Raw genomic sequence first — 54,359 nt, 5'->3', positions numbered from 1 at the left:
GCCTTGCACGAGCAGCCTTACCTCGAAAGCTGGCGCTGGATGAGTCGCCAGATCCGTTGCGCGATGGACCCTGACGAGCCTCGCCTGATCGAACATTACCTGGCCGAAGGTCGGTATCTCGCCTGCTGCACGGCAACCTCTCCCTGGACCATCGCCGAAACTACTTTCCGCCTGTTACTCGACACCGCCGCCGATGTCGCGCTGCCCTGGCACTGGCGCACCTTTTGTCTGGACCAGGCCTGGCGGCCGTTGCGCGATCTGGAACGCCTCTCTCTGTGCAAATGCCGCCTCAAGCGCTGGCAGAGCTACACCTGGCAACTGGCGACCTGCGAGTTGCAGCCCTCGATTCCTCTCATAGAACTGGTGCAAGGATTTTCTGATGACCAAGACACGCATTGAACGCGACAGCATGGGCGAACTTCAAGTGCCGGTGGACGCGCTTTATGGCGCACAGACCCAGCGCGCGGTGGATAACTTTCCCATCAGCGGCAAACCAATGCCCGTGCAGTTCATTCGCGCGCTGATCCTGGCCAAGGCCGCCGCTGCCCGAGCCAACGTCGAGCTCGAGCAAATCAGCGAATCCCAGGGCACTGCCATCGTCGATGCGGCGCTGGGCCTGCTCCAAAGCGACTTCATGCAGCATTTTCCGGTGGATATCTTCCAGACCGGTTCCGGCACCAGTTCGAACATGAACGCCAACGAAGTGATCGCCACCCTGGCCAGCCGACTGCTCGGCGAGCCGGTGAACCCCAACGATCACGTCAATTGCGGCCAAAGCAGCAACGACATCATCCCGACCACCATCCACGTCAGTGCTGCGTTGGCGTTGCACGAGCAATTGTTGCCGGCACTGGTGCGTCTGGTTCAGGTGATCGAGGGCAAGGCCGAAGAGGTTCATCACCACGTCAAAACCGGTCGCACTCACTTGATGGACGCGATGCCGGTGCGCATGAGCCAGGTGCTCAACGGTTGGGCGCAGCAGCTCAAGGCCAACATCGGTCATCTGCAGGATCTGCTGCCGAGTCTGCAATCCTTGGCCCAGGGCGGCACTGCGGTGGGCACCGGCATCAACGCTCATCCGCAATTCGCGGCGCGTTTCAGTGAGCAACTGAGCAAGCTGACTCAGGTGCAATTCCAGCCGGGTGAGGATCTGTTTGCGCTGATCGGCTCTCAGGACACGGCGGTCAGCGTTTCCGGTCAGCTCAAGGCCACGGCCGTTTCGCTGATGAAAATCGCCAACGACCTGCGCTGGATGAACTCCGGCCCGCTGGCCGGTCTTGGTGAAATCGAGCTCGAAGCCTTGCAGCCGGGTTCTTCGATCATGCCTGGCAAGGTCAACCCGGTGATCCCGGAAGCGACTGCCATGGTCGCCGCTCAGGTCATCGGCAATGACACGGTTATCACCATCGCCGGTCAGTCGGGCAATTTCGAGCTGAACGTGATGCTGCCGATCATCGCCCAGAACCTGCTGAGCAGCATCGAATTGCTGGCCAACTCAAGCCATCTGCTGGGTGAAAAGGCCATCGCCAGCTTCAAGGTCAACGAAGCCAGGCTCAAGGAAGCGCTGTCGCGTAACCCGATCCTGGTCACCGCACTCAACCCGATCATTGGTTACCAAAAAGCTGCAGAGATCGCTAAGAAGGCCTATCAACAGGGCCGTCCGGTGATCGATGTCGCTCTCGAACACACCGACCTGACCCGCAGCCAGCTTGAGGTTTTGCTGGACCCGGAAAAACTCACCGCAGGCGGCGTGTAACCACCGCAACCGCTTTGGAGGCTCACCATGGAACACTGGAAACGCACGATCGAACGGGCAAATCGTTGTTTCATGCTGGGCGAATACGTCGATGCCCGCGAGGCTTACTTGCAGGCATTGGCTCTGGCCCAGGTGTTGTTCGAGCGCTGGGCGGATGCCGACGAAGCGGTGGCGGCCTGCGTGATTTCCCATCACAACCTGGCGGATCTGCATTTGCGTCTGAACCAGCCCGAGGAGAGCGCCGAGTACCTGTGCGCCATCTATCAGCGATTGTTGCAGACCATGCAGGACCCACGACTGGCGCCGGCCCTGCGTGAAGCAGCGTTGCGCCAGAGCAGCAAAACCTACGTCGAGCTGCTGAATTTCATCAGCGAACACGGTGAATACCCGCGTACGCATCGATTGCTGCACATCGATGCCGCCTCGCCTGCGCCTCTACATCATGGAGTTCATTGAAATGGCTTTTACCCTGCCTGCCTTGCCCTACGCCTACGACGCCCTGGAGCCGCACATCGATGCGCAGACCATGGAAATCCACTACACCAAGCACCACCAGACTTACATCAACAACCTCAACGCTGCGGTGGAAGGCACCGAGTTTTCCGAGTGGCCGGTGGAGAAACTGGTGTCAGCTGTCCAGCAACTGCCGGAGAAGCTGCGCGCGGCGGTGATTAATCAGGGCGGCGGGCATGCCAACCATTCGCTGTTCTGGGAAGTGATGGCGCCCAACGGCGGCGGTAATCCTGAAGGCTCCCTGGCTGAGGCGATCGATGAGCAGCTGGGCGGCCTGAGCAGTTTCAAGGAAGCCTTCACCAAAGCCGCGCTGACTCGTTTCGGCAGCGGCTGGGCGTGGCTCAGTGTGACGCCGCAAAAGACGCTAGTCGTTGAAAGCAGCGGCAATCAGGACAGTCCATTGATGAACGGTAATACGCCAATCCTTGGCCTGGATGTCTGGGAGCACGCGTATTACCTGCAATACCAGAACCGTCGCCCGGAATACATCAACGCGTTTTACAACGTGATCAATTGGCCTGAAGTCGCTACGCGCTATCAGGCTGCACTGATTTAAGACTTCTGCAAAAACAATCCAAGGCTGGCTATGGGCACTGAAACACTGGCGATCGGTAGTGGACGAATGTTTCGTTACGCATTCGGATCGCTGTTACTGCTGGCAGGCATGACGTTATTGGTTGCCCAAGGCTTGGCGTGGCTGGACCTCGAGCCGAAACTGCTGCGCGCGCTGCAAGGCGGGGCGATCTGCGCTCTGGGCACAGCCTTGGGCGCGGTGCCCGTGCTGGTGATTCGACGGATGCCTCAGGCGGTCAGCGATACGCTGCTCGGCTTCGGGGCCGGGGTGATGCTCGCGGCGACAGCGTTTTCGTTGATCGTTCCGGGGATATCTGCTGCTGAAAACCTGGGGCTGACGCCTTGGGCGGCCAGCGGACTGATCAGTTTCGGCATCATGCTGGGTGCGTTCGGATTGTTCCTGGTTGATCGCAAGGTGTCAGGTGCGTCGCCGGAAATGCTCGTAGGCACGCTGGAGCGACCGGTCATCCCGCCGCGAGTCTGGTTGTTTGTGTTTGCGATCATTGCCCACAACATCCCCGAAGGCATGGCGGTCGGTGTGTCGGCGGGGGGTGGCATGCCCGACGCCGATAGCCTGGCCATGGGCATCGCCTTGCAGGATGTGCCGGAAGGTCTGGTGATCGCGCTGGTATTGGCCGGGGCAGGGATGTCGCGGGTCAAGGCGTTCCTGATGGGTGCCGCGTCAGGTCTGGTCGAGCCGGTCTTCGCGTTGTTGTGCGCCTGGCTAGTGAGCCTGGCCGAATTGTTGTTGCCCTTGGGGTTGGCGCTGGCGGCCGGGGCAATGTTGCTGGTGGTCACCCATGAAGTCATTCCCGAGTCGCGCCGTAATGGTCACGACAAGCTTGCAAGTCTTGGGTTGCTGATCGGGTTTTGCTTGATGATGGTGATGGATACAGCGCTCGCTTAGCGGCTGAACGCGAACTTTGTAGCAGCTGGCGAAGCCTGCGTTCGGCTGCGAAGCAGTCGCCAGTTCGAAATCGGTGGTGCGTCAGTTCAATCGTGCGTGCATTTACGACTGCTGCGCAGCCGAACGCAGCCTTCGGCAGCTGCTACAGGGCGAGGCGTTATTCGCCTTCGCCGAAGTAGTCATTGATCAAGTTCACCAATGCCTGCAGCGCCTCATCAGCCTGTTCACCTTCGGTGCTCAGGTGGATTTTGGTGCCCTTGCCCGCAGCGAGCATCATCATTGCCATGATGCTTTTTCCGTCGACCGTGGATTCCGGCGTGCGTCCTACTCTGATCGTGCAATCCTTGAATTCACCGGCGACGCCAACGAATTTTGCAGAAGCGCGGGCATGCAGGCCCAGCTTGTTGATGATTTCAATTTCCAGAGCAGGCATCGCGGTGTGAATCCTTTAGCTGAGGTCGCGGTGGCGAACCTGGACGTTCTTCAGGGATTTTTGCAGGGCCTGGCCCAGACGTTCGGTCAGGTAGACGGAGCGGTGATGGCCGCCGGTGCAGCCAATGGCAATGGTGACATAAGCGCGGTTGCTGGCGGCAAAGCGTGGTAGCCACTTGAGCAAGTAGGTGGAGATGTCCTGGAACATCTCTTCGACGTCCGGCTGTGCCGCCAGGTACTCGGCAACCGGTTGGTCAAGCCCGGATTGATCGCGCAACTCTGGTTTCCAGTAAGGGTTCGGCAGGCAGCGCACGTCGAACACCAGATCAGCGTCAACCGGCATGCCACGCTTGAAGCCGAAAGACTCCACCAGAAACGCCGTACCGGGTTCCGGCTGGTTAAGCAGGCGCAGCTTGATGGTATCTCGCAGCTGATACAGGTTCAGGTTGGTGGTGTTTACTTTGAGATCGGCGAGGTCGGCAATCGGCCCGAGCAGGGCGGTCTCATCGTTGATGGCCTCGGCCAGCGAGCGATTGGCATTGCTTAGCGGGTGACGACGGCGGGTTTCCGAGAAACGTTTGAGCAAGGTTTCTTCATCGGCGTCCAGATAAAGCACATCACACTGGATGTGCCGGCTGCGCACTTCTTCCAGCAGTTCGGGAAACCGCGACAAATGACTCGGCAAGTTACGCGCATCGATGGATACGGCAACCAGCGGTTGTGCCAGCTCGGTGTGAATCAACGCGCGTTCGGCCAGTTCCGGCAACAGACCGGCGGGCAGGTTGTCGATGCAGTAGTAGCCGTTGTCCTCGAGAACATCGAGTGCGGTACTTTTACCTGAGCCGGAGCGGCCACTGACGATGATCAAGCGCATGATTAATGACCGTTTTGCTCGTCCAGGACAACCTGATACAAGGCTTCATTGCTCGGGGCGCTGCGCAGTTTTTCGCGCACTTCCTTGCGGTCGAGCATGCTGGCGATCTGGCGCAGTAACTCCAGGTGCGCATCGGTAGCGGCTTCCGGGACCAGCAGAACGAACAGCAGGTCAACCGGGGCACCGTCGATGGCGTCGAAATCTATGGGTGCATCAAGGTGCATCAGGGCGCTGATGGGTGAGGTACAGCCCTTCAGGCGGCAGTGGGGAATGGCGATGCCGTTGCCAAAACCGGTTGAACCGAGTTTTTCACGGGCAATCAGAGCCTCGAAGACATCTTGCATCTCCAGATCCGGCACTTCTTTGTGGATAAGGTTGGCAATTTGCTCGAGGGCTTTCTTTTTACTGCCGCCCGGCACGTTCACGAGGGAACGGCCGGGGGTCAGGATACTTTCAAGTCGGATCATGGGTTGGGAGTGTTAACGACCGGTCGCGCCCTGAAGGAGGCTTTGGGTCTTTTCCTTATGCTTTTTGAGTTGTTTATCCAGCTTGTCGGTCAGTGCGTCGATCGCCGCGTACATATCGGTATGCTCCGCGTTTGCGACCACTTCATTGCCGGGAATATGCAGCGTGGCTTCGATTTTCTGCTTGAGCTTTTCGACCGTCATCGTGACCTGCACGTTGGTGATCTTGTCGAAATGCCTCTCTAATCGTTCGAGTTTTTCGCCGATGTAGGTGCGAAGAGGTTCGGTCACTTCCAGTTGGTGTCCACTGATGTTGACTTGCATACAGCTTCTCCTTCGTTGCCAGTGCATAAAGCGGCAGGCAGAAATGCCTGCCACTGGAACGCTGTGGCGTGGCTCTACATCAACCGCTTACGTTCGCTCGAAGGCGCGATCCCGAGGGATTCGCGGTACTTGGCGACGGTGCGGCGAGCCACCTGAATGCCTTGTGCCTCCAGTAAACCAGCGATCTTGCTGTCACTCAACGGCTTTTTCTGATTTTCCGCGGCAACCAGTTTTTTGATGATCGCGCGGATCGCCGTGGACGAGCATTCACCGCCCTCGGAGGTGCTGACGTGGCTGGAGAAAAAGTATTTCAGTTCATATATGCCCCGTGGGGTATGCATGAATTTCTGCGTGGTCACCCGTGAAATCGTCGACTCGTGCATGCCCACCGCTTCGGCGATGTCATGCAGGACCAGCGGTTTCATGGCTTCGTCGCCGTATTCAAGAAAGCCGCGCTGATGCTCGACGATCTGAGTGGCGACTTTCATCAGGGTTTCGTTGCGGCTTTGCAGGCTCTTGATGAACCAGCGGGCCTCTTGCAACTGATTGCGCATGAAGGTGTTGTCGGCGCTGGTGTCGGCGCGGCGTACGAAACCGGCGTATTGAGCGTTGACCCGCAGTCGTGGCACGGATTCCTGGTTCAGCTCCACCAGCCAGCGCTCGTTGTCCTTGCGTACGATCACGTCGGGAACGACGTATTCGGCTTCGCTGGACTCGATTTGCGAGCCTGGGCGCGGGTTGAGGCTCTGCACCAGTTCAATCACCTGGCGCAGTTCGTCTTCCTTGAGCTTCATGCGACGCATCAGCTGGCTGTAATCGCGGCTGCCGAGCAGGTCGATGTAATCGGTGACCAGGCGTTTGGCCTCGACCAGCCAAGGCGTCTTGGCGGGCAACTGGCGCAATTGCAGCAGCAGGCATTCGCCCAGGTTGCGGGCGCCGATGCCGGCCGGTTCGAATTGCTGGATGCGGTGCAGGACGGCTTCGATTTCGTCCAGTTCGATGTCCAGTTCCGGGTCGAAGGCTTCGAGAATCTCCTCGAGGGTTTCGTCCAGGTAGCCCTGATTGTTGATGCAGTCGATCAGGGTCACGGCGATCAGGCGATCGGTGTCGGACATCGGGGCCAGGTTCAGTTGCCACAACAGATGGCTTTGCAGGCTTTCGCCGGCCGATGTCCGGGTGGTGAAGTCCCACTCGTCGTCATCGTTGCTCGGCAGGCTGCTGGCGCTGGTCTGGTAGACGTCTTCCCACGCGGTATCGACGGGCAGTTCGTTGGGGATGCGCTCGTTCCAGTCGCCTTCCTCGAGGTTATCAACCGTCGGGGCGGTTTCCTGGTAGGAGGGTTCCTGAATGTCGACGTTGGGTTGCTGTTCGGCTTTGTCGGCCAAGGGGTCGGCGTTATCGAAGTCGTCGCCTTCTTCCTGGCGTTCGAGCATCGGATTGGACTCCAGGGCCTCCTGGATTTCCTGTTGCAGGTCCAGGGTCGACAATTGGAGCAGGCGGATGGCCTGTTGCAGCTGCGGTGTCATCGTCAGCTGCTGGCCCATTCTCAAGACTAGCGATGGTTTCATGGCAGGGGCTTAACACCTTATTCGCCGGCGCACATGCGCCATCCACTACAGGGCGCCGGAGCGCCAAACATAAGCAAATTATATGCCCGAAACTGCAGCGTTTGCCTAGAGCGCTGTAACAATAAAAAAATGTTGATTTTTTATCGAGACAAGCGCCCGAGCAACCAGCCAGACACCTCAGTGCTTACAGGCGGAACTCATGGCCCAGATACACTTCCTTGACCAGGTCGTTGGCCAGGATGGTGGCAGAGTCACCTTCGGCGATCAGCTGGCCATCATTGACGATGTAGGCGGTTTCGCAGATATCCAGGGTTTCACGGACGTTGTGGTCAGTGATCAGCACGCCAATGCCCTTGGCCTTGAGGTGATAGATGATCTGTTTGATATCGCCCACCGAAATCGGGTCCACGCCGGCGAACGGTTCGTCGAGCAGGATGAATTTCGGGTTGGTGGCCAGTGCCCGGGCGATTTCCACGCGGCGGCGTTCACCACCGGACAGGCTCATGCCGAGATTGTCGCGGATGTGGCTGATGTGGAATTCCTGCAACAGGCTTTCCAGCTCTTTGCGACGACCGCCCTTGTCGAGTTCCTTGCGGGTCTCGAGGATCGCCATTATGTTGTCGGCTACCGAGAGTTTGCGGAAGATCGATGCTTCTTGCGGAAGATAGCCGATGCCGGCCTTCGCACGACCGTGCATAGGCTGGTGGCTGACATCCAGGTCGTCAATCAGTACGCGGCCCTGATCGGCCTGTACCAGGCCGACAATCATGTAAAAGCAGGTGGTCTTGCCGGCGCCGTTGGGACCCAGCAGGCCGACGATCTGACCGCTGTCGATCGACAGGCTGACGTCGCGCACGACCTGGCGGCTCTTGTAGCTCTTGGCCAGATGCTGAGCTTTCAGAGTTGCCATTACTGGGCCTTTTGCTCGTCGGTTTTCTTCTTCGGCTGGATCACCATGTCGATGCGCGGACGCGACTCGGTGACCTTGTTGCCCGTCGCGCGACCGGCGCTCGCAAGCTTTTTGACCGTGTCGTAGACGATTTTCTCGCCTTGGGTGACGTTGTTGTCCTTGTCGATGACTTTCGCCTTGTCGATCAGCACAACGCGGTTTTGCGAGGCGTGGTACTGAATAGTCACTCCCCAGCCCTGAACAGGCTTGGTGTCGCCCTGGGTTTGCAGTTGCTCGAAATAGGCGAGGTTGCCCACCGAAGTCACCACGTCGATGTCGCCGGTCGGGGTGCGGGTGATGGTCACAGTATTACCTTTAACGATCATCGAGCCCTGAGTGATGATCACGTCACCTTTATAGGTGGCAATGCCATTCTTGTCGTCCAGCTGGGCGTCGTCGGCCTGGATGCGGATAGGCTGCGCTTGATCGGTCGGCAGAGCCCAGGCGCTCACGCTTCCCAGTGCTGCGCTCAGACCGAGCAAAATAGGGAGGGTTTTAACGAGCCTCATACTGTCCTCTTACGTTAGATAGCAGGTGTATCCTGCTTTCTTTCAAATACGCTTTCATTCCCTTGCCAGTCGACACACCACCAGCGCCGTCGATTCTAACGGGTTGCTCGGTCTGCGCATATTGCTGCTGCGGGAACACTGTCATGCGGGTGGTGGTAATCAGGGTCTTGCGGTTTTTCTCGTCGAAGCGCGTGATGCGCACCGAGTCAATCAGTTCGACCTGAGTGCCGTCGGGATTCACTTCGCCGTGCTCGCTCTGGACATGCCACGGAAACTCGGTGCCGCGGAACATGTTCAGGTCGGGATTGGTCAACAGCGTCACTTCGGTGGCTTTCAGGTGTTCAACCTTGTCGGACGTCATTTCGTATTGCAGTTTGCCGTCCGGCAGGTATTGCACGCTGTGGGCGTTGATCGCGTAATAGTCGATCGCGGTTTCATCGATCTTTGCCACCGGCTGATCGAGGAAGCGTTCCGGGCTGATGTTCCAGTAGCCGACCGCCGCGAACATCGCTGCGATGCAACCGAACACCAGGAATTTGCGAATCTTTTTGCTCAGCATAGTTGGCTCACAGGTACGCGGCGTTTGCCGCATCAAGGCGGCCCTGCGCGCGCAGGATCAATTCGCAGAATTCGCGAGCGGCACCCTCGCCACCGCGGGCCTGGGTGATGCCGTGGGCGTGTTCACGGACGAAACTGGCGGCGTTTGCCACCGCCATGCCCAGGCCGACGCGGCGAATCACCGGCAGGTCCGGCAGGTCGTCGCCGAGATAGGCGACTTGCTCATAGCTTAGGTTGAGTTGGGCAAGAAGCTCGTCGAGCACTACCAGTTTGTCTTCGCGCCCCTGGTACACGTGTGGAATACCGAGGTTCTTCGCTCGTCGCTCGACCACCGGGGTCTTGCGGCCGCTGATGATAGCGGTCTGCACGCCGGCTGCCATCAACATCTTGATGCCTTGGCCGTCGAGGGTGTTGAACGTCTTGAATTCGCTGCCGTCTTCGAGGAAGTACAGGCGTCCGTCGGTCAGTACGCCATCGACGTCGAAAACCGCCAGTTTGATGTTCTTGCCGCGTTGCAGCAGGTCGGTGCTCATTACATTACTCCTGCACGCAGCAGGTCGGACAGGTTGAAGGCGCCGATCGGACGGTCCTCCTTGTCCACCACTACCAGTGCGTTGATTCGATGGTCTTCCATGATTTTCAGAGCCTCAGCCGCCAGCATTTCGGCCCGGGCGGTCTTGCCGTGGACGGTCATGACCTCGTCAATGGTCGTATGGTGGATGTCGATGGTCCGGTCAAGGGTGCGGCGCAAGTCTCCGTCCGTGAAGATCCCGGCCAGTTTGCCGTCAGCCTCCACAATCGCGGTCATGCCCAGGCCCTTGCGGGTCATTTCCATCAATGCGTCCTTGAGTAGCGTGCCACGTTGCACCTGGGGCAGTTCTGCGCCAGCGTGCATGACGGTTTCCACTTTCAGCAGCAGGCGTCGGCCAAGCGCGCCGCCGGGGTGGGAAAAGGCGAAATCTTCAGCGGTAAAACCGCGGGCTTCCAGCAGCGCAACGGCCAGGGCGTCGCCCATGACCAGCGCGGCAGTGGTCGACGAGGTCGGTGCCAGGTTTAGCGGGCAGGCTTCGTGCTCGACGTGCACGTTGAGGTTGACCTCGGCAGCCTTCGCCAGCGGTGAGTCAGGGTTGCCGGTCATACTGATCAATTGAATGCCCAGGCGCTTGATCAGCGGCAGCAGGGTGACGATTTCATTGGTGGAGCCGGAGTTCGACAGTGCCAGGATGATGTCGTCGCGGGTGATCATGCCCATATCGCCGTGGCTGGCTTCGGCCGGGTGCACGAAAAAGGCCGTGGTGCCGGTGCTGGCCAGGGTGGCGGCGATCTTGTTGCCGATGTGCCCGGATTTGCCCATGCCGACCACGACTACGCGGCCTTTGCTGGCCAGAATCATCTCGCAAGCGCGTACGAAATCTGCGTCGATACGGGGCAACAAGCCTTGTACGGCTTCCAGTTCGAGGCGGATGGTGCGTTGTGCTGATTGAATCAGGTCGCTGGATTGGCTCATGTCAGAAATCGTATAGCCTGATGAAAAGGCGGCGATTATAGCGGTAATGATCAAAACCCTCACGCAAGTTCGTCGCGCTTTGTCATTCCCGGTTACCGAATACCCTTAAATATAAGCTTTTACCCCGTCATGTTGCTGAACATGGCCTGGCTTGGGCCTTGGGCGCTTGGCCTTTGCAGTGATATAGTTCGCCGCCAGTTCGGCCTGCCCGGGAGGTATGTGCTTTCGCCAGAAAGTCAGGCGTCCGAGTGAGAGGCTGCATCGCAAGGAGTTTAGATGAGTGCCGATAAAGCCTACGCGGTCGAGCTGAAGGGACTGACCTTCAAGCGCGGAACGCGCAGCATTTTCAATAACGTCGATATACGTATCCCGCGCGGCAAGGTCACCGGCATCATGGGGCCTTCCGGGTGTGGCAAGACTACGCTGTTGCGGCTGATGGGCGCACAGTTGCGGCCTACCAAAGGCGAAGTCTGGGTCAATGGACAGAACCTGCCGAAACTGTCGCGCAGTGATCTGTTCGATGCGCGAAAGCACATGGGCGTGCTGTTTCAGAGTGGTGCACTGTTCACCGATCTCGATGTGTTCGAGAACGTCGCCTTTCCGCTACGCGTTCATACCGAACTGCCGGAAGAAATGATCCGGGACATTGTCCTGCTCAAATTGCAGGCTGTGGGCTTGCGTGGCGCCATCGACCTGATGCCTGACGAGTTGTCCGGCGGCATGAAACGTCGTGTCGCTCTGGCTCGGGCGATTGCCCTCGATCCGCAAATCCTCATGTATGACGAGCCCTTTGTCGGCCAGGACCCCATCGCCATGGGCGTACTGGTGCGCCTGATCCGCCTGCTCAACGATGCGCTGGGTATCACCAGTATCGTGGTCTCCCACGACCTGGCCGAGACCGCGAGCATCGCCGATTACATCTATGTCGTCGGCGAAGGCCAGGTGTTGGGGCAGGGTACTCCCGAGGAGCTGATGAACTCGCAGGAGCCACGCATCCGTCAATTCATGACAGGCGAGCCTGACGGTCCGGTCGCCTATCACTTTCCAGCGACGGATTACCGCGCAGATCTTCTGGGGCAGCGTTGATGCGCAAGATTTCACTAATAGAACGGGTTCGCCGGTTCGGCCACTCTGGCATTGACGTGCTGGGGGTGTTCGGCCGTTCGGCGATATTCCTGTTTCATGCCTTGCTTGGCCGTGGCGGCATTGGCGGCGGTTTTGGCTTGCTGATCAAGCAGCTGCATTCGGTGGGCGTAATGTCCCTGGTGATCATCGTGGTCTCCGGGGTATTCATCGGCATGGTGCTGGCGCTGCAAGGTTTCAATATTCTATCCAGCTATGGTTCGGAGCAGGCGGTCGGCCAGATGGTTGCGCTGACGCTGTTGCGCGAACTGGGGCCCGTGGTCACGGCATTGCTGTTCGCCGGGCGCGCCGGTTCGGCATTGACTGCCGAAATCGGCAACATGAAGTCCACCGAGCAGTTGTCCAGTCTGGAAATGATTGGTGTCGACCCGCTCAAGTACATCATTGCCCCGCGCCTGTGGGCCGGCTTCATTTCCCTGCCGGTGCTGGCGATGATTTTCAGCGTGGTGGGCATCTGGGGTGGTTCGTGGGTGGCTGTCGACTGGCTGGGTGTCTATGAAGGTTCCTACTGGTCCAACATGCAGAACAGCGTGACCTTTGCAGACGATGTGCTCAACGGCATCATCAAAAGCATTGTTTTCGCCTTTGTCGTGACCTGGATCGCCGTATTCCAAGGCTATGACTGCGAGCCCACTTCCGAGGGGATCAGTCGTGCCACTACCAAGACCGTGGTGTATGCCTCTTTGGCTGTACTCGGCCTGGACTTTATTCTGACCGCCTTGATGTTTGGAGATTTCTGATGCAAAACCGCACCCTGGAAATCGGTGTCGGCCTTTTCTTGCTGGCTGGCATCCTGGCTTTGCTGTTGCTGGCGTTGCGGGTGAGTGGCCTGTCCCCGAGCGCAACCACCGACACTTATAAACTTTATGCGTATTTCGACAATATCGCCGGTTTGACTGTCAGAGCTAAAGTGACCATGGCCGGTGTGACCATCGGCAAGGTCACGGCAATCGATCTGGATCGCGACAGTTTCACCGGTCGAGTGACCATGCAGCTGGAAAAACGCGTAGATAACCTGCCGACTGACTCCACTGCATCTATCCTGACCGCTGGCCTGTTGGGCGAGAAGTACATCGGTCTCAGCGTGGGCGGCGAAGAAGGCTTGCTCAAGGATGGTGGAACCATCCACGACACGCAGTCGTCGCTGGTACTCGAAGACCTGATCGGTAAATTTCTGCTCAATACCGTTAGTAAAGACGCCAAATGAGGAGCTTTTGAATGATCTCTAACTTGCGACGTGGCCTGTTGGTATTACTCGCGGCCCTGCCGTTGATGGCTAACGCCGTGGCAGCGCCCTCAGCGCACGATATCGTGCAGGACACCACCAATCGGTTACTTGCCGATCTGTCGGCCAATAAAGAGAAGTACAAGCAGGATCCGAAAGACTTTTATGCCGCGCTGGACAGCATCGTCGGACCTGTTGTGGATGCCGAGGGCATTTCCAAGAGCATCATGACGGTCAAATACTCGCGCAAAGCCACGCCTGCGCAAATGAAGACCTTTGAAGAAAACTTCAAAAAGGGTCTGTTCCAGTTCTATGGCAACGCTTTGCTCGAATACAACAATCAGGGGATCGTCGTAGACCCTGCCAAGGATGAGTCGGGAGACCGTACAAGCGTTGGCATGACGGTCAAGGGCACCAATGGCGCGATCTATCCGGTGTCTTACACACTCGAAAAGATCAATGGCGAGTGGAAGCTGCGCAACGTAATTATCAACGGCATTAACATCGGCAAGCTGTTCCGTGATCAGTTCGCTGATGCGATGCAGCGCAATGGCAACGACCTGGACAAGACCATCAATGGTTGGGCCGGGGAAGTCGCCAAAGCCAAGGAAGCCAGTCAGAAGCAAACCACCGAGACGCAAACTCAATGAGTGTGTCGGCCATTCGCATGAGCGAATCCGGCGAGCTGACGCTTAGCGGCATGCTGGATTACCGCACTGGCCCCGGTTTGCGCAAGCAGGGGCAGGCGCTGATTAAGTCCGCCAAGGCCGCGGCTCTGGTGGTCGATTGCTCGGCAGTGTTGAAGTCCAGCAGTGTCGGCTTGTCGCTGCTGCTGTGCTTCATGCGTGATGCAGAGGCGGCCGGCAAGGCGTTGAGCATCCGTGGGATGCCAGAAGACATGCGCGAAATCGCTCAGGTCAGCGAATTGACCGAGCTGTTGGCGCATCCCTAACCGCATCTATAAAGAAGCCCCCCGTCAGAGTCCTGCTTCGCGGGGTTCGCAGGCGCGGGGCTTTTTTGTATGATGTCCGACCCGCGCGCACAGGGCGCCGATTGAGGTTGAGCATGCAGGCCGTAGAAGTGAAGAGCTTCCTTGAAGGAAAGCTGCCAGGAACCCTAGTAGAAGTCGAGGGCGAAGGCTGCAACTTTCAGCTGAACGTGATTAGCGATGAACTGGCGGCGTTGAGCCCGGTGAAGCGTCAGCAGCAGATCTATGCCCATTTGAACCCATGGATCACCGATGGCAGCATCCATGCGGTCACTATGAAATTTTTCAGCAGCGCGGCCTGGGCCGAGCGCACCTGAGCCCAAGGGCGTCGAGATTCTTATGGATAAATTGATTATTACCGGTGGCGCTCGTCTTGATGGCGAGATCCGCATCTCCGGGGCAAAGAACTCTGCCCTGCCGATCCTGGCTGCAACCTTGCTGTGCGATGGCCCGGTGACTGTTGCCAACCTGCCGCACCTGCACGACATCACCACCATGATCGAGCTGTTCGGTCGTATGGGCATCGAGCCGGTGATCGACGAGAAACTCAGCGTCGAAATCGACCCACGCACCATCAAGACCCTGATCGCTCCGTACGAACTGGTGAAAACCATGCGTGCGTCGATCCTGGTGCTGGGCCCGATGGTTGCCCGTTTCGGTGAAGCCGAAGTCGCACTGCCTGGCGGTTGCGCCATTGGTTCGCGTCCGGTTGACCTGCACATTCGTGGCCTCGAAGCCATGGGCGCGGTCATTGACGTCGAAGGCGGCTACATCAAGGCCAAGGCGCCTGAAGGTGGCCTGCGCGGTGCGCACTTCTTCTTCGACACCGTCAGTGTGACCGGCACCGAAAACATCATGATGGCGGCCGCTCTGGCCAAGGGCCGCAGCGTTCTGGCAAACGCCGCTCGCGAGCCTGAAGTCATCGACCTGGCGAACTTCCTGATCGCTATGGGCGCCAAGATCACTGGCGCCGGCACTGACACCATCACCATCGATGGCGTCGAGCGTCTGCACCCGACCACTTACAAAGTGATGCCTGACCGTATCGAGACCGGCACTTACCTGGTCGCAGCTGCTGTGACCGGTGGTCGTGTGAAGGTCAAGGACACCGATCCGACCATCCTCGAAGCCGTTCTTGAGAAACTCAAGGAATCAGGTGCCGAAATCACCTGCGGTGAAGACTGGATCGAGCTGAACATGCACGGCAAGCGGCCAAAAGCCGTTAACGTGCGCACCGCTCCGTACCCGGCGTTCCCGACCGACATGCAGGCGCAGTTCATCTCGCTCAACGCCATTGCCGAAGGCACTGGTGCCGTGATCGAGACGATCTTCGAAAACCGCTTCATGCACGTTTACGAGCTGCACCGCATGGGTGCGAAGATCCAGGTCGAAGGCAACACCGCCATCGTCACCGGTACCGAAAAGCTCAAGGGCGCGCCAGTCATGGCCACCGACCTGCGTGCTTCGGCCAGTCTGGTGATCTCGGCGTTGATCGCTGAAGGTGACACCTTGATCGACCGCATCTACCACATCGACCGTGGTTACGAGTGCATCGAAGAGAAACTGCAGATGCTCGGTGCCAAGATCCGCCGCGTACCGGGCTAGTTTCTGTTGCATGGGCACAGGGACGTGCCCGTTGATTTGTTGAAGTCGAGCCGGTTTCCGGCTCGATGTGTGTCCGGCGCCATTTGCGACCGGGCATGAGTACCTTGATAAGGACTGACGTTTCCCATGTTGACCATCGCACTGTCCAAGGGCCGCATCCTTGACGACACCCTGCCGCTTCTGGCTGAAGCGGGCATCGTGCCGACCGAGAATCCGGACAAGAGCCGCAAGCTGATCATCCCCACGACTCAGGCCGATGTGCGCCTGTTGATCGTGCGCGCCACCGATGTGCCGACTTACGTCGAACATGGTGCCGCTGACCTGGGCGTCGCCGGTAAAGATGTGCTGATGGAATACGGCGGCCAGGGCCTGTACGAGCCATTGGACCTGCGAATTGCCCTCTGCAAGCTGATGACCGCCGGCCGTGTCGGTGATGTCGAGCCCAAGGGCCGGCTGCGTGTGGCGACCAAATTCGTCAACGTTGCCAAGCGCTACTACGCCGAACAGGGCCGTCAAGTCGACATCATCAAGCTCTATGGCTCGATGGAACTGGCGCCGCTGATCGGTCTGGCAGACAAGATCATCGACGTGGTCGACACCGGTAACACCCTGCGCGCCAATGGTCTGGAACCCCAGGATTTCATTGCCGACATCAGCTCCCGGCTGATCGTGAACAAAGCTTCGATGAAAATGCAGCACGCCCGTATCCAGGCGTTGATCGACACCCTGCGCAAGGCAGTGGAGTCTCGACACCGCGGCTGATTTACCTGCGCGACCTTGAGTCGCGCCCGTCTATCCGCCTCATAGCCAGAATCTCAGGTGCCCAAGCGGAAACGACTGCTAAGTTAGGGCGCCTGAGTTTTTGCCATTCCTATGAGGCTCTCGCTATGACCGCACCGACTGCAATTCGCCGACTCAACGCTGCTGACCCGGATTTCGCACATCATCTGGATCATCTGCTGAGCTGGGAAAGTGTGTCTGACGACTCGGTCAATCAGCGAGTGCTGGACATCATCAAGGCCGTGCGCGAGCGTGGCGATGCGGCGCTGGTGGAATTCACCCAGAAGTTCGACGGCCTGCAGGTCGCGTCCATGGCGGACCTGATCCTGCCTCGTGAGCGCCTGGAACTGGCCCTGACCCGAATCACCGTGCCTCAGCGTGAAGCGCTGGAAAAAGCCGCGTCCCGAGTACGCAGCTACCACGAGAAACAGAAGCAGGATTCCTGGAGCTACACCGAAGCCGATGGCACCGTGCTGGGCCAGAAAGTTACGCCGCTGGATCGCGCCGGCCTGTATGTACCGGGCGGCAAGGCGTCTTATCCGTCCTCGGTGCTGATGAATGCGATTCCAGCCAAGGTGGCCGGCGTGACCGAAGTGGTCATGGTGGTGCCGACGCCTCGTGGCGAAATCAACGAGCTGGTGCTGGCCGCAGCTTGCATCGCCGGCGTCGACCGCGTGTTCACCATCGGCGGCGCTCAAGCGGTCGCCGCGCTGGCTTACGGCACCGAAAGCGTACCGAAGGTCGATAAGGTGGTCGGTCCGGGCAACATCTACGTCGCCACCGCCAAGCGCCATGTGTTCGGCCAGGTCGGCATCGACATGATCGCCGGCCCATCCGAAATCCTCGTGGTCTGCGACGGCCTGACTGATCCGGACTGGATCGCCATGGACCTGTTCTCCCAAGCCGAGCACGACGAAGACGCCCAGGCGATTCTGGTCAGCCCGGACGCCGAGTTCCTCGACAAGGTCGCCGCCAGCATCGCCAAGCTGCTGCCGACCATGGAGCGTGCCGAAATTATCGAAACCTCGATCAATGGTCGCGGTGCGCTGATCAAGGTTCGCGACATGGAACAAGCCATCGAAGTCGCCAACCGTATCGCACCGGAACACCTTGAGTTGTCGGTTGCCGATCCGCAGGCCTGGTTGCCGCAGATCCGTCACGCGGGCGCGATCTTCATGGGCCGTCACACGTCCGAAGCCCTGGGCGACTATTGCGCTGGTCCAAACCACGTGTTGCCGACGTCCGGCACCGCGCGCTTCTCTTCGCCATTGGGTGTTTACGACTTCCAGAAACGTTCGTCGATCATCTTCTGCTCCGAGCAGGGTGCTTCCGAACTGGGCAAAACCGCTTCCGTGCTGGCCCGTGGCGAGTCGCTGACCGCTCACGCCCGCAGCGCCGAATACCGCATCATTGACGACAAGAAGGGCAACTGAGCATGAGTAAATTCTGGAGTCCCTTCGTCAAGAATCTGGTGCCTTACGTACCGGGCGAGCAGCCGAAACTGGCGAAACTGGTGAAGCTCAACACCAACGAAAACCCGTACGGTCCATCGCCAAAAGCCTTGGCGGCGATGCAGACCGAACTGAATGACAATTTGCGTCTGTACCCGGACCCCAACAGCGACCTGCTGAAGAACGCCGTGGCCACGTATTACGGCGTGCAAAGCAACCAAGTGTTCCTCGGCAACGGTTCCGATGAAGTCCTGGCGCACATCTTTCACGGTTTGCTGCAACATGATATTCCGGTCCTGTTCCCGGACATCAGCTACAGCTTCTACCCGGTTTACTGCGGGTTGTACGGCATTGCCTTCGACGCGGTGCCGCTGGACGAGCAGTTCCAGATCAACCCGGCGGACTACGCCAAGCCGAACGGCGGGATCATTTTCCCCAACCCGAACGCGCCGACCGGTTGCCTGCTGGCGCTGGACGCGGTTGAGCAAATCCTCAAGGCCAGCCCGGATTCGGTGGTCGTGGTGGATGAGGCCTACATCGATTTTGGCGGTGAGACGGCGATCAGCCTGGTGGATCGTTATCCGAACCTGCTAGTGACTCAGACCTTGTCCAAGTCCCGTTCGCTGGCCGGCCTGCGGGTTGGTTTGGCGGTGGGGCATCCGGATTTGATCGAGGCGCTGGAGCGGATCAAGAACAGCTTCAACTCCTATCCGCTGGATCGTCTGGCGAATGTCGGTGCAGCCGCAGCGTTCGAAGATCGTGAGTACTTCGACAAGACCTGCCGGTTGGTCATCGAGAATCGTGAATGGGTCGTTACGCAATTGGAAGCGAAGGGCTTTGAAGTGTTGCCGTCGGCGGCGAACTTCATCTTCGCCCGTCATCCGAAACACAATGCGGCAGGGCTGGCGGCGAAGTTGCGTGAACAAGGCGTGATCGTTCGGCACTTCAAGCAGGAACGGATTGCCCAGTTCCTGCGGATCTCGATTGGCACGCCGGAGCAGAATCAGGCGTTGATCGACGGCCTCGGCGACCTTTAAACCGCTTTCGCGAGCAAGCCCGCTCCCACACTGGATCTCCATTGCTCACCAATAGTGTGTTCACAGAAGATCAAGTGTGGGAGCGGGCTTGCTCGCGAATCGCGGGCAAGCCTCGCTCCTACAGGATTTGGTGTGTTACTCGTGATGCGGTTCGCCCAGGAACGTTAGCGAACTGAACAGTCCGCGACTGTCCGCATCCTTGCTGTCCTTTACCGGCACTTCGACCTGCGCCGCAATCACATTCAACCCTTCATTACGCACCAATACTTGCGCCCGACCCTCTGAGTCGGTCTCGGTGCTTAACGTATTCGGCGCGCTGCGATAATCGCCCACCAACTTCACACCCGCCGCCGGCTTACCGTCCAACAGCACTCGAATCGGTAACGATTTACCCGGCCCAACGGTCAGCGGATCAACCTCCGGCAGAATCAGCAATTTCATCTGATCGAGCTTCGGCAGTTTCGCCCCCGGCTGGTATATCGCCAGGCTGTATTTGAAGGTCTGGGTCGACTCAATGGCCCCCGGTACTTTGCTGCGCCCTTCGTTGATCCATTTCTTATCCGCGGTCTGCGACCACATGCCGTTGTTCAGCGCCACGGCCATCACCGCCGGCGGTTTCAACGGCTGCAGGCGGGCGTGGTCGGCCAGCCGTTGCACGCTCACCGGGATCATTTTGCCGCCAACGTCATAAGCCCACGCGCCACTGATTTTCTGCGCCTTGAAGGCGTTGTCTTCGGCACCGTGGCCGTAGATGACTTCGATGTTGCCGCGACGCTCTTCGGTCCAGAGACCGTGGGCCGAGACTTGGCTGGCACACAACAGACTGAGTAGCGCCAGGGATTTTAGGTGGTGCATGGTGGACGTCCTTTTACAGGTTGATTGTCAGGCTGACGGTGAAATTGCGCGGCTCGCCGGGGTTGACCCAGTAGTTGCTGTAGGAGCGCTCGAAGTATTTCTCGTCGAAAAGGTTGTTCAGGTTCAGGCCCACGGTGACGTTTTCGCTGGCCTTGTAATGGGCCAGCAGGTCGATGGTGTGGTAGGCCGGCAGCTCGAAATCGCTGCCGGCTTCACCTGAGCGATCGCCGACATAGGTGAACGCTGCACCAAGGTCCGAACCACGCAAATGGCCATCCTGAAATTCATAAACACCCAACACACTGCCGCTGCGTTTGGCCACACCGAGAATTCGGCTGCCGGTGGGAATCACCTTGTCGCCTTGGGTGACTTCGGCGTCGATGTAAGCGAAAGCACCGATCACTCGCACGGCGTCGGTCACTTGCCCAGTGACCTGCATGTCGACACCCTGGCTGCGGGCCTTGCCCATGGCGCGGCTGGAATCGGTGCTGGGATCGAGCGCCAGGACGTTTTCCTTTTCGATATGGAAGGCGGCGAGGGTGGTGCTCAAGCGGTCGTCGAACAGCTCGCTCTTGATCCCGACTTCATAACCGACACCTTCTTCCGGATCGAAGGACTTGCCGGCGGCGTCCAGCCCGTTGTTCGGTTTGAACGAGGTGGAGGCGTTGGCGAACACCCCCACTTCGGGCGTCAGTTGGTAGAGCAGGCCGGCTCGCTGGGTCAGGGCATCGTGACGCTGGCGGCTGGTCGCGTTGCGGCTGTGATCGTCGATGCTTTGTTCGAAATGTTCGAAGCGCGCACCGAGCACGCCGCGCAGTTTGTCAGTGAAAACGATCTGGTCTTGGAGGTTCAGCGCCTGGCTTTCAACGTGCTCGAAGAAGTCGGTCCCGGAGCGTGCGCCATTGGGTTTCGGCTGGCCGTATATCGGTCGATAGATATCGATGGCGTACGGGCCGCCGGCAATGGTCGTGACCCGTTCGTTCTTGCGAAAATTCTCGTATTCGCTGCCGATCAGCAGTTCGTGTTGCCAACTGCCGATGTCGAACAAACCGCGCAATTCGAGTTGGGTGATGCTGTCATGCCAGTTGGTATCGCGCTCGCGGTAGCGACGGTTGACGGTGTGGCCGTCGGCGTTCAAGGGACGGTTTTCGGAGGCGAAGCCCCAGAGCTTGCCTTCCTTGTAATGACTGGCGAGGCGCAGTTTCCAGCGGTCGTTGAGCTGATGTTCGAGGGCGGCTTGCAGCAGATTGTTGTGGTTGTCGATGTTGCCGTCGTTGGGTTCGCCAAGGAAGGTCGAACGGGAGACGCCGCTCCATTTATTGTTCGGCGCGACGATACCTCGATCGAATGTCGAGCTGTGGCGAACGAATTCGCTCTCCACCAACAGGCTGGTGTCCGGGTTCAGTTGCCAGCTGAAGGAAGGCGCAACGAACACACGCTGGCTGTCGACATGATCGCGGAAGCTGTGGTTGTCCTCGACGGCCAGGTTCACCCGGGACAGTACGTTGCCGTTATCATCCAGCGGTGTGTTGACGTCCACGGCGGTGCGATAGCGATCCCAGCTGCTGGCGCTGGTTAGCAGGGTGGTGAAGGCTTCGGGCTGGGGTTTCTTGGTAACGATGTTCACCGTACCGCCCGGATCGCCACGACCATAGAGGCTGGCGGCCGGGCCTTTGAGCACTTCGATGCGTTCGATGTTGGCCACGTCCGGCGTGCTCGGATAGCCACGGTTGGCGCTGAAACCGTCCTTGTAAAACTCCGAAGTGGTGAAGCCGCGCACGCTGTATTCGTAAAGCGTCAGGCCGCCGAAGTTGTTCTGCTTCGACACGCCACCGGCAAAATCCAGCGCGCGTTCGACGCTGGTGCTGCCCAGATCCTTGAGCACGCTGACGGGAATCACACTGATCGATTGCGGGATATCGCGAATGGCCGTGTCGGTCTTGGTTGCGCTGGAGGAGCGCGTGGCGCGGTAACCCTTGACCGGGCCGGTGGGGGATTCGTACTCGGAGGTGACGCTGATGGCGTCCAGTTCAACGGTTTGCGATTCTTCGGCGAAGACTGGATCCCCCAGCAAACCGAGGGCCAGGCCTGCGAGGGAAGCCATTGTTCGAGACGACATGTTATGTTGTTCCAATAGTAATATTGAAACAATATAACATGACTAATGAGAATGTCTGCTGTTAACGGCTTCGGAGTTATGGAGCGGCTGAGGGCGCCGCTCCTACCGCTTACTCTTCTTCTTTCTCTTTGACCGGCGCAGGCGGCGGACGCAAACCGATCTCGGCGGTGAGCTTGAGCTCTTTGCCGTTGCGCATCACCTGGATCGTGACCTTGTCGGTCGGTTTGATCCGCGCGACCTGGTTCATCGAGCGACGACCATCGCCGGCCGGTTCGCCGTCGATGCTGAGGATCACGTCCCCCAGTTGCAGGCCGGCCTTCTGCGCCGGACCGTCACGGAAAATCCCCGCGACCACAATGCCCGGGCGCCCCGACAGACCAAACGATTCCGCCAGTTCCTGACTCAACGGCTGCACTTCGATACCGAGCCAGCCGCGAATCACCTGGCCGTGTTCGATAATCGACTTCATCACTTCCATGGCCAGTTTCACCGGGATTGCGAAACCGATGCCCTGCGAACCGCCGGACTTGGAGAAGATCGCCGTGTTGATGCCGGTCAGGTTGCCGTTGGCATCCACCAGCGCACCGCCGGAGTTGCCGGGGTTGATCGCCGCGTCGGTCTGAATGAAGTCTTCGTAGTTGTTCAAGCCCAGCTGATTACGCCCGGTGGCGCTGATGATGCCCATGGTCACGGTCTGGCCGACACCGAACGGGTTGCCGATGGCCAGGGCCACGTCGCCGATGCGGATGTTGTCGGAACGACCGACAGTGATCGATGGAAGATTCTTCAAGTCGATCTTCAGGACAGCGAGGTCGGTTTCCGGGTCGCTGCCGATCACTCGGGCCAGGGTTTCACGACCGTCCTTGAGCGCCACCACGATTTGGTCGGCGCCGGTGGTCACGTGGTTGTTGGTCAGCAGGTAACCTTCCGGGCTCATGATCACGCCTGAGCCGAGGCTCGACTCCATGCGCTTCTGTTTGGGCGAGTTGTCGCCGAAGAAGCGACGGAACTGCGGATCCTCGAACAATGGATGGTTCGGTTTGTTGATGACTTTGGTGGTGTACAGGTTGACCACCGACGGCGCGGCCGTGGTCACTGCGTCGGCATAGGACACCGGACCCTGTTGCATCGTGGTGGTTTGCGGGGCTTGCTGCATATTGACGTCGAGACTCGGGAGTCCGACCCACTGCGGGTAACGCTGGATGATTAACAGAGCAATAAGCACGCCGGCCAACAGCGGCCAGGCGGAAAAACGCAGCGCCTTGAGCATTAAGCACGTCCTGAGAGGTTGCAGGCGGTATGAGACCGCCCATAATGTCGCGCATTATACGAGGCGAAGCGTGCCTCCGAACGGGATATTTAGGAGTCTTTTATGGCCGTCGCCCTGAGCACCCTGGTCGAAGAAGCCGACCGTTACCTTAACAGTGCAAAGATTGCCGATTACTGCCCCAACGGGTTGCAGGTCGAAGGCCGGCCGCAGGTCATGCGCATCGTCAGTGGCGTCACCGCCAGCCAGGCGTTGCTCGACGCCGCTGTGGAAGCCAGCGCCGACCTGGTGCTGGTGCATCACGGTTATTTCTGGAAAGGCGAGAATCCGTGCATCACCGGCATGAAGCAGCGTCGGCTGAAAACCCTGCTCAAGCACGATATCAGCCTGTTGTCCTACCATCTGCCGCTGGATCTGCACCCGGAAGTCGGCAATAACGTGCAGCTGGCACGTCAGCTCGATATCACCGTGGAAGGCCCATTGGACCCGGACAATCTCAAAGTTGTCGGCCTGGTCGGTTCATTGAACGAGCCGGTGACGCCCCGCGATTTTGCCCGTCGCGTACAAGAAGTCATGGGCCGCGAGCCGTTGCTGATTGAAGGCAGCGAGATGATCCGGCGCGTTGGCTGGTGCACCGGTGGCGGTCAGGGTTACATCGATCAGGCCGTGCTGGCTGGCGTCGACTTGTACCTCAGCGGTGAGGCGTCCGAGCAGACCTTCCACAGCGCCCGGGAAAACGACATCAGCTTCATCGCCGCCGGCCACCATGCCACCGAGCGCTATGGCGTTCAGGCTCTCGGGGATTATCTGGCGCGGCGTTTTGCCCTTGAGCACATCTTCATCGATTGCCCGAACCCCATCTGACAGTAGGAGCGAGGCCCAAACGCGGGGGTATATTCATATACCCTTTCGATCTAGTCGGCGTCCTGATTAGAAGAGGTCGCTGTGCTAGGATTCCTCGCTCGAACACGGCCCGCTGGCCGTCCATAAGATCGTTTTCGTGAGTAGCCATGGTCGACAAACTGACGCATCTGAAACAGCTGGAGGCCGAAAGCATCCACATCATCCGCGAGGTCGCCGCCGAGTTCGATAACCCGGTGATGCTGTACTCCGTCGGTAAAGACTCCGCCGTGATGCTGCACCTTGCGCGCAAGGCATTCTTCCCGGGCAAACTGCCGTTCCCGGTGATGCACGTCGACACCCAGTGGAAGTTCAAGGAAATGTACGCGTTCCGCGACCGCATGGTCGAAGAACTCGGCCTGGACCTGCTGGTGCACGTGAATCCCGAGGGTGTTGCGCAGGGTATCAACCCGCTCACCCACGGCAGCGCCAAACACACCGATATCATGAAAACCGAAGGCCTCAAGCAGGCCCTCGACAAGTACGGTTTCGATGCTGCTTTCGGTGGTGCCCGTCGTGACGAAGAGAAGTCCCGTGCCAAGGAGCGCGTGTATTCCTTCCGCGATACCAAGCACCGCTGGGACCCGAAAAACCAGCGTCCCGAGTTGTGGAACGTCTACAACGGCAAGGTCAACAAGGGCGAATCGATCCGTGTTTTCCCGTTGTCGAACTGGACCGAACTGGACATCTGGCAGTACATCTACCTCGAAGGCATCCCGATTGTGCCGCTGTATTTCGCCGCCGAGCGCGACGTTATCGAGATGAATGGCACCTGGATCATGATCGACGACGAACGCCTGCTCAATCACCTGAGCGACGAAGACAAGGCGCGCATCGTCAAGAAAAAGGTCCGCTTCCGTACACTCGGCGACTACCCGTTGACCGGTGCGGTCGAGTCCGAGGCCACCAGCCTGACCGACATCATTCAGGAAATGCTCCTGACGCGAACTTCCGAACGCCAGGGCCGGGTCATCGATCACGATGGCGCAGGCTCGATGGAAGAAAAGAAACGTCAGGGTTATTTCTAAGGGGTTGTCATGTCGCACGCATCTGATTTGATCAGCGAGGACATCCTCGCCTATCTGGGCCAGCACGAACGCAAGGAAATGCTGCGCTTTCTTACCTGTGGCAACGTCGACGACGGCAAGAGCACCCTGATCGGGCGCCTGCTGCACGACTCCAAAATGATCTACGAAGATCACCTGGAAGCCATTACCCGCGACTCGAAAAAAGTCGGCACCACCGGCGATGACATCGACCTGGCATTGCTGGTCGACGGCCTGCAGGCCGAGCGTGAACAGGGCATCACCATCGATGTCGCTTACCGCTACTTCTCCACCGCCAAACGCAAATTCATCATTGCCGACACCCCTGGCCATGAGCAGTACACCCGCAACATGGCCACCGGTGCGTCCACCTGTGACCTGGCGATCATCCTGGTCGACGCCCGTTACGGCGTGCAGACCCAGACCCGTCGCCACAGCTTCATCGCCTCGTTGCTGGGCATCAAGCACATCGTTGTCGCCATCAACAAGATGGACCTCAACGGTTTCGACGAAACAGTCTTCGAGTCGATCAAGGCCGATTACCTGAAGTTCGCCGAAGGCATCGCGTTCAAGCCGACCACCATGGCCTTCGTGCCGATGTCGGCGCTGAAAGGCGACAACGTGGTGAACAAGTCCGAGCGCTCGCCGTGGTACACCGGCCAGTCGCTGATGGAAATTCTTGAAACCGTCGAAATCGCCAGCGACCGCAACTACACCGACCTGCGTTTCCCGGTGCAGTACGTCAACCGTCCGAACCTGAACTTCCGTGGTTTCGCCGGCACCCTGGCCAGCGGCGTCGTGCACAAGGGCGACGAAGTCGTTGTGCTGCCGTCGGGCAAGAGCAGCCGTGTGAAATCCATCGTCACCTTCGAAGGTGAGCTGGAGCACGCCGGTCCTGGTCAAGCGGTGACGCTGACCATGGAAGACGAGATCGACATCTCTCGCGGCGACTTGCTGGTGCATGCCGACAATCTGCCGCAAGTGACTGACGCGTTCGACGCCATGCTGGTGTGGATGGCCGAAGAACCGATGCTGCCGGGCAAGAAATACGACATCAAGCGCGCCACGACGTACGTGCCGGGTTCGATCACCAGCATCGTCAACCGCGTTGACGTGAACACCCTGGAAGAAGGTCCGGCCAGTTCGTTGCACTTGAACGAAATCGGTCGGGTCAAGATCAGCCTCGACGCGGCCATTGCGCTGGACGGTTACGCGAGCAACCGCACCACCGGTTCGTTCATCGTCATCGATCGTTTGACCAATGGCACTGTCGCGGCCGGCATGATCATCGCTCAGCCGTTGAGCCATGGCACCAGCACGCATCACGGCAAACTGGCGCACGTCGCCACCGAAGAACGCGCGCAGCGCTTCGGCCAGCAACCGGCCACCGTGTTGTTCAGCGGCTTGTCGGGCGCCGGCAAAAGCACCCTGGCTTACGCAGTTGAGCGCAAGCTGTTCGACATGGGGCGCGCGGTGTTTGTACTCGATGGCCAGAACCTGCGTCACGACCTGAACAAAGGTCTGCCACAGGATCGCGCCGGGCGTACCGAGAACTGGCGTCGTGCGGCGCACGTTGCGCGTCAGTTCAACGAAGCGGGTCTGCTGACACTGGCAGCCTTCGTTGCGCCGAGTGCCGAAGGTCGTGAGCAAGCCAGGGAGCTGATCGGCAAGGAGCGTCTGCTGACGGTCTACGTCCAGGCCTCTCCGACGGTCTGTGCCGAGCGTGACCCACAAGGCCTGTACGCGGCGGCCGGGGATAACATCCCAGGCGATTCCTTCCCGTACGACGTGCCGCTGGACGCCGACCTCGTGGTCGATACCCAGTCGCTGTCGCTGGAAGAAAGCGTCAAGCAAGTGCTGGATCTGCTGCGCAAGCGTGGCGCGATCTAAGCGCTAGCCGTTAATAAAAAACCCGCCGATGAGTGATCATCGGCGGGTTTTTTGTGCCTGGTGATCAGTTAGACGGGTATTCGCGATTCATCTGCGCAAGCAGCGCATCCTTGTCCTGCCACAACTGGTTGATCCAGCCCTGAAACTGCAATCGATACTCGCCGTCCTGGTCGTAGTTCTTGCCAATGAACTGCGGTGGAATCTTCAGCTCCTGAAAGTGCACCACCACATCCTTCACATTCCCACAGAGCAAATCCCAGTAACCGGGACGCCCGGCCGGGTAGTGAATGGTCACGTTGACGATGGCTTCCAGCTGCTCACCCATGGCATCCAGCACAAACGCAATGCCGCCTGCCTTGGGCTTGAGCAAATGCTTGAACGGCGATTTCTGCTGGGCATGCTTTCCCTCGGTGAAGCGCGTGCCTTCGACGAAGTTGAAAATCCCCACCGGGTTATGGCGAAACTTGTCGCAGGTCTTGCGGGTGGTTTCCAGGTCTTTGCCTTTCTTCTCCGGGTGCTTTTCCAGGTAGGCCTTGGAGTAGCGCTTCATGAACGGAAAGCCGAGCGCCCACCACGCCAGACCAATCACCGGGACCCAGATCAGTTCCTGTTTGAGGAAGAACTTCAGCGGGCGAATCTTCCGGTTCAGCACGTACTGCAACACCATGATGTCGACCCAGCTCTGGTGGTTGCTGGTGATCAGATACGAGTGCTGATAGTCCAGACCTTCCAGGCCGCTGAGTTTCCAGCGCGTGTGTCCGAGCAAATCCATCCACGCTTTGTTGTTGCTGATCCAGGCTTCGTGGATATGGCTCATCAGCCAATCGGTAAAACGCTGGGCGGCGGGGAAGGGCAATACCAGTTTGAAAATCGCCACGATGAACAGCGGTGTGCAGCAGGCAATCGTGTTCAGCGCCAACAGCAGCGAGGCAATCACGCCTCGCAGCGGTGCAGGTAGGGAATCCAGCATTTAAAGATCCAAAGGTCGGTTGGCAGCTTGAATCGCGGTCAACGCGATGGTGTAGACGATGTCGTCGACTTGCGCGCCGCGCGGCAGGTCGTTCACCGGTTTGCGCAGGCCTTGCAGCATCGGCCCGAGGCTGACGCAGTCGGCGCTGCGCTGCACGGCTTTGTGGGTGGTGTTGCCGGTGTTCAGGTCGGGGAACACGAACACTGTGGCGCGACCGGCGACCTGGCTGTTCGGTGCCAGTTGCCGGGCAACGGTTTCGTTGGCGGCGGCGTCGTATTGCAACGGGCCGTCGATCAGCAGCGAGTTTTGTTGTTCGTGGGCGAGCAATGTCGCTTCGCGAACCTTCTCGACTTCTTCACCGCTGGCCGATTCACCACTGGAGTAGCTGATCATCGCCACGCGTGGGGTGATGCCGAACGCAGCGGCCGAATCCGCGCTTTGCAACGCGATCTCGGCCAGTTCGCTGGCGCTCGGGTGCGGGTTCATCACGCAGTCGCCGTAAACCAGCACTTCCTCGGGGAAGAGCATGAAGAACACTGACGACACCAGCGTGCAGCCCGGCGCCGTTTTAATAAGCTGCAGGGCCGGGCGGATGGTGTTGGCGGTGGAGTGAATGACGCCGGACACGAGGCCGTCGACTTCATCCAGCGCCAGCATCATGGTGCCGATCACCACGGTGTCTTCCAGTTGCTGCTCGGCCATCGGCGCGTTGAGGCTTTTGGTTTTGCGCAGGGCGACCATTGGCTCGACGTAGCGTTCGCGAATCAGATCCGGGTCGAGAATCTCTAGCCCCGGTGGCAACTCGATGCCTTGGGCGCGAGCGACGGCTTCGACGTCCGCCGGTTTCGCCAGTAACACGCAACGGGCAATACCGCGCGCCTGACAGATCGCCGCGGCTTGCACCGTCAGCGGCTCGCTGCCTTCAGGCAGAACGATGCGCTTGTTGGCGGCCTGGGCGCGCTGGATCAATTGATAACGGAACACGGCGGGCGACAGGCGCATCTCCCGAGGCGTGCCGCAGCGTTGGTGCAGCCACTTGGCGTCGAGGTGGCTGGCGACGAAGTCGGTGATGATCTCCGCACGCTCGCGGTCGTCGATCGGGATTTCCTTGTTCAAACCGTTCAACTGGTTAGCGGTGTCGTAGGAACCGGTGCTCACCGACAACACCGGCAGGCCCGCCTGCAACGCGCCACGACAGAGGTCCATGATGCGCGGGTCGGGCAGGGTGTCGCTGGTCAGCAACAGGCCGGCCAGCGGCACGCCGTTCATGGCCGCGAGGCTGACGGCAAGGATTATGTCGTCGCGATCGCCGGGCGTCACCACCAACACACCGGGCTTGAGCAGCTCCACGGTGTTGCGCATGGTGCGGGCGCAGATGATGATTTTGGTCATGCGCCGGGTTTCGTAGTCACCGGCATTGAGAATCTGTGCGCCCATCAGGTCGGCGACGTCTCGAGTGCGCGGGGCGTTCAATTCCGGCTGGAACGGGATGCAACCCAGCAGACGGAAATCGCCACTGCGCAGCAAGGGCGAATGCTCTTTCAAGCGCGAGGCGAAGGCCTCCATGCTCTCCTCGGTTTTGACCTTGTTGAGGATCACGCCGAGGACTTTCGGGTCTTTCGGGCCGCCGAACAATTGCGCCTGCAATTCCACTCGGCCGGACAGCTCGGTCAGCACTTCGTTTTCCGGCGCCGAGACCAGGATCACTTCGGCGTCGAGGCTTTTCGCCAAGTGCAAATTGACCCGCGCGGCGTAACTGGCGCTGCGGGTCGGGACCATGCCTTCGACGATCAGCACGTCTTTGCCGACAGCAGCCTGTTGATAAAGGGTGATGATTTCTTCGAGCAACTCGTCCAGTTGACCATCGCCGAGCATGCGCTCGACGTGCGCCAGACCGAGCGGCTGAGGCGGTTTCAAACCGTGAGTGCGCGCCACCAGTTCGGTGGACCGTTCAGGCCCGGTGTCACCCGGGTGCGGCTGGGCAATCGGTTTGAAAAAACCGACCTTGAGGCCGGCCCGCTCAAGGGTACGCACCAGCCCGAGGCTGATGGAGGTCAGACCCACACCAAAATCGGTGGGCGCGATAAAAAAAGTTTGCATGCGGATTCTCTGGAGGTGCATGGCAATGGTGACGGCCTATGTCTGGCCGTTTACCGAAATTCAGTCGCCAAGGTTATCGCTAACCGAGCCTTGTGCGCACCAACCGCAATCAAAGGGCTGGCCTATTTTTTCAATACGTTGCGCGGGGTCCAGGACCCAGGCGCGCGATTGCCACGGTGGCTGGTGGCGCAGGTGCTGGGTGTGACCGCAGGAAAGCTCGGCCACCCAGTGCCCGTTCTCATCCTGATGGAAACCTGTGACCGTCGAGCCTTTCGCCGCCCCCCGTCTGTCCGGGTTGTGTTCGCTTTCGGGCGATTGCTTCGCTAAACTTGGCCTTTCTATATTCTTTTGCAAAAGGTCTCGCCCCATGCTGATCGCCGCCAATAAGGCTGTCTCCATCGACTATACCCTGACCAACGACGCTGGTGAGGTCATCGACAGCTCCGCCGGCGGCGCGCCGCTGGTTTACCTGCAAGGCGCAGGTAACATCATTCCGGGCCTGGAAAAGGCTCTGGAAGGCAAAGCAGTCGGTGACGAACTGACTGTCGCCGTAGAACCTGAAGATGCCTACGGCGAATACGCTGCCGAACTGGTCAGCACGTTGAGCCGCAGCATGTTCGAAGGCGTCGACGAGCTGGAAGTGGGCATGCAGTTCCACGCATCCGCTCCGGACGGCCAGATGCAGATCGTCACCATTCGCGATCTGGACGGCGACGATGTCACCGTCGACGGCAACCACCCGTTGGCCGGTCAGCGCCTGAATTTCCAGGTCAAGATCATCGACATCCGTGACGCCAGCCAGGAAGAAATCGCTCATGGTCACGTCCATGGCGAAGGTGGCCATCACCACTGATTTTCTGCGCTAAGCTTTCGAGAACTGGAGAGGCGCCCGAGGGGCGCCTTTTTAGTCCGCGGCTGTCCCTGGTGACACCGCCAAGTGGCTGTTTCGAGAAGAACACGGGAATCTGGAGTTCGTCATGAGTGCTTTTCACGACCTTAAATTGACAGGCCTGGATGGTCAGGAGCTACCTCTGGCGCCCTTCAAGGGGCACGTCGTGCTGGTGGTCAACGTCGCCTCCAAATGTGGATTGACCCCACAATATGCGGCGCTGGAAAACCTCTACCAGCAATACAAGGACAAAGGCTTCAGCGTGCTGGGCCTGCCGTGCAACCAGTTTGCCGGTCAGGAACCGGGCTCCGAGAAAGAGATCCAGGAATTTTGCAGCCTCAACTATGGCGTGACCTTTCCGTTGTCCAGCAAGCTGGAAGTCAACGGTCACGATCGTCATCAGCTGTACCGTCTGCTGGCGGGCGAGGGTGCTGAATTTCCCGGTGACATTACCTGGAACTTCGAAAAATTCCTGCTGGGCAAGGATGGTCGCGTGCTGGCGCGGTTCTCGCCGCGTACGGCGCCGGATGATCATGCTGTCATCCAGGCGATCGAAAAAGCGCTGAGCTAAGAAGAAAGATCAAAAGATCGCAGCCTCGTTTCACTCGACAGCTCCTACACAGCCACGCGGTTCATGTAGGAGCTGTCGAGTGAAACGAGGCTGCGATCTTTTTGTTTCTGCCTTTTGATCCTTAATCACCAAAATCAATAGTGCTGTTCAGCGCGGCTGACTCTCCATATTATCGCCGTCATAAAGTCTATATCCCGTGGAGCGTCCCATGCCCGTCAAAGCCCTGTTCAAACCGTTCCACCTCGGCACCCTCGAACTGCCGACCCGCGTCGTCATGGCGCCGATGACCCGCTCGTTTTCGCCGGGCGGCGTTCCCAATTCCAAAGTGATCGAGTACTACCGTCGTCGCGCTGCTGCGGGTGTGGGTCTGATCATCACCGAAGGCACCACCGTCGGCCACAAGGCTTCCAACGGCTACCCGAACGTGCCGCATTTCTACGGTGAAGCCGCATTGGCCGGCTGGAAGAAAGTGGTCGACGCGGTTCATGCTGAAGGCGGCAAGATCGTTCCGCAGCTATGGCATGTCGGCAGCGTGCGCCGTATCGGCACCGAGCCGGACGCCAGCGTGCCGGGTTACGGTCCGTCGGAGAAATTGAAGGACGGTCAGGTCGTGGTTCACGGCATGAGCAAGCAAGATATCCAGGACGTGATCGCCGCGTTTGCCCAAGCCGCCAAAGATGCCCAGAGCATCGGCATGGACGGCGTGGAAATTCACGGTGCCCACGGCTATCTCGTGGACCAGTTCTTCTGGGAAGGCAGCAACCAGCGCACTGACGAATACGGCGGCAGCCTGGCTAACCGTTCGCGTTTTGCCATTGAACTGATCCAGGCGGTGCGTGCAGCGGTCGGGGAAGGTTTCCCGATTATTTTCCGTTTCTCGCAGTGGAAGCAGCAGGATTACACCGCGCGTCTGGTGCAAACACCGGATGCATTGGGCGAATTCCTCAAGCCGTTGTCCGACGCCGGCGTGGATATTTTCCACTGCTCGACGCGCCGTTTCTGGGAGCCGGAGTTCGACGGTTCCGAGCTGAACCTGGCCGGCTGGACTCGCAAGCTCACCGGCAAGCCAACCATCACCGTCGGCAGTGTCGGCCTGGACGGCGAGTTCCTGCAGTTCATGGTCAACACCGACAAGATCGCGCAGCCGGCCAGCCTGGAAAAACTGCTGGAGCGTCTGAACAATGACGAGTTCGATCTGGTGGCGGTTGGTCGTGCGTTGCTGGTGGACCCGGACTGGGCGCAGAAAGTGCGTGACGGCCGTGAAGAAGACATCCTGCCGTTCAGCCGTGAGGCGTTGATGACCCTGGTTTAAGCCGAGGATCAATGCCTGAGGCAAGCGGGGCCTGACAAGCCCCGCGCAACTGCCCTTCAAACTGCTCGATAATCGCCGCCCACCCCTGACGACTCGCATGCTGGCGCGCATTAAGCCGCACGCAGCGCAAGGTTTCGCGCTCCTCCAGCAGCCAACGTGCCGCATCGCAGAACGCCTCTTCATCCCCAGACATAGCCAGTACGCCGTTGTAGCCATGGCGAATATGCTGGGCTGCCGCAGCCTGATCGTACGCCACCACCCCCAGCCCCGAGGCTAATGCCTCAAGCACCACATTGCCGAAGGTTTCGGTCAGGCTTGGAAACAGAAACACATCCCCCGACGCATAGTGACTGGCCAAGGCTTCGCCGCGTTGTGAACCGCAGAAAATCGCCTCGGGCAATTCCTTTTCCAGCATTGATCGTTGCGGCCCGTCACCGACCACAATCAATTTCATTTTTCGCTGTGGATAAGTCATTTTCAGCGTGTCGAAGCACCGCTTGAGCAAGCCAAGATTCTTCTCCTGGGCCAAACGTCCTACGTGGATGAAGGCAATATCGTCCTCGGCCAGTCCCCATTGCTCGCGCAGCGATTTCAGCCGTTTGGCCGGATGAAACAACTGGCTGTCGACGCCTCGAGAGAGCAACGCCAGGCGCTCGAAACTACGGCGTTCCAGTTCCAGTCGCTGGCTGGCGCTGGGCACCAGGGTCAGGGTCGAGCGATTGTGAAACCAGCGCAGGTAGTGAGTCAGTAAGCGTGTCAGCAGCCCGAGGCCGTATTGGCTGGAGTACTGCTGAAAATTGGTGTGAAAGCCGCTGACCACCGAAATCCCCAAGCGCCGTGCCGCGCGCAATGCCGACAACCCCAGCGGTCCTTCGGTGGCGATGTACAACACGTCCGGGCGATGCCGTTTCCAGCGCCGCAGCAACTTGTGCATCGACGACTGACCCCATTGCAAACCGGGATAACCCGGCAGTGGCCAGCCTCGACACAACAGCAACTCATCGTTGCTGCCCATGAGCGGGTCGCCACCCTGACGCGGTCGCACCAATTCCACCTGGTGCCCGCGCGCGCGCAAACCGTCACACAAGCGGCCGAGGGTATTGGCCACTCCGTTGATTTCGGGAGGGAAGGTTTCGGTGATCAGGGTGATATGCAGAGCTGTCGTCATGACCTCAGTGTCGGCTGAGGCCATGTCGTCAGTGTGACGGTGGGATGATGAATTTGTGACCGAATCAGCGCTGGACGACCAGGTTTTCCGCGCCGCGTTCACGCACCCAGAACAAGGTCGCACCCGCCACGGCGGCCGGCATCATCAGGATGTTGACCACCGGAATCAGCAGCACCAGATAAACACTGCCGCCGAAACTCATGCTCTGCCAGCGCTTCTCGCGCAGCCAGGCGAGCATTTCGTTCCAGCCGAGTTTGTGGTTGTCCGCCGGGTAGTCGATGTACTGGATCGCCATCATCCACACCCCGAACAGCAGCCACAGTGGTGCAGCGATGATGTTCACCACCGGAATGAACGAGAGGATAAACAGCCCGATGGCGCGCGGCAGGAAGTAGCCGAGTTTGCGCATTTCCCGGGCCAGGGTGCGGGGGATCATGGCGATCAGTTCGCCCCAACTGAAGGACGGGAAGTCGTCAGTGCCACGCACCACGACTTCGACTTTTTCCGCGAGGAAACCGTTGAATGGCGCGGCGATGACGTTGGCCAGCATGGTGAAGGTGAAGAACACCATCAACACCACCAGCACCACGAACAACGGCCAGAGGACATAACTGAGAAAACTCAGCCAGTCGGGCAGGGACGGCATCAACGTATCGACCCACAGGCTGAATTGATGGCTGGCCAGGTAGATCAATCCGACGAACAGCACCAGGTTGATGACCAGCGGCAACAGCACAAACAAACGCAGGCTTGGGCTCAGGACCAGCTTGAGGCCTTCGCGCAGGTATTGCGGGCCGGACAGAACGGGGGCGGGCATAACGTGCTCCGAGCAAAGGGGAAACGCGCCGACCTTACCGGCTTTGCCTGACGGGCGAAAGCGCGGTAGCAGCATCGACATTAACTGTAACAAAGGCGCCTATGCATCCTTCGTGATGGGATAGAGACCGCCTATGAGCTGGATTGTTAAACCGTATTTCCTTAATCTTCGCCCCCTCGATACGCTGCACCCCATACTTTTTACAGGACTGTCGAGCTCAAGCCTTCCCCAAGTGCTTTCAACGGTCCTTTTTTATTCCCGCCGGCAACCCGGCGTTCCGTGCCAGATATTTCGGGCCGGTCAACAGGAGCAGGTCATGTCTGAAGTCCGTCATTCGCGAGTGATTATTCTCGGTTCCGGCCCTGCCGGTTACAGCGCCGCGGTCTATGCCGCCCGTGCCAACCTCAAGCCACTGCTGATCACCGGCATGCAAGCCGGCGGTCAACTGACCACCACCACCGAAGTCGACAACTGGCCTGGCGACGTCCACGGCCTGACCGGCCCGGCGCTGATGGACCGCATGAAAGAGCACGCCGAGCGCTTTGAAACCGAAATCGTCTTTGATCACATCAATGCCGTGGACTTCGCTGCCAAGCCGTACACCCTGACCGGCGACAGCGCGACCTACACCTGCGACGCCCTGATCATCGCGACCGGCGCCAGCGCTCGTTACCTGGGTCTGCCGTCGGAAGAAGCGTTCATGGGCAAAGGCGTTTCGGCCTGCGCAACCTGCGACGGTTTCTTCTACCGCAACAAGCCAGTGGCCGTGGTCGGTGGCGGCAACACCGCTGTTGAAGAGGCGCTGTACCTGGCCAACATCGCCAGCAAGGTCACCCTGATCCACCGTCGCGAAACCTTCCGCGCCGAGAAGATCCTGATCGACAAGCTCAACGCCCGGGTTGCCGAAGGCAAAATCGAGCTGAAGTTGAACTCGACTCTGGACGAAGTTCTGGGCGACAACATGGGCGTGACCGGTGCCCGTCTGAAGAACAATGACGGCAGCTTCGACGAGCTGACAGTCGACGGCGTGTTCATCGCCATCGGCCACACCCCGAACACTTCGCTGTTCGAAGGTCAGTTGACGTTGAAAGACGGCTACCTGGTTGTGCAGGGCGGCCGTGACGGCAACGCCACTGCCACCAGCCTCGAAGGTATCTTTGCTGCCGGTGACGTGGCAGACCACGTTTACCGTCAGGCCATCACCTCGGCCGGCGCCGGCTGCATGGCGGCACTGGACGCCGAGCGCTACCTCGACGATCTGCAGAACGCTTGATTCTGATTCTGTAGAAAGCAAAAAACCGGCTTCGGCCGGTTTTTTTGTGCGCGCAGATTCAGATTGTCAGGACAGTTTTGCGAAGCACGCCTCGAGGATATCCAGCCCTTCCTCCAGCACCGCTGCCTCAGTAGTCAGCGGTGCCAGCAGCCGAATGATGTGGCGCGACTTGCCGCTGGGCATCAGCAGCAAACCGGCGTCTCGCGCCAGCGCCAGCAGCTGCGTCAATTGCGCCGAGGCCGGTGTGCCGTCGGCATTGGTCAGCTCGATGCCGCGCATCGCGCCAACGCCGGTCAAGCGGCCCAGATACGGGGAAAGCTTGTTGGCGCGCCAGGCCTCGTAGCGGCTGACGATGGCTTCTTCCTGTTGCGAGCCCCAGGCGTGCAGGTTCGCATCGGTCATTTCGTCCAGGGTTGCCAGTGCTGCGGCGCAGGCAATCGGGTTGCCTGAATAGGTGCCGCCCAGTCCGCCCTTGGGCAAGGTGTCGAGCAGCGACTTGCGCCCGACCACCGCGCCCAGCGGTACACCGCCGGCGATGCTTTTAGCGAGCAGGATCAGATCGGGTTCAATGCCCAGTCGCGAGAAGGCAAAACGCTCACCAGTGCGACCGAAGCCGGACTGGATTTCATCAGCAATCAGCAGGATATTTTTTTTATCACAGAAGCGACGTAGCGCCTGGGCGAACTCCACGTCCAGCGCCAGGAAGCCCGCTTCACCTTGCACCGGTTCGACGATGAAACACGCCACGTCTTCGACATCGATTTCGACGCTGAACAGTCGATCCATGGCCTTCAATGCCTCGGCGCAGGTCACGCCGTTGTCCTTGCTCGGGAAGGGCAAGTGAAAAACCGGACCGGGCAGCACGCCGACTTTCTGTTTGTAGGGCGCAACTTTGCCGTTGAGGTTGAGCGTGGCGAGGGTGCGGCCATGGAAGGCGCCGTCGAAGGCGATGACGGCCGTGCGACCGGTGGCGCCACGGACGATCTTCAGGGCGTTTTCCGCCGCTTCAGCGCCGCTGTTGGTGAGCATGCCGCTGACCGGGTAGTCCACCGGAATAAACGCGGTGAGACGATCCATCAGTTCAATGTAGGGCACATGCGGGGCGGCGTTGAACGCGTAGTGGGTCAGCCGGGTGGCTTGTTCGCGAATGGCCTCGACGATGCGCGGATGGCAATGGCCGAGGTTCAATACACCGATGCCGCCGACGAAGTCGATGTAGCGTTTGCCATCGGTGTCCCAGACCTCGGCATTTTTGCCGTGGCTGAGCGTGACGGGATGAACGATGTTGATCGACTGGCTGATGGTTTCGCTGCTCATGGATACCTGACTCAGAAGAAGGGATGCTTCTTTTTATCTAAGCCGTGAGCAGCGGTGCCCGGCAAACGAAATAAAGTTGCCGGGTCAATCTTAAAAGTCGGGATGTGTTTGGAAGTGTTGAATCAGCGGCGAGTCAGCGGCTGTTGAGTGAACTTCACACCGGCCAACCCATGAGCGATCAACGCGCGGATATTGCCGTGATCGCTGCCTTCAGGCGTGGCCACCACCGAACGGTAATGCTCGCCGAACGCCAACAGCGCTTCTTCATCGCTCAAGCCTTCCAGCAACGCCAGGCCCAGGGTCTTGCACGAGCCTTCATTCTGCCCGGCTGCGTTTTCCACGCCGCCATTGTTGAAAGCCTGAGGCTGATAGTCGTAGCCGGCGGCGATGAAGGCCAGGGTGTCGGCAAAAACGTGTTCGCCGCTCTTGAGGCTGGCGCGCAGGGTATTCAAATCACTCATTGGGTTTTCCTTTGGCGAACGCCGCTTGTTGTTCGGCGTTGGCTTCTTGCTGGTATTGGGCTTTCCACTCGGCGTACGGCATGCCGTAAACCACTTCGCGGGCGTCATCGAGGCTGACCTCGATCTGGCGTTCGTCGGCAGCGGCCTTGTACCACTTGGACAAGCAGTTGCGGCAGAAACCGGAGAGGTTCATCAGGTCGATGTTCTGCACATCCTTGCGGCTGTCCAGGTGGACGACCAGCCGGCGAAAGGCGGCGGCTTCGAGTTCCAGGCGTTGTTGATCGGTCATGGCGGGCTCTGTGCAATCAAATCGTGCGCGGATGATAAAAGTCTGACGAACAATGCGCCAGACGCGGTCAGCGGCTCGCGGCCAGGGTAATCGATACTGACTCGGCAAAACGCAGGGCGTGGGGCTTGTCGACTTCGACCTCGGCATACAACACCGACTCGTTGGCCATGACCAGATCGAGAATTTCCTGAGTCAGGCGCTCGAGCAGGGCGAAGCGATTACCCTCCACGTGGGCGATGATCGCCTTGGTGATGGTGCGGTAGTTCAGCGCGTGATCGATGTCGTTGTCACGCACCGCTTCCTGAGCGGCATACAGGATAGTCAGGTTGATCAGCACGTCCTGCTTGTTGAGGATTTCATCTTCGTTGATCCCGATGAAGGTCCGCAGGCACAGGTTCTTGACCCGGATGCGTGCCGTTCCTGGTTGAAGTTGTGGCATTGCTACTTGCTCCGTCCAATCAATTGCAGGAACTCCTGGCGGGTGTTGCTCGACTCGCGGAAGGCGCCGAGCATCACCGAGGTGTTCATGGTCGAATTCTGTTTCTCGACGCCGCGCATCATCATGCACATGTGCTTGGCTTCGATAACCACCGCGACGCCTGCCGCACCGGTCACTTGCTGCACCGCGTCGGCGATTTGCCGAGTGAGGTTTTCCTGGATTTGCAGGCGCCGGGCGAACATGTCCACCAGTCGTGCAATCTTCGACAGGCCCAGCACCTTGCCCGTTGGAATATAAGCCACATGCGCCTTGCCGATGAAGGGCAGCATGTGATGTTCGCAGAGCGAGTACAGCTCGATGTTGTCGACGATGATCATTTCATCGTTGTCGGAAGCGAACAGTGCGCCGTTGACGATCTCTTCGACACTTTGCTCATAACCATGGCAGAGGTACTGCATGGCTTTTGCCGCGCGAGCCGGGGTTTCTTGCAGACCCTCGCGGTCGGGGTCTTCACCGAGGCCGATGAGGATTTCGCGGTAGCTTTTGGACAGGGCGGTCTGGGACAGGGATAACGTCATGGAACATCCTCGCGGGAGCCGCTTATTTGATGTGCCGTCCGCCGTTGACGGTCAGGGTCGTGCCGGTGACATAAGGGTTATCGAGCAAATAACGCAGGCTCTGGTAGATCACTTCGCAGCCGGGTTCGATACCCAGCGCGGACTTGGCCAGTGCCTTGGCGCGGTACGCCGCGTCGTCGTCGGGGTTGAACATTAGCAGGGCTGGCGCGATGCCGTTGACCTTGATTGTCGGCGCGTATTTCGCGGCGAAGGACAGGGTGAGGCTGTCGAGCCCGGCTTTGCTGGCACAGTAGCCAATGTGCTTGCTGCTGCCCCTGCGGGTCACGTCATCGCTGATGTGCACGATGTCCGCCGGGCTTGAGCGTTGCAGCAAGTCGGCACAATGCAGATTGATCAGGTAGGGCGCCAGCATGTGGACGTTGAACATGCGGGTGAAGGCTGTGGCGTCGGTGCCAGGGGTTTCGGCCAGCCATTCGGAGGCGTTATGAACAATCGCCCGCAGGCTGTCGGTGTGGTTTTTCAGTTCGCTGATGAACGCGAAGATTCCGGCTTCAGTGGAGAAGTCGGCAAACACCGCGGTCGCCCCCAGGTCGCGCAGGGTTTGTACGCCGGGGCGTTCACTGCGGTAGCTGAAGATCACCGGCTGGCCATCCTCGAGCAAACGCTGCGCACAGTGCAGGCCGACACGTTGGCCGGCACCGGTGATGAGGATCGGGGCTACGAAAGAGGTCATGAACGGCTCGCGTCGCGGTAAGAGCAAAACTATACCAGCGACGGGAGGCGTACACCTATTGTGGTGGCAGGCTTAGCGATTCTGCGTCGAAGGCTCGGTGGGCAGCGGCCGCTGCGGTGTGGTGTTCAGCCAGTTGGCCAGCAGTCGGGTCGACAGCGGAATGAAGAAGTAAACCATCAGCGGGGTCAGGCACAAGGTGCTGATGAACACCCGGCTCAGCAGACCCATGTCGCTCAGCAACGGCCCGAGGACAACGTTGAACAGCAGGGAAACCGGAAAGAATGCCAACCAGATCGCCACGGCCTGTTTCCAGCGTGGTGGTCGCTGGTCGGCGGCGCCGAACCAGCCTTCGATACCGCTGACACGATGTTCCGTTGGATGGGCAAACAAGTCGCTGCCGCGTGCCAGCCAGGCGGTGCGCGATACAGAATGCTCCCAGGCGTGCAGCGTCTGCTCGTCGGCAAAGCGGAAAATAATCTGGAATTCGTCATCGTCGGGCGGCGGAGCGAGCACGCCAGAACCGAGATAGCCGGGAAAATCGGTGGCCAGTTGTTCACCTTCGTGCAACCAGGCGATCAGGTCTTGATAACGCCCATCGGCGACGCGGCGCGCAACCATCAGCGTGACGGGTGAGGTAGACATTGTGTATCTCCATATGACAATCGCGTCGCTCCGGATAGGAGTTTCGCCAGGCGCAGCGCCGGGGTGGTGGGCTGCGTCTTGGAACAAGCAAGGATTATTCCTGATTCTGCCTGGAACGTCAGTGATATTCGTCGCCATCAACGTCTTGTAGGGTGTGGGGGCAGGGGAGGTAGAATGGGATCCAATTTATACATGGACGTAGAATTATAAAATGCCTGTCCTGACTGACGTTGTTCCTGGATTGCAGCCCGGTCTTCCACTCGAGCAGGAAGAACTGTTTCCGATACGTGAAGTGGCGCGCCTGACGGGGGTCAACCCGGTCACGCTACGTGCATGGGAGCGCCGCTATGGGCTGATACAGCCCGCGCGCACCGAAAGTGGGCACAGATTGTATTCGATGACCGAAATCGATCGGGTCCGCAGTATCCTTGGCTGGATCGAACGCGGCGTTGCTGTCAGTAAAGTCGGCAAGATCCTGGCCAGGGTTGAACCGCTTCAGGCTCTGTCGCACATCATCCCGAATGAACTCGTGCAAGCTGACTACTCGCAATGGCAGCAGCAAGTTCAGTCGGCGGTGAGTGCCTTTGATGAGGTTCAATTGGAGCAGATCTATGGACAGATCTTTTCCAGTTATCCGCTGACTGTCGTGTTTCAGCACATTCTGCTTCCACTCTGGAAGCGATTGCTGCAGCGCCATGAAGCGTTCGGTCAGGCCAGCGAGTGGTTTTTCCTGGATGGTTTTTTGCGTTCTCGAGTGTTGCAACGCCTGTTGCTGGTGCGTGTCCTGCAGCCTCGACGGGTAATTGTCTGCGCCCTCAACGATCAGTGCCGTGAACTCGAAGTGCTGGTAACCGCGCTGTTTCTGAGCAGTGTCGATTCGGCTATTCAAGTGTTGGCTATCGGTCAGCCATTCGATGAATTGACTCTGGTCTGCGAAAGAGTCAAACCCAAGGCGCTGGTGCTGGTTTCCAATCACGCGCCTGCGCCCGAGTTGCCACGGCGATTGAAGCGCCTGGCCTTGAGCCTGGATTGTCAGTTGATGCTGGCGGGGGATGCGTCCGATCTTGTGCAGGAAAGCCTGGCTGGATCGTCGATTGGATGTCTGGGAAACGAAGGAATGGTCATGCGTCAGCGTTTGAAACAGTTCCTGACAGGCAACCTGGACACTTGAATCAGAGATGCATGGCCGGATGCGTCAGCCGATGCTGTTGAAGGATGTACTGGCGCAGACGCTCGGTTTCGTCCTTGTCACCCTGATTCAACTGATAGGCAAAGAAGCCGCTCTCGGTTTCTTTCTCGAAGGTGCCGCGCAACGCGATGCGCTCGTAGCCAGACGGGCTGAACCATAAGGCGAAATGTTTGGGCGGTTTGGTCTTGTTGCGAACTTCCAGCAAGACCCCTTTGAACGACACTTCATGCACCCACAGGGTACCGGGCTGGCCATTGGCATTCTCCAGCGCTACCGGTTCTTCGAGTACCAGGCGCCAGGGCCGGATCATCGGTCCGTCTTCATAGATGCTGGGGACGCCGAGGCGTAAATGCAGCGCATGAAACTCGTCTTCAACCAGGTGCAGCGGGAAGGTCATTTGCTGATTTTCGAAGTGGGCCTGGATGGTGACTTGCTCATGAGCGGCAAGGCGCGTGAGCAGGTCACGAATCTGTGAACCACCGTTGACGAGCAGGCTCGACGTCGCATCCCGCACATTGAGTTGCGGGTTGTGTTGCATAGTCTGGATAAAATCCAGCTCATCCTGGGTCAGGAGTGCGTCGCGTTGCATGATCTGCTCGACAGAAAAAGTTACAAAGTCACTGGTGATTGTAGTTAATGACAATCAATTCTTCGTTTTGTTTTCGCCGTTCGTCGCTTTTAGTGCGGCAAGCTCGGCCTGGACCTCAGCCAATTGCGCCTCCAACTGCGCGACTCGCTGCTGCGCCTTGACCTGAGCGGTGACGTTTTTTTGCACACCAATGAAATAAGTCTGTCCGTCATTCGGGTTCTTCACCGTCGAAAGGGACAGCTCGTTCCAGAACGGCGTGCCGTCCTTACGATAATTCCTGAGGATTTCCCGGCAGGAACCGCCACTGCTCAAGGCCTCGCGAATCAACGGAAGAGCTTCCTGGTCGCGGTCCCCGGACTGAAGAAAACGGCAATCCTGGTAGAGGACTTCTTCGCTGGTGTAACCCGTCAGGCGTTCGAATGCCGGGTTGACGTAAATCAGGATGTTGTCCTGCTCGCCTTCCTTTTCGGCAATCACGATGCCGTCGTTGGAAGCGTTGATCACCATTTGCAGCAGTTGGGCGTTAATCATCGGAGAGTCCTTTCCAATTTGATTGTGGGATGCATTCTAAAAGAACGCTGAGAACTTTCTACTGGCCACCAGCGTTAATTGAGAGTCAATCGCAGCTTTTTTGCCACGGCTGTTAATATCCCCCGTCTTTTTACTCAGCTTCAGGATCAGATTGATGAAAGTCGCCATCCTTTCCGGCTCGGTGTACGGCACGGCTGAAGAAGTCGCCCGCCATGCCGCAAATATTCTAAAAGCAGCGGGTTTCGAAACCTGGCACAACCCGCGTGCGACCCTCGCCGATGTTCAGGCCTTTGCTCCTGAAGCCTTCCTGGCGGTGACCTCGACCACCGGCATGGGCGAACTGCCGGACAATCTCCAACCGTTGTATTTCGCCATTCGCGACCAGTTGCCGGCTGCCTGGCATGGCTTGCCGGGTGCCGTGATTGGCCTGGGTGATGCGAGTTACGGCGACACGTTTTGCGGCGGCGGCGAGTTGATGCGCGAATTGTTCGGCGAGCTGGGAATACGTGAAGTCCTGCCCATGCTGCGCCTGGACGCCAGCGAAAGCGTGACGCCGGAAACCGATGCCGAGCCTTGGCTGGCGGAGTTGGTCAGCGCTCTGCGGGGCTGACCGGCCACTCGCGCAGCAAGGCGAGCCAAGCTTGCGCGGCTTTTGACAAGTACGCGCGGCGTACCGGAACTGACCGTGGTGTTTGTGATGTTCACCGGGGTGTTCGGGGCGATGCTCAGTGGCATTCTGCTCAAGTGATTGCCCCTGCGCAGCGCCTTGGCTCGAGGGGCCTTGTTTGGTGTCGGTGCCCACGGTGCCGGGGTCAGTCGGGCACATGAAGTGGGGGGTGAAGAGGGCTCGGTGGCGGGGTTGGTCATGGTTCTGACGGGGCTGCTGAATCTGTTCGCCGCACCGTTGTTGGCGGCAGTACTTTGACATGGATCCAGGTTCGTTGGCGTACTGACTCGTTAGGCCATCAAGCTGGCTGCCAATGCAACTACACGATCCCCGGGGCGTGACTAGACTGGATCTCGTGAGCAAAATAATAAGAACAGGAGTTCCTTGTCGTGAGCGTAACCCCCGTCCAATCGCCACACAGTGTCAAAGACCAGGTCAGTGCCGCCGAGTGGCAGACCCGCGTCGATCTTGCCGCCTGCTATCGTCTGGTCGCTCTGCATGGCTGGGATGACCTGATTTTCACCCACATTTCGGCCAAGGTCCCCGGTACCGAAGACTTTCTGATCAACCCGTTCGGGCTGATGTTCCACGAGATTACTGCGTCGAGCCTGGTCAAGGTCGATCAGGCCGGCAACAAACTGATGGACAGCCCTTACGAGATCAACCCGGCGGGTTACACCATTCACAGCGCGGTGCACGAGGTTCGTCACGATGTCGTCTGCGTGCTGCACACCCACACCGCTGCCGGTGTCGCGGTGTCGGCGCAGAAACAAGGCATTTTGCCGATCAGCCAACAATCATTGTTTGTCTTGTCCAGCCTGGCTTATCACGCCTACGAAGGGGTTGCGCTTAACCATGAAGAGAAGGCGCGACTGCAAGCCGACCTCGGCGAAAACAATTTCCTGATGCTGCACAACCACGGTCTGCTGACCTGCGGCGCGACCATCGCCGACACGTTCCTGATGATGTTTACCTTCCAGCGCGCCTGCGATATCCAGGTGTTGGCGCAGAACGGTGGCGCCGAGTTGATCGCCATCGAACCGCAGATTCTGGCAGGCGCGAAGGCAATGATCGCCGGCGTCACCAAAAGTGCTCAAGGGATGGGCGGCGCACTGGCCTGGCCAGCGCTGCTGCGCAAACTCGATAAACAAGACGCGGGTTATAAACTCTAATGGCACTCGCCGAGATCCCCCTGTGTGTCTGGCGCAAGCGCGGCCAGACGTTCGTATTCCGTGGCCAGACCATCCGTTACTGGACTGCGGGGCAGGGTGAGCCACTGTTGCTCATTCATGGCTTCCCGACCGCTAGTTGGGATTGGCATTACCTTTGGCAGCCGCTGACCCAGCGCTATCGGGTGATTGCCTGCGACATGCTCGGCTTTGGCGACTCAGCCAAACCGGTGGACCACGAATACAGCCTGCTGGAGCAGGCCGATCTGCAACAGGCTTTGCTGGCGCACGTGAAGGTCGAGCAGTCGGTGCACCTGTTGGCCCACGATTATGGCGACAGCGTGGCCCAGGAACTGTTGGCCCGGCATTACGAAGCACGCATCCATATCGCCAGCTGTGTGTTCCTCAACGGCGGCCTCTTTCCCGAAACCCATCGCCCGATCCTGATGCAAAAACTCCTGCTCAGCCCCTTGGGCTGGATGATCGGGCGAGCCTTTTCCCGTGACGGTCTGGTGAAGAGTTTCCGGCAGATCTTCGGCCCCCAGAGCCGCCCCACAGAGAGCGAGATGGACGATTTCTGGAGCTTGATCGAGAGCAATCAAGGGCCACGGATCATGCACAAATTGATTGCCTACATCCCTGAGCGGCGTGCCCAGCGCGAGCGTTGGGTCAGCGCGATGCAGCGTGGTGAAGTGCCGTTGCGGGTGATCGATGGTGAGGTCGATCCGGTCTCCGGCGCGCACATGGTCCGGCGTTATCGGGAACTGATCCCGAACCCGGACACGGTCTTGTTGCCAGGCATTGGCCACTACCCTCAGACCGAGGCGCCGGGGCAGGTGCTCAAGCACTATCTGGAGTTTCGCGATCTGCTGGTTTCACCGCCGCGCAAGGCCGCCTGCTCCTGATTATCCCTCTGCCTTATCGCGCACCATTCAGCTTCACCCCAGTTCATTGTGACCCGCATCGCCGTGCCTGACACTCGGACTCATTGTCCCCTGGCCTGCTGGAGTCCCCGCAATGAATGAGTCTGTTCGCTTCGAAGATAAAGTCGTGATCATCACGGGTGCGGGCGGCGGCCTGGGCCGGGCCCACGCGCTACTGTTCGCCAAGCAGGGCGCCAAAGTGCTGGTCAACGATCTCGGCGGCTCGGCTCAGGGCGAAGGCGCAAACGCTTCGGCAGCCGATCGGGTAGTGGCTGAAATCCGCGAGGCCGGTGGCATCGCCGAGGCCAACCATGACTCCGTCACCGACGGCGACAAAATCGTTCAGAACGCCTTGGACACCTTCGGCCGTGTCGATGTAGTGGTCAACAACGCCGGGATCCTGCGGGACAAAACCTTCCACAAAATGGAAGACGGCGACTGGGACCTGGTTTACCGCGTCCACGTCGAAGGCGCCTACAAAGTCACCCGCGCCGCCTGGCCGCACCTGCGCGAGCAAAACTACGGCCGCGTCATCTTCACCGCTTCGACCTCGGGCATTTACGGCAACTTCGGTCAGTCCAACTACGGCATGGCCAAACTCGGCCTCTACGGCCTGACCCGCACCCTGGCCATCGAAGGCCGCAAGAACAATATCCTGGTCAACGCCATCGCCCCCACCGGCGGCACCCGCATGACCGAAGGCCTGATCCCGCCGCAAGTCTTCGAACAACTCAAACCGGAACTGGTCAGCCCGCTGGTGGTGTACCTCGCCAGTGAGAACTGCCAGGAAACCTCCGGGCTGTTTGAAGTCGGTGGCGGCTGGATGGGCAAAGTGCGCTGGGAACGAAGCCTCGGCGCGGGGTTTGATCCGCGGGTTGGTTTCTCGCCGGAAGATGTGGCGGCGCATTGGCAGCAGATCTGCGATTTTGAAGGCGCGGTGCATCCGCAGGACAACCTTGAAGCGCTGAAGGAAATGATGGCGAATTTGCAGAAGTATTCGATTTAATGGAAACCAGCAAGGTCACCGCTCTTGACCTTGCTGGTTCTTGATAGTCGGCCCCGACATCTGGTTTGCAGCGGTCTTCAAGGAAAATACTTGTGAACCAATGCCGCCAGATTCGCGGCCGTTTGCGCATCCATAATCCCGTCGTACGTTTCCGGGCGAAAGTGCAGCTGAAAGGCCCGAACCAGTTGTGTGAAGCCTTGTTCGGTTGACGCACCGGAAACGTCGTACCCGTAAGTCTTGAACAGTTTGAGCAATTCGCTTCGGGCTGGAATGCCGGTCTCGCAATATTGCTGCAGATAGGTGTCTCGGGTGGCATCGTCGAACCAGGCACCGACGCCTTTCAAGTAAAGGGCATGCCAGGGGAATTTCGGCCCTGGGTCACTCTTGCGGCCGACAGCAATATCCGAGTGCCCCAGAACAAGGGTCGGGCTGATATCCGGGTAGCGTTCAAGGATGTTCAACGCCAGCTCTTCAATGGCGGCAATTTGTTCTGGCTGATACGGCGGAAAGTTGAAAACCCCTTGGCTAAACGTTGCAAGGTTGACGATTTCAACGCCGATAGACGTGTCGTTCAGATTGCTTCTATTGCCCCAATGACTCACGCCCGCATGCCATGCGCGCTTGGTTTCGTCGACGAGGTTGAAGACTTCCTGCCGGGTATAACCTGCTTTCAAGTAGCTCGGATCGGTGATGTCGGGAACCAGATAGTGGGCGCTGACATTCGGGCCGGTCAGTGCGTTGACCGAACTGGAGAAGTTGCCGGCTGTGTAGTGGAAAATCAGAAAGCGTACGCGGGTGTTCAAACTTTTAGTGGTACGGTACTTGTTGTAGTCAATGGGTTTCATGGAAATATTGCTCGCAATTAATTAGGTTAGAGTCAGCGTGCAAAAAATATGGCTGACCTGTTTTTAACCTTAATCGCGAGGGCGCTTCACGTGATTACATAACTATGTAGTCGTTTTCCGAGAGGTGTGTAGGTAATAAAAAGTTAGATTGGGTGAAATAATTGAGTACCACTTTTACTTCATGTAACTCTTCGCCATCGTCACAAAACCACCGCCCATAAAAAAGGCCGCTGCAAACGCAGCGGCCAAAGTAAGACGATTGATCAAGGAGCAATAAATCAACGTCAGTGAACACAGGGCGATGAGTCGAATAGCTTCAATTCATCTGAAATCTGTCGCTAATGGCGTGAACTGGCCACCGCCATTGCTTCCTGCTTTCCGGCCGTTTGCCGTGAAAGCCCGGAAAGAATAAGGCCTTGAGCCAAAAGGAAAAATAGCGATTCATGACATGAACTGTTGCAGCATGAGTAACAGTCGCCACAAGCCCCGCCCACATGCCATGCGCTGCGTTGATAACCCCCCATCCAGCCCATCCATAACCCGCGCAAAACGCCGTCCCATGCGGGGATTCATCCTTTGGAGGTACACCACGAATACCTCCTTGGTGCGCTTATCGCTCCCAACGTGCGGCAGTAGGGTGGGGCCTTCTGTCACTCACCGGGGAAGACGCATGACAAAAACAACAATGCGCGCCATCTTCACGCCGCAAGCGCTCGCCGCTGCGGTTGCCTTGGGTTGCTGCGCCCAGGCGCAGGCTGTTTCATTCAACATCGGGGAAATCGAGGGGACTTTTGATTCTTCGCTGTCCGTCGGCGCGAGCTGGGGCATGCGCGATGCCGACAAATCTCTGGTGGGCATCGTCAATGGCGGGACCGGCCAGTCTTCGACCGGGGATGACGGGCGGCTGAACTTCAAGAAGGGCGAAACCTTCTCCAAGATCTTCAAGGGTATTCATGACCTTGAATTAAAGTACGGCGACACCGGGGTGTTCGTGCGTGGCAAGTACTGGTATGACTTCGAACTCAAGGACGAGGATCGTGAGTTCAAACCGATCAGTGACAGCGGTCGTAAAGAAGGCGCCAAGTCCTCCGGGGCGCAACTGCTCGACGCCTTCGTCTATCACAACTATTCCATCGCCGAGCTGCCGGGCACTGTGCGCGCCGGCAAGCAGGTGGTGAGTTGGGGTGAAAGTACCTTCATCGGCAACTCGATCAACAGCATCAACCCGATCGACGTTTCAGCGTTCCGCCGTCCTGGCGCCGAAATCAAGGAAGGCCTGATACCGGTGAACATGCTGTTCGCCTCCCAAAGCCTGACCGACCAACTCTCGGTGGAAGGTTTCTATCAACTGGAGTGGGACCAGACCGTCGTCGACAACTGCGGCACCTTCTTCGGCAACGACGTGGTGGCTGATGGCTGCAACAAGAATTACACGGTTGCCAGCCCGGCGATTGCACCGTTGCAACCGATCGCTGCAGCGTTTGGCCAAGGCTTCGAAGTCAGTAAGGAAGGTGTAATCGTCCAGCGCAGTGGTGACCGCGATGCCCGCGACTCCGGGCAGTGGGGGACGGCGCTGCGCTGGCTCGGCGACGACACCGAGTACGGTCTGTACTTCATGAACTATCACAGCCGTAGCCCGACGGTCGGCACCACCACTGCCGGCCTGACAACGCTGGCACGGATCCCGGCCATCGTCGGTGCCGCCAACAGAATCGCGCCCGGCACTGGCTCGGCACTGGCTCAGAGTGTGATGCTCGGACGAGGTCAGTACTACCTTGAATACCCGGAAGACATCCGTCTCTACGGCGCGAGCTTTTCCACCACCTTGCCTACCGGCACGGCGTGGACCGGTGAGATCAGCTATCGCCCCAACGCTCCGGTGCAAGTCAACACCAACGACCTGACCCTGGCCTTGCTCAACCCGATCGCCGGTGGCGCGGCATCGTCTATCGCGACCACGCCAGGTGCCGACAACAAAGGCTACCGCCGCAAGGAAGTGACGCAGGTCCAGAGCACCCTGACCCACTTCTTCGACCAAGTGCTGGGCGCCCAACGGCTGACCCTGGTCGGCGAGGCTGCGGTGGTGCATGTCGGTGGCCTGGAGCCGCGAACCAAACTGCGTTACGGCCGTGACCCGGTCTATGGCCAGTACGGTTTTGGCGGCGATACCGACGGCTTCGTCACCTCGACCTCCTGGGGCTACCGCGCCCGGGCGATCCTCGATTACGCCAACGTGATCGGCGGGATCAACCTCAAACCCAACCTGTCCTGGTCCCACGATGTCGCCGGCTATGGCCCCAACGGGTTGTTCAACGAAGGCGCCAAAGCGGTCAGCGTCGGCGTCGATGCCGACTACCGCAACACCTATACCGCGAGCCTCAGTTACACCGATTTCTTCGGCGGTGACTACAACACCCTGGAAGACCGCGACTTCCTGGCACTGAGCTTCGGCGTGAACTTCTGATCTGGCTGAGAAGGATGAATTTGATGCACAAGATGATTCTGCAATGCGGCGCCCTGGCCTTGAGTCTGCTGGCTGCCAACGTGATGGCGGCGGTCTCGCCTGAAGAAGCCAACAAGCTTGGCACCAGCCTCACGCCGCTGGGTGCCGAGAAGGCCGGCAACGCCGATGGCTCGATCCCGGCCTGGACTGGCGGTATCCCGAAAAACGCTGGCGCAGTGGACAGTAAAGGTTTCCTGGCTGACCCGTTCGCCAGCGAAAAGCCGTTGTTCACCATCACCGCCGCGACGGTCGACAAGTACAAAGACAAGTTGTCGGAAGGTCAGGTGGCGATGTTCAAGCGCTACCCGGAAACCTACAAGATCCCGGTCTACCCGACCCACCGCACCGTGGCCGTACCCCCGGAGATTTACGAGTCGGCCAAACGCAGCGCGCTGAACGTGAACAGCATCAACGACGGTAACGGCCTGGCCAACTTCACCGGCAACCGCTACTACGCCTTCCCGATTCCGAAGGCCGGCGTCGAGGTGCTGTGGAACCACATCACCCGCTATCACGGCGGCAACCTGCGACGCATCATCACTCAGGTGACCCCGCAAACGAACGGCAGCTACACACCGATCCGCTTCGAGGAAGAGATCGCCGTACCGCAATTGATGAAGGAACTGGACCCGGAAAAAGCCGCCAACGTGCTGACCTTCTTCAAGCAATCGGTGACGGCACCTGCGCGTCTGGCGGGTAACGTGCTGCTGGTTCACGAAACCCTCGATCAGGTGAAAGAGCCGCGTCTGGCGTGGATCTACAACGCCGGCCAGCGTCGTGTGCGTCGCGCACCGCAAGTGGCTTATGACGGTCCGGGTACTGCCGCTGACGGCCTGCGCACGTCCGACAACTTCGACATGTTCTCCGGCGCACCGGATCGCTACGACTGGAAACTGGTCGGCAAGAAGGAAATGTACATCCCTTACAACAGCTACAAACTCGACTCGCCGAGCCTCAAGTACGATGACATCGTTAAGGCCGGGCACATCAATCAGGACCTGACCCGTTATGAGTTGCACCGGGTCTGGGAAGTGATCGGTACGGTCAAGCCGAGCGAACGGCACATCTACGCCAAACGCCACATGTACCTCGACGAAGACAGCTGGCAAGTAGCGCTGGCGGACCACTACGACGGTCGCGGTCAGCTGTGGCGAGTGGCCGAGGGGCACGCTCAGTACTACTACGATCACCAGACTCCGGCCTACACCCTCGAAGCGCTCTACGACATCATTGCCGGCCGATACATTGCCCTGGGAATGAAGAACGAAGAGAAGCACAGTTTCGAATTTGGCTTCGAAGCCAAGGCCGCCGACTACACCCCATCGGCCCTGCGCGCCGAGGGCGTTCGGTAAGGGTTTTGATACATTGACAGTACAAAAGGCGACCGGGTGGTCGCCTTTTTTATGGCTGCCAATCAGCGTGCTGAATACTTCTCAACAAGCGGGTTAGAGAGGGCTAGGGTTGCCGGACAATTATAAAAAGGCACGCCGCAATGACCGCCATGATCCCGTGTCTGGACCGTTCTGGATTCCTGCCCCGACTGTCCACTCATCACCAGTCGCGGGCTCGCTTGACCGAGCCGTTACTGGCCTCCACGGCCCGGGTGAAATTACTTTGCGCACCGGCCGGTAGTGGCAAGACAGCGCTGCTCGCCGAATGCCTGTTGCAGGCGCCAACCCAGTGCCGGGTGCATTGGTTGCCATTATCTGGCGTGGCGTCGAGTGCGGCGGAGTTTCGTCATCGTCTGGCAGAGACGCTGGGGCAGGCCTCGTCGAGTGAAACAGAGTTGCTGGGCTATCTGGCGCGATTGCAGACGCCGACCTGGCTGTTTCTCGATGACTTTTGCCGCGTCCCGAACCCCGAGTTGGACCTGCTGCTGGATCGCATGCTGGCGGTCAGCAGCCCGATGTTGACCTGGTGGCTGGGTGCCCGCCGTCGGCCGCCCTGCAACTGGCCAAGGTTGCTGCTCGACGATGAGTTGTACGAGTGCGAAAGCACTTCGCTGGCTTTCACGCCCGGTGAAGTCGAGCAGATATTGCAGCCCTGGGTACCGGAGCAGGCCAGCAAGGTGGCCAGTCGGATCATCCAGCGCACCGGCGGCTGGTGTGCCGGTGTGCGGATTGCAATGCTGCACAAGTGCGACTGGTCGCGTCAGGACAAACCCCTGGGACGGGCGGACACCTTGCTCGATTACCTGGAGCATGAGTTGTTCAGCTCGCTGACGCCTGAGTTGAGCGAGGCCTGGCGCGTGCTGGCCCACTTGCCCCGCTTCAATGCCCGGCTGTGCGATCACTTGTTCGGGGCCGGAGAGGGGGCTCAGTATTTGCGGACCTTGCAAGCGCTGGGCTGTTTTATCGAACCTTGGGGGGATTCCACCGATTGGCTGCAGATATTCACCCCGTTCACGCAGTTGTTGCGCGATGAACAATGGCCGGCGGGACGTTCCTGGCATCGTCGTGCCTGCCAATGGTTCTGTACCGAACAGGACTGGAAATCGGCCTTCGAACAGGCATTGCTCGCCGAGGAATACGAAGTGGCGGTCAGCCTGTTGCAGCACTTCAGTTTCGAGCATTTGTTCGAGGAGCAAACGGTGGTGCTGTTGTTGCGTTTGCATGAGCAGCAAGGCGAGGAACTGACGCTGGGCAGCCCGCAATTGGTCGGATTGATTACAGCTGCGCTGTTGTTCGCCGGACGTTTCGAACAGGCGACTGCCTGTATCGCTCATCTGGCGCATTTCATGCCTCAACCCTCGGCGGTGCTTCAGCGTCAACTGATTGCACGTTGGCAGGCCCTGCAGGGTTGGTTGCTGCATTTACAGGGACGAATGGAGGCCTCGCACGCGCACTTTCTTGACGCGTTGAGCGCGCTCGATCCCGACTGTTGGACGGCGCGCCTGATGTGTTTGTCCGGTTTGACGCAACAGGCATTGCTAAGGGGCGAACTCGACGTGGCGCAAGCCCACAACCGTGAGGCGCTGTGCCTGGCGCGGGCGCAAGGTTCGCTGGTGTTCGAGGGCCTGATGGAGCTCGATCATGCGCAATGGCTGGAGCAGCGGGGTGCCCCGGCTCGTGCCGAAAGTCTACTTTGCGACATCGATAAATTGCTCCGTCAGCGTTCGGACCGACCGGCACCCTTGCTCGGACGAATTGCATTGCGTCGCGGGCGGTTGGCCCTGTGCCTGGGCGCAGACGAGCGAGCTGCCGAGTTCTTTCATGCGGGCCTGGACGATTGCTTGCGCAACCACGACAAGCGCGTGCTGTATGGCTTTCTCGGTCAGGCCCAATTGGCTGCGAACAAGGGCGATTACGCCCAGGCGTTCGTCCGGTTGCGCGATGCCGAGCGGCTGATGCAACAACGGCACATTCCAGACACGGTCTACCGCGGCGTTCTGCTGCAAGTCAGCAGCCAGCTCTGGTTGCAACAAGGCCGTCCCGAACTGGCCCGTGAGGCGTTGAGCCGGGTGCTCAAACATTATCGGGGGCCACAGGCCCGGCAGGCCCCCCCGGCGACACTGGAATTGATTCCGCGGATTGAGTATTTGTTGATTCTGGCTGAGGTCAAACTGCAACGGGTGGAGGATCCCTTGGCTCGGCTCGCAATCCTGTTTGAACACACGCAAGCGAACGGGATGGTCAGCCTGGAAGCCGAGCTTCTGCTGGCGATGGCCGAGGCGGCCTTCATGATGGGCGAACAGGAGAGTGCCCGGCAGTTTTTCGACAAGGGCGAAGAGAAGGCGAGCCGTTGTAACTTGCAGCAGTTGTTGGTGCAGTTGAATCGGCGTTGTCCCGGTCTCTTCTCGGAACTGCACATAGTTAATAACGAGCCACTTTCTGATAAAGGTATTAATGAGAGTCCACTGAGCCTGAGGGAGATGGAAGTGCTCGAGTTGATTGCGTCAGGAAATTCGAACCGGCAAATAGCCGATAAATTGTTCATCTCATTACATACAGTTAAAACACATGTCCGGCGAATTCATGGGAAATTAGGGGTTGAGCGCAGGACTCATGCAGTAGCGCGGGCGAGAATGCTGGGTTTATGTGGTTAATTGTTTTTTAATGATGTTGTGAATTTGTTTTGTTGTGCTGGGTTTTTAATGTTTTGCAATGGGTGGTGGGTGTTTTTATTGGTTTTGCTTGCG

General features: G+C 59.0%; 58 protein-coding genes and 1 pseudogene (1 of these 59 running past the window's edge). 31 read left to right on the top strand and 28 right to left on the bottom strand.

The genetic code is table 11. From position 1 onward, the window contains the following. The 5 genes in view from KGB23_RS03360 to KGB23_RS03340 are tightly spaced (at most 30 nt apart) and all read left to right on the top strand, a layout consistent with a single transcriptional unit that may run on beyond the window. On the top strand, positions 1-399 hold the 3' portion of the coding sequence (locus tag KGB23_RS03360; RefSeq protein WP_150658797.1) for a FagA protein. The gene continues 9 nt to the left of window position 1, outside the view; the window shows 399 of its 408 coding nt (coding positions 10-408); its start codon lies beyond the left edge, outside the window; it ends in the stop codon at positions 397-399. Then, entirely contained in the window at positions 380-1,756 is a 1,377-nt protein-coding gene (locus tag KGB23_RS03355; protein ID WP_223429869.1) for a class II fumarate hydratase, read from the top strand. The genes KGB23_RS03360 and KGB23_RS03355 overlap by 20 nt, the downstream gene beginning before the upstream one ends. A gap of 27 nt (positions 1,757-1,783) precedes the next feature. Then, entirely contained in the window at positions 1,784-2,212 is a 429-nt protein-coding gene (locus KGB23_RS03350; protein ID WP_223429868.1) for a hypothetical protein, read from the top strand. A gap of 1 nt (position 2,213) precedes the next feature. Next, positions 2,214-2,825, top strand: a complete 612-nt coding sequence (locus KGB23_RS03345; RefSeq protein ID WP_223429867.1) for a superoxide dismutase — start codon at positions 2,214-2,216, stop codon at positions 2,823-2,825. 30 nt (positions 2,826-2,855) lie between these two features. Next, a complete protein-coding gene (locus KGB23_RS03340) occupies positions 2,856-3,749 on the top strand; it encodes a ZIP family metal transporter (protein ID WP_223429866.1) in 894 nt (297 codons plus the stop codon). Between the two features lie 157 nt (positions 3,750-3,906). Here KGB23_RS03340 and KGB23_RS03335 read toward each other — a convergent pair whose 3' ends face one another. The 10 genes from KGB23_RS03335 to KGB23_RS03290 form a co-directional block, all read right to left on the bottom strand. Beyond that, positions 3,907-4,182 carry an HPr family phosphocarrier protein gene (locus KGB23_RS03335; RefSeq protein ID WP_033058002.1) on the bottom strand — a complete coding sequence of 92 codons (276 nt, stop codon included), beginning with the start codon at positions 4,180-4,182 and terminating at the stop codon, positions 3,907-3,909. Positions 4,183-4,197: 15 nt separating this feature from the next. Then, entirely contained in the window at positions 4,198-5,055 is an 858-nt protein-coding gene (gene rapZ / locus KGB23_RS03330) for an RNase adapter RapZ (RefSeq protein ID WP_033058000.1), read from the bottom strand. A gap of 2 nt (positions 5,056-5,057) precedes the next feature. Beyond that, positions 5,058-5,522, bottom strand: coding sequence for a PTS IIA-like nitrogen regulatory protein PtsN (ptsN, locus tag KGB23_RS03325; RefSeq protein ID WP_056742951.1), 465 nt, complete (start codon positions 5,520-5,522; stop codon positions 5,058-5,060). A 12-nt stretch (positions 5,523-5,534) separates the two neighbouring features. After that, entirely contained in the window at positions 5,535-5,843 is a 309-nt protein-coding gene (hpf, locus tag KGB23_RS03320) for a ribosome hibernation-promoting factor, HPF/YfiA family (protein ID WP_007941242.1), read from the bottom strand. A 74-nt stretch (positions 5,844-5,917) separates the two neighbouring features. Next, positions 5,918-7,411 (bottom strand): RNA polymerase factor sigma-54, encoded by a 1,494-nt coding sequence (locus tag KGB23_RS03315; RefSeq protein ID WP_046045855.1) that lies wholly within the window; start codon positions 7,409-7,411, stop codon positions 5,918-5,920. Between the two features lie 184 nt (positions 7,412-7,595). Then, on the bottom strand, positions 7,596-8,321 hold the full coding sequence (gene lptB, locus KGB23_RS03310) for an LPS export ABC transporter ATP-binding protein (RefSeq protein WP_223429865.1): 726 nt from the start codon (positions 8,319-8,321) through the stop codon (positions 7,596-7,598). Next, positions 8,321-8,869 carry a lipopolysaccharide transport periplasmic protein LptA gene (gene lptA / locus KGB23_RS03305; RefSeq protein ID WP_056742953.1) on the bottom strand — a complete coding sequence of 183 codons (549 nt, stop codon included), beginning with the start codon at positions 8,867-8,869 and terminating at the stop codon, positions 8,321-8,323. Before lptA ends, lptB begins: the two co-directional genes overlap by 1 nt. Further along, the gene (lptC, locus tag KGB23_RS03300) at positions 8,856-9,428 is read right to left on the bottom strand and encodes an LPS export ABC transporter periplasmic protein LptC (protein WP_223429864.1); all 573 of its coding nucleotides are present in this window, start codon (positions 9,426-9,428) and stop codon (positions 8,856-8,858) included. Before lptC ends, lptA begins: the two co-directional genes overlap by 14 nt. 7 nt (positions 9,429-9,435) lie before the next feature. Further along, complete coding sequence (locus KGB23_RS03295; RefSeq protein ID WP_033057989.1) at positions 9,436-9,960, bottom strand: KdsC family phosphatase; 525 nt, start codon at positions 9,958-9,960, stop codon at positions 9,436-9,438. Further along, positions 9,960-10,934 (bottom strand): KpsF/GutQ family sugar-phosphate isomerase, encoded by a 975-nt coding sequence (locus KGB23_RS03290; protein ID WP_046045859.1) that lies wholly within the window; start codon positions 10,932-10,934, stop codon positions 9,960-9,962. Before KGB23_RS03290 ends, KGB23_RS03295 begins: the two co-directional genes overlap by 1 nt. Positions 10,935-11,210: 276 nt before the next feature. On the opposite strand from KGB23_RS03290, the gene KGB23_RS03285 reads away from it, so the two are divergent. From KGB23_RS03285 to hisC, 10 genes are all read left to right on the top strand, one after another. Next, a complete protein-coding gene (locus KGB23_RS03285) occupies positions 11,211-12,020 on the top strand; it encodes an ATP-binding cassette domain-containing protein (protein WP_008150748.1) in 810 nt (269 codons plus the stop codon). Further along, complete coding sequence (gene mlaE, locus KGB23_RS03280) at positions 12,020-12,817, top strand: lipid asymmetry maintenance ABC transporter permease subunit MlaE (protein ID WP_008150745.1); 798 nt, start codon at positions 12,020-12,022, stop codon at positions 12,815-12,817. The genes KGB23_RS03285 and mlaE overlap by 1 nt, the downstream gene beginning before the upstream one ends. After that, positions 12,817-13,284 (top strand): outer membrane lipid asymmetry maintenance protein MlaD, encoded by a 468-nt coding sequence (mlaD, locus tag KGB23_RS03275; RefSeq protein WP_046045861.1) that lies wholly within the window; start codon positions 12,817-12,819, stop codon positions 13,282-13,284. Before mlaE ends, mlaD begins: the two co-directional genes overlap by 1 nt. Positions 13,285-13,295: 11 nt before the next feature. After that, complete coding sequence (locus tag KGB23_RS03270) at positions 13,296-13,952, top strand: phospholipid-binding protein MlaC (protein ID WP_223429863.1); 657 nt, start codon at positions 13,296-13,298, stop codon at positions 13,950-13,952. Next, positions 13,949-14,254: a lipid asymmetry maintenance protein MlaB gene (locus KGB23_RS03265; RefSeq protein WP_150658805.1), complete on the top strand. Its 306-nt coding sequence runs from the start codon at positions 13,949-13,951 to the stop codon at positions 14,252-14,254. The genes KGB23_RS03270 and KGB23_RS03265 overlap by 4 nt, the downstream gene beginning before the upstream one ends. A 113-nt stretch (positions 14,255-14,367) precedes the next feature. Next, the gene (locus KGB23_RS03260) at positions 14,368-14,607 is read left to right on the top strand and encodes a BolA family protein (protein WP_007912386.1); all 240 of its coding nucleotides are present in this window, start codon (positions 14,368-14,370) and stop codon (positions 14,605-14,607) included. Between the two features lie 22 nt (positions 14,608-14,629). Then, the gene (gene murA, locus KGB23_RS03255) at positions 14,630-15,895 is read left to right on the top strand and encodes a UDP-N-acetylglucosamine 1-carboxyvinyltransferase (protein ID WP_150658806.1); all 1,266 of its coding nucleotides are present in this window, start codon (positions 14,630-14,632) and stop codon (positions 15,893-15,895) included. A gap of 126 nt (positions 15,896-16,021) precedes the next feature. Continuing rightward, positions 16,022-16,657 carry an ATP phosphoribosyltransferase gene (gene hisG / locus KGB23_RS03250; RefSeq protein ID WP_007901570.1) on the top strand — a complete coding sequence of 212 codons (636 nt, stop codon included), beginning with the start codon at positions 16,022-16,024 and terminating at the stop codon, positions 16,655-16,657. Positions 16,658-16,782: 125 nt separating this feature from the next. Continuing rightward, on the top strand, positions 16,783-18,108 hold the full coding sequence (gene hisD / locus KGB23_RS03245) for a histidinol dehydrogenase (RefSeq protein WP_223429862.1): 1,326 nt from the start codon (positions 16,783-16,785) through the stop codon (positions 18,106-18,108). 2 nt (positions 18,109-18,110) lie between these two features. Beyond that, the gene (gene hisC, locus KGB23_RS03240; protein ID WP_223429861.1) at positions 18,111-19,163 is read left to right on the top strand and encodes a histidinol-phosphate transaminase; all 1,053 of its coding nucleotides are present in this window, start codon (positions 18,111-18,113) and stop codon (positions 19,161-19,163) included. Positions 19,164-19,298: 135 nt separating this feature from the next. Here the strand turns inward: hisC and KGB23_RS03235 are convergent, their stop codons facing one another. The 3 genes from KGB23_RS03235 to algW all read right to left on the bottom strand — a co-directional run bounded on the left by KGB23_RS03235 (position 19,299) and on the right by algW (position 23,407). Further along, positions 19,299-20,018, bottom strand: coding sequence for a DUF4198 domain-containing protein (locus tag KGB23_RS03235; protein ID WP_223429860.1), 720 nt, complete (start codon positions 20,016-20,018; stop codon positions 19,299-19,301). A gap of 13 nt (positions 20,019-20,031) precedes the next feature. Further along, entirely contained in the window at positions 20,032-22,137 is a 2,106-nt protein-coding gene (locus KGB23_RS03230) for a TonB-dependent siderophore receptor (protein ID WP_223429859.1), read from the bottom strand. A gap of 109 nt (positions 22,138-22,246) precedes the next feature. Continuing rightward, on the bottom strand, positions 22,247-23,407 hold the full coding sequence (gene algW / locus KGB23_RS03225; RefSeq protein ID WP_150658809.1) for a Do family serine endopeptidase AlgW: 1,161 nt from the start codon (positions 23,405-23,407) through the stop codon (positions 22,247-22,249). A gap of 102 nt (positions 23,408-23,509) precedes the next feature. Between algW and KGB23_RS03220 the strand changes: the two genes are divergently transcribed. The 3 genes from KGB23_RS03220 to cysN all read left to right on the top strand — a co-directional run bounded on the left by KGB23_RS03220 (position 23,510) and on the right by cysN (position 27,240). Continuing rightward, on the top strand, positions 23,510-24,268 hold the full coding sequence (locus KGB23_RS03220) for a Nif3-like dinuclear metal center hexameric protein (RefSeq protein WP_223429858.1): 759 nt from the start codon (positions 23,510-23,512) through the stop codon (positions 24,266-24,268). 146 nt (positions 24,269-24,414) lie between these two features. Continuing rightward, entirely contained in the window at positions 24,415-25,332 is a 918-nt protein-coding gene (gene cysD, locus KGB23_RS03215; RefSeq protein ID WP_008008639.1) for a sulfate adenylyltransferase subunit CysD, read from the top strand. A gap of 9 nt (positions 25,333-25,341) precedes the next feature. Then, entirely contained in the window at positions 25,342-27,240 is a 1,899-nt protein-coding gene (cysN, locus tag KGB23_RS03210) for a sulfate adenylyltransferase subunit CysN (RefSeq protein WP_223429857.1), read from the top strand. 64 nt (positions 27,241-27,304) lie between these two features. On the opposite strand, the gene KGB23_RS03205 is transcribed toward cysN, so the two are convergent. From KGB23_RS03205 to KGB23_RS03195, 3 genes are read right to left on the bottom strand one after another with little or no spacing between them, the layout of a single operon-like run. Further along, on the bottom strand, positions 27,305-28,210 hold the full coding sequence (locus tag KGB23_RS03205; protein ID WP_223429856.1) for an acyltransferase: 906 nt from the start codon (positions 28,208-28,210) through the stop codon (positions 27,305-27,307). After that, positions 28,211-30,310: a phosphate acetyltransferase gene (pta, locus tag KGB23_RS03200; protein ID WP_095129433.1), complete on the bottom strand. Its 2,100-nt coding sequence runs from the start codon at positions 30,308-30,310 to the stop codon at positions 28,211-28,213. It lies immediately after the preceding gene. A gap of 60 nt (positions 30,311-30,370) precedes the next feature. Further along, positions 30,371-30,709 (bottom strand): DUF3565 domain-containing protein, encoded by a 339-nt coding sequence (locus tag KGB23_RS03195; protein ID WP_223429855.1) that lies wholly within the window; start codon positions 30,707-30,709, stop codon positions 30,371-30,373. On the opposite strand from KGB23_RS03195, the gene KGB23_RS03190 reads away from it, so the two are divergent. The 3 genes from KGB23_RS03190 (at position 30,678) to KGB23_RS03180 (ending at position 33,082) form a co-directional block, all read left to right on the top strand. Further along, positions 30,678-31,163, top strand: coding sequence for a peptidylprolyl isomerase (locus tag KGB23_RS03190; protein ID WP_007901600.1), 486 nt, complete (start codon positions 30,678-30,680; stop codon positions 31,161-31,163). The two genes, KGB23_RS03195 and KGB23_RS03190, sit on opposite strands and share 32 nt — an antisense overlap. A gap of 124 nt (positions 31,164-31,287) precedes the next feature. Then, entirely contained in the window at positions 31,288-31,770 is a 483-nt protein-coding gene (locus KGB23_RS03185) for a glutathione peroxidase (protein ID WP_223429854.1), read from the top strand. A gap of 208 nt (positions 31,771-31,978) precedes the next feature. Then, a complete protein-coding gene (locus KGB23_RS03180; protein ID WP_223429853.1) occupies positions 31,979-33,082 on the top strand; it encodes an NADH:flavin oxidoreductase in 1,104 nt (367 codons plus the stop codon). Here KGB23_RS03180 and KGB23_RS03175 read toward each other — a convergent pair. Both KGB23_RS03175 and cysZ read right to left on the bottom strand, forming a co-directional pair. Then, positions 33,051-34,274, bottom strand: a complete 1,224-nt coding sequence (locus KGB23_RS03175; protein WP_223429852.1) for a glycosyltransferase family 4 protein — start codon at positions 34,272-34,274, stop codon at positions 33,051-33,053. The two genes, KGB23_RS03180 and KGB23_RS03175, sit on opposite strands and share 32 nt — an antisense overlap. 40 nt (positions 34,275-34,314) lie before the next feature. Continuing rightward, positions 34,315-35,067 (bottom strand): sulfate transporter CysZ, encoded by a 753-nt coding sequence (gene cysZ, locus KGB23_RS03170; protein WP_150658817.1) that lies wholly within the window; start codon positions 35,065-35,067, stop codon positions 34,315-34,317. A gap of 316 nt (positions 35,068-35,383) precedes the next feature. Between cysZ and trxB the strand changes: the two genes are divergently transcribed. Further along, a complete protein-coding gene (trxB, locus tag KGB23_RS03165; protein WP_033057935.1) occupies positions 35,384-36,340 on the top strand; it encodes a thioredoxin-disulfide reductase in 957 nt (318 codons plus the stop codon). Positions 36,341-36,406: 66 nt separating this feature from the next. Here trxB and KGB23_RS03160 read toward each other — a convergent pair whose 3' ends face one another. From KGB23_RS03160 to KGB23_RS03130, 7 genes are all read right to left on the bottom strand, one after another. Next, positions 36,407-37,657 carry an aspartate aminotransferase family protein gene (locus KGB23_RS03160; protein ID WP_223429851.1) on the bottom strand — a complete coding sequence of 417 codons (1,251 nt, stop codon included), beginning with the start codon at positions 37,655-37,657 and terminating at the stop codon, positions 36,407-36,409. A gap of 122 nt (positions 37,658-37,779) precedes the next feature. Beyond that, positions 37,780-38,118, bottom strand: a complete 339-nt coding sequence (locus KGB23_RS03155; RefSeq protein WP_008037347.1) for a HopJ type III effector protein — start codon at positions 38,116-38,118, stop codon at positions 37,780-37,782. Continuing rightward, entirely contained in the window at positions 38,111-38,407 is a 297-nt protein-coding gene (locus KGB23_RS03150) for a DUF1244 domain-containing protein (RefSeq protein ID WP_223429850.1), read from the bottom strand. Before KGB23_RS03150 ends, KGB23_RS03155 begins: the two co-directional genes overlap by 8 nt. Positions 38,408-38,474: 67 nt before the next feature. Continuing rightward, positions 38,475-38,846 carry a dihydroneopterin triphosphate 2'-epimerase gene (gene folX / locus KGB23_RS03145; RefSeq protein WP_150658820.1) on the bottom strand — a complete coding sequence of 124 codons (372 nt, stop codon included), beginning with the start codon at positions 38,844-38,846 and terminating at the stop codon, positions 38,475-38,477. Positions 38,847-38,848: 2 nt separating this feature from the next. After that, the gene (folE, locus tag KGB23_RS03140; RefSeq protein ID WP_223429849.1) at positions 38,849-39,424 is read right to left on the bottom strand and encodes a GTP cyclohydrolase I FolE; all 576 of its coding nucleotides are present in this window, start codon (positions 39,422-39,424) and stop codon (positions 38,849-38,851) included. A 22-nt stretch (positions 39,425-39,446) separates the two neighbouring features. Continuing rightward, on the bottom strand, positions 39,447-40,157 hold the full coding sequence (folM, locus tag KGB23_RS03135) for a dihydromonapterin reductase (RefSeq protein ID WP_223429848.1): 711 nt from the start codon (positions 40,155-40,157) through the stop codon (positions 39,447-39,449). 72 nt (positions 40,158-40,229) lie between these two features. Next, complete coding sequence (locus KGB23_RS03130; protein ID WP_223429847.1) at positions 40,230-40,799, bottom strand: antibiotic biosynthesis monooxygenase; 570 nt, start codon at positions 40,797-40,799, stop codon at positions 40,230-40,232. 211 nt (positions 40,800-41,010) lie between these two features. On the opposite strand from KGB23_RS03130, the gene KGB23_RS03125 reads away from it, so the two are divergent. Continuing rightward, positions 41,011-41,970 carry a MerR family transcriptional regulator gene (locus KGB23_RS03125; RefSeq protein ID WP_223429846.1) on the top strand — a complete coding sequence of 320 codons (960 nt, stop codon included), beginning with the start codon at positions 41,011-41,013 and terminating at the stop codon, positions 41,968-41,970. Between the two features lies 1 nt (position 41,971). Here the strand turns inward: KGB23_RS03125 and KGB23_RS03120 are convergent, their stop codons facing one another. Together KGB23_RS03120 and KGB23_RS03115 are read right to left on the bottom strand one after the other, a co-directional pair. Beyond that, a complete protein-coding gene (locus KGB23_RS03120) occupies positions 41,972-42,577 on the bottom strand; it encodes a hypothetical protein (protein ID WP_223429845.1) in 606 nt (201 codons plus the stop codon). 54 nt (positions 42,578-42,631) lie between these two features. Next, on the bottom strand, positions 42,632-43,108 hold the full coding sequence (locus KGB23_RS03115; protein ID WP_223429844.1) for a PAS domain-containing protein: 477 nt from the start codon (positions 43,106-43,108) through the stop codon (positions 42,632-42,634). 154 nt (positions 43,109-43,262) lie between these two features. Here KGB23_RS03115 and KGB23_RS03110 point away from each other — a divergent pair, with 154 nt between their 5' ends. The 5 genes and pseudogenes from KGB23_RS03110 to KGB23_RS03090 all read left to right on the top strand — a co-directional run bounded on the left by KGB23_RS03110 (position 43,263) and on the right by KGB23_RS03090 (position 46,873). Further along, positions 43,263-43,718: a flavodoxin gene (locus KGB23_RS03110; protein ID WP_223429843.1), complete on the top strand. Its 456-nt coding sequence runs from the start codon at positions 43,263-43,265 to the stop codon at positions 43,716-43,718. Between the two features lie 57 nt (positions 43,719-43,775). After that, a pseudogene (locus KGB23_RS03105) lies at positions 43,776-44,033 on the top strand (LrgB family protein); the annotation flags it as partial. A gap of 131 nt (positions 44,034-44,164) precedes the next feature. Next, positions 44,165-44,947 carry a class II aldolase/adducin family protein gene (locus tag KGB23_RS03100; protein ID WP_223429842.1) on the top strand — a complete coding sequence of 261 codons (783 nt, stop codon included), beginning with the start codon at positions 44,165-44,167 and terminating at the stop codon, positions 44,945-44,947. Beyond that, positions 44,947-45,849, top strand: a complete 903-nt coding sequence (locus KGB23_RS03095; RefSeq protein WP_223429841.1) for an alpha/beta fold hydrolase — start codon at positions 44,947-44,949, stop codon at positions 45,847-45,849. The genes KGB23_RS03100 and KGB23_RS03095 overlap by 1 nt, the downstream gene beginning before the upstream one ends. 112 nt (positions 45,850-45,961) lie before the next feature. After that, on the top strand, positions 45,962-46,873 hold the full coding sequence (locus tag KGB23_RS03090) for an SDR family oxidoreductase (protein ID WP_223429840.1): 912 nt from the start codon (positions 45,962-45,964) through the stop codon (positions 46,871-46,873). A gap of 77 nt (positions 46,874-46,950) precedes the next feature. Here the strand turns inward: KGB23_RS03090 and KGB23_RS03085 are convergent, their stop codons facing one another. Next, the gene (locus KGB23_RS03085) at positions 46,951-47,718 is read right to left on the bottom strand and encodes an N-acetylmuramoyl-L-alanine amidase (protein WP_223429839.1); all 768 of its coding nucleotides are present in this window, start codon (positions 47,716-47,718) and stop codon (positions 46,951-46,953) included. 670 nt (positions 47,719-48,388) lie between these two features. Between KGB23_RS03085 and KGB23_RS03080 the strand changes: the two genes are divergently transcribed. The 3 genes from KGB23_RS03080 to KGB23_RS03070 all read left to right on the top strand — a co-directional run bounded on the left by KGB23_RS03080 (position 48,389) and on the right by KGB23_RS03070 (position 54,266). Continuing rightward, positions 48,389-50,182, top strand: a complete 1,794-nt coding sequence (locus KGB23_RS03080; protein ID WP_223429838.1) for a DUF1302 domain-containing protein — start codon at positions 48,389-48,391, stop codon at positions 50,180-50,182. A 23-nt stretch (positions 50,183-50,205) separates the two neighbouring features. Beyond that, positions 50,206-51,573, top strand: coding sequence for a DUF1329 domain-containing protein (locus KGB23_RS03075; protein WP_223429837.1), 1,368 nt, complete (start codon positions 50,206-50,208; stop codon positions 51,571-51,573). 140 nt (positions 51,574-51,713) lie between these two features. Next, on the top strand, positions 51,714-54,266 hold the full coding sequence (locus tag KGB23_RS03070; protein ID WP_223429836.1) for a LuxR C-terminal-related transcriptional regulator: 2,553 nt from the start codon (positions 51,714-51,716) through the stop codon (positions 54,264-54,266). Positions 54,267-54,359: the final 93 nt, after the last annotated feature.

Source organism: Pseudomonas sp. GL-B-26, assembly GCF_019947405.1.
GTDB lineage: Bacteria > Pseudomonadota > Gammaproteobacteria > Pseudomonadales > Pseudomonadaceae > Aquipseudomonas.
The sequence above is the reverse complement of the archived record's forward strand: the minus strand, read 5'-3'. Positions and strand labels throughout refer to the sequence as shown.

What these genes read in the sequence shown, in the direction of transcription:
- KGB23_RS03355 (WP_223429869.1), top strand. Translation starts at nt 380, where the DNA reads ATGACCAAGACACGCATTGAACGCGACAGCATGGGCGAACTTCAAGTG.
- KGB23_RS03350 (WP_223429868.1), top strand. Translation starts at nt 1,784, where the DNA reads ATGGAACACTGGAAACGCACGATCGAACGGGCAAATCGTTGTTTCATG.
- KGB23_RS03345 (WP_223429867.1), top strand. Translation starts at nt 2,214, where the DNA reads ATGGCTTTTACCCTGCCTGCCTTGCCCTACGCCTACGACGCCCTGGAG.
- KGB23_RS03340 (WP_223429866.1), top strand. Translation starts at nt 2,856, where the DNA reads ATGGGCACTGAAACACTGGCGATCGGTAGTGGACGAATGTTTCGTTAC.
- KGB23_RS03335 (WP_033058002.1), bottom strand. Translation starts at nt 4,182, where the DNA reads ATGCCTGCTCTGGAAATTGAAATCATCAACAAGCTGGGCCTGCATGCC.
- rapZ (WP_033058000.1), bottom strand. Translation starts at nt 5,055, where the DNA reads ATGCGCTTGATCATCGTCAGTGGCCGCTCCGGCTCAGGTAAAAGTACC.
- ptsN (WP_056742951.1), bottom strand. Translation starts at nt 5,522, where the DNA reads ATGATCCGACTTGAAAGTATCCTGACCCCCGGCCGTTCCCTCGTGAAC.
- hpf (WP_007941242.1), bottom strand. Translation starts at nt 5,843, where the DNA reads ATGCAAGTCAACATCAGTGGACACCAACTGGAAGTGACCGAACCTCTT.
- KGB23_RS03315 (WP_046045855.1), bottom strand. Translation starts at nt 7,411, where the DNA reads ATGAAACCATCGCTAGTCTTGAGAATGGGCCAGCAGCTGACGATGACA.
- lptB (WP_223429865.1), bottom strand. Translation starts at nt 8,321, where the DNA reads ATGGCAACTCTGAAAGCTCAGCATCTGGCCAAGAGCTACAAGAGCCGC.
- lptA (WP_056742953.1), bottom strand. Translation starts at nt 8,869, where the DNA reads ATGAGGCTCGTTAAAACCCTCCCTATTTTGCTCGGTCTGAGCGCAGCA.
- lptC (WP_223429864.1), bottom strand. Translation starts at nt 9,428, where the DNA reads ATGCTGAGCAAAAAGATTCGCAAATTCCTGGTGTTCGGTTGCATCGCA.
- KGB23_RS03295 (WP_033057989.1), bottom strand. Translation starts at nt 9,960, where the DNA reads ATGAGCACCGACCTGCTGCAACGCGGCAAGAACATCAAACTGGCGGTT.
- KGB23_RS03290 (WP_046045859.1), bottom strand. Translation starts at nt 10,934, where the DNA reads ATGAGCCAATCCAGCGACCTGATTCAATCAGCACAACGCACCATCCGC.
- KGB23_RS03285 (WP_008150748.1), top strand. Translation starts at nt 11,211, where the DNA reads ATGAGTGCCGATAAAGCCTACGCGGTCGAGCTGAAGGGACTGACCTTC.
- mlaE (WP_008150745.1), top strand. Translation starts at nt 12,020, where the DNA reads ATGCGCAAGATTTCACTAATAGAACGGGTTCGCCGGTTCGGCCACTCT.
- mlaD (WP_046045861.1), top strand. Translation starts at nt 12,817, where the DNA reads ATGCAAAACCGCACCCTGGAAATCGGTGTCGGCCTTTTCTTGCTGGCT.
- KGB23_RS03270 (WP_223429863.1), top strand. Translation starts at nt 13,296, where the DNA reads ATGATCTCTAACTTGCGACGTGGCCTGTTGGTATTACTCGCGGCCCTG.
- KGB23_RS03265 (WP_150658805.1), top strand. Translation starts at nt 13,949, where the DNA reads ATGAGTGTGTCGGCCATTCGCATGAGCGAATCCGGCGAGCTGACGCTT.
- KGB23_RS03260 (WP_007912386.1), top strand. Translation starts at nt 14,368, where the DNA reads ATGCAGGCCGTAGAAGTGAAGAGCTTCCTTGAAGGAAAGCTGCCAGGA.
- murA (WP_150658806.1), top strand. Translation starts at nt 14,630, where the DNA reads ATGGATAAATTGATTATTACCGGTGGCGCTCGTCTTGATGGCGAGATC.
- hisG (WP_007901570.1), top strand. Translation starts at nt 16,022, where the DNA reads ATGTTGACCATCGCACTGTCCAAGGGCCGCATCCTTGACGACACCCTG.
- hisD (WP_223429862.1), top strand. Translation starts at nt 16,783, where the DNA reads ATGACCGCACCGACTGCAATTCGCCGACTCAACGCTGCTGACCCGGAT.
- hisC (WP_223429861.1), top strand. Translation starts at nt 18,111, where the DNA reads ATGAGTAAATTCTGGAGTCCCTTCGTCAAGAATCTGGTGCCTTACGTA.
- KGB23_RS03235 (WP_223429860.1), bottom strand. Translation starts at nt 20,018, where the DNA reads ATGCACCACCTAAAATCCCTGGCGCTACTCAGTCTGTTGTGTGCCAGC.
- KGB23_RS03230 (WP_223429859.1), bottom strand. Translation starts at nt 22,137, where the DNA reads ATGTCGTCTCGAACAATGGCTTCCCTCGCAGGCCTGGCCCTCGGTTTG.
- algW (WP_150658809.1), bottom strand. Translation starts at nt 23,407, where the DNA reads ATGCTCAAGGCGCTGCGTTTTTCCGCCTGGCCGCTGTTGGCCGGCGTG.
- KGB23_RS03220 (WP_223429858.1), top strand. Translation starts at nt 23,510, where the DNA reads ATGGCCGTCGCCCTGAGCACCCTGGTCGAAGAAGCCGACCGTTACCTT.
- cysD (WP_008008639.1), top strand. Translation starts at nt 24,415, where the DNA reads ATGGTCGACAAACTGACGCATCTGAAACAGCTGGAGGCCGAAAGCATC.
- cysN (WP_223429857.1), top strand. Translation starts at nt 25,342, where the DNA reads ATGTCGCACGCATCTGATTTGATCAGCGAGGACATCCTCGCCTATCTG.
- KGB23_RS03205 (WP_223429856.1), bottom strand. Translation starts at nt 28,210, where the DNA reads ATGCTGGATTCCCTACCTGCACCGCTGCGAGGCGTGATTGCCTCGCTG.
- pta (WP_095129433.1), bottom strand. Translation starts at nt 30,310, where the DNA reads ATGCAAACTTTTTTTATCGCGCCCACCGATTTTGGTGTGGGTCTGACC.
- KGB23_RS03190 (WP_007901600.1), top strand. Translation starts at nt 30,678, where the DNA reads ATGCTGATCGCCGCCAATAAGGCTGTCTCCATCGACTATACCCTGACC.
- KGB23_RS03195 (WP_223429855.1), bottom strand. Translation starts at nt 30,709, where the DNA reads ATGGAGACAGCCTTATTGGCGGCGATCAGCATGGGGCGAGACCTTTTG.
- KGB23_RS03185 (WP_223429854.1), top strand. Translation starts at nt 31,288, where the DNA reads ATGAGTGCTTTTCACGACCTTAAATTGACAGGCCTGGATGGTCAGGAG.
- KGB23_RS03180 (WP_223429853.1), top strand. Translation starts at nt 31,979, where the DNA reads ATGCCCGTCAAAGCCCTGTTCAAACCGTTCCACCTCGGCACCCTCGAA.
- KGB23_RS03175 (WP_223429852.1), bottom strand. Translation starts at nt 34,274, where the DNA reads ATGGCCTCAGCCGACACTGAGGTCATGACGACAGCTCTGCATATCACC.
- cysZ (WP_150658817.1), bottom strand. Translation starts at nt 35,067, where the DNA reads ATGCCCGCCCCCGTTCTGTCCGGCCCGCAATACCTGCGCGAAGGCCTC.
- trxB (WP_033057935.1), top strand. Translation starts at nt 35,384, where the DNA reads ATGTCTGAAGTCCGTCATTCGCGAGTGATTATTCTCGGTTCCGGCCCT.
- KGB23_RS03160 (WP_223429851.1), bottom strand. Translation starts at nt 37,657, where the DNA reads ATGAGCAGCGAAACCATCAGCCAGTCGATCAACATCGTTCATCCCGTC.
- KGB23_RS03155 (WP_008037347.1), bottom strand. Translation starts at nt 38,118, where the DNA reads ATGAGTGATTTGAATACCCTGCGCGCCAGCCTCAAGAGCGGCGAACAC.
- KGB23_RS03150 (WP_223429850.1), bottom strand. Translation starts at nt 38,407, where the DNA reads ATGACCGATCAACAACGCCTGGAACTCGAAGCCGCCGCCTTTCGCCGG.
- folX (WP_150658820.1), bottom strand. Translation starts at nt 38,846, where the DNA reads ATGCCACAACTTCAACCAGGAACGGCACGCATCCGGGTCAAGAACCTG.
- folE (WP_223429849.1), bottom strand. Translation starts at nt 39,424, where the DNA reads ATGACGTTATCCCTGTCCCAGACCGCCCTGTCCAAAAGCTACCGCGAA.
- folM (WP_223429848.1), bottom strand. Translation starts at nt 40,157, where the DNA reads ATGACCTCTTTCGTAGCCCCGATCCTCATCACCGGTGCCGGCCAACGT.
- KGB23_RS03130 (WP_223429847.1), bottom strand. Translation starts at nt 40,799, where the DNA reads ATGTCTACCTCACCCGTCACGCTGATGGTTGCGCGCCGCGTCGCCGAT.
- KGB23_RS03125 (WP_223429846.1), top strand. Translation starts at nt 41,011, where the DNA reads ATGCCTGTCCTGACTGACGTTGTTCCTGGATTGCAGCCCGGTCTTCCA.
- KGB23_RS03120 (WP_223429845.1), bottom strand. Translation starts at nt 42,577, where the DNA reads ATGCAACGCGACGCACTCCTGACCCAGGATGAGCTGGATTTTATCCAG.
- KGB23_RS03115 (WP_223429844.1), bottom strand. Translation starts at nt 43,108, where the DNA reads ATGATTAACGCCCAACTGCTGCAAATGGTGATCAACGCTTCCAACGAC.
- KGB23_RS03110 (WP_223429843.1), top strand. Translation starts at nt 43,263, where the DNA reads ATGAAAGTCGCCATCCTTTCCGGCTCGGTGTACGGCACGGCTGAAGAA.
- KGB23_RS03095 (WP_223429841.1), top strand. Translation starts at nt 44,947, where the DNA reads ATGGCACTCGCCGAGATCCCCCTGTGTGTCTGGCGCAAGCGCGGCCAG.
- KGB23_RS03090 (WP_223429840.1), top strand. Translation starts at nt 45,962, where the DNA reads ATGAATGAGTCTGTTCGCTTCGAAGATAAAGTCGTGATCATCACGGGT.
- KGB23_RS03085 (WP_223429839.1), bottom strand. Translation starts at nt 47,718, where the DNA reads ATGAAACCCATTGACTACAACAAGTACCGTACCACTAAAAGTTTGAAC.
- KGB23_RS03080 (WP_223429838.1), top strand. Translation starts at nt 48,389, where the DNA reads ATGACAAAAACAACAATGCGCGCCATCTTCACGCCGCAAGCGCTCGCC.
- KGB23_RS03075 (WP_223429837.1), top strand. Translation starts at nt 50,206, where the DNA reads ATGCACAAGATGATTCTGCAATGCGGCGCCCTGGCCTTGAGTCTGCTG.
- KGB23_RS03070 (WP_223429836.1), top strand. Translation starts at nt 51,714, where the DNA reads ATGACCGCCATGATCCCGTGTCTGGACCGTTCTGGATTCCTGCCCCGA.